The organism is Rothia sp. HMSC065B04, assembly GCF_001812285.1.
In the GTDB taxonomy this organism is placed as follows: Bacteria; Actinomycetota; Actinomycetes; order Actinomycetales; family Micrococcaceae; genus Rothia; species Rothia mucilaginosa.
Genome location: NZ_KV808408.1, coordinates 473,579 through 531,249, shown reverse-complemented (window position 1 = coordinate 531,249; position 57,671 = coordinate 473,579). Strand labels below are relative to the sequence as shown.

The following is a 57,671-nucleotide window of genomic DNA, read 5'->3' as shown; positions in this document are numbered from 1 at the left end:
AACCTGAGCTCAGTAACTAATCCTCTCGGCAATACCCAGTATTTTGAGTGGGATGCGAGTGGACGACTCAGCACGGTGGTCGACGCGATGGGTGCTCGTTGGGGTTTGTCTTATGCAGAAGCAGCTCAGAACGCTACGCCGACCTCCGAGCAGCACTTGACAGCGCTGACCGACCCTGAAGGTAACATCACTACTTTTGAATACTCAGCTGGTCACCTAAGCGCTGTGATTGACCCTATGGGTAACCGAACCAGCGTCGAACGCGACACCTGGGGCAACGTTATCTCCATGACTGATGCCGCAGAAGCCAAGACCCATTATGAATACGACGAACTTTCGCAGCTCGTCGCTATCATTGACCCCTGCGGGGCTCGTACCGAGTACGAATATTCTCTAACTGGCGACTTGAGCCGCATTGTGGATGCTACTGGTGTAGCTTTGAGCATCACCCACTCGCGCTCTCACGGTGAGTATTCAATGCGAGTTGAGGGCGCGTCCGGTAACTACGCCGTTGTAACTGATGCCCTGGGACGAGTTGTTTCTGCATCAAATTCTCTGATGACTATGGTGCCGGGTCTGGGTCCCGGTGGGTCTTTGCGCTCTAACTCTTCTCTTGCGGGGCTTGCTTCAGCAGGTAAGCAGCCTTCTGAGCGTCCTGCGGGTCCTTGGGCGTCGTGGAGCTTGGTGCAGCCGGAACTTCGTGTTCCCACTATTTTGGGTTCCCGCGATAACGTATCGCGAGGCGATAGCGCCCTTACTGCTTCTCATCTTCCGTCTGTTATGACGATGTTTGAGAACCGCCAGGATATGGCGGCTCTCTTTGGGGTGCCCGTTCCTAAGCTGAACATGCCGGATGCCTCTATCCTTCTCAACTCTTCATCTGATAGCTCTGCGCAGGCTGGATATAACACTCACGGTCAGATTGCTCAGATTAGCTCTGCCGATGGAGGGGTAGCTAGCTTCGAGTACGATGCTCAGGGACGTATGAGTCGTAGCATCAGTGCAGCTGGTCGAGAGACTTTCTTTGAATATGACGCGGCGGGCCGTTGTACCAGCCAGAAAACCCTCAAGAAAACGAGCGAGCTCGATGCTGATGAGGGTTACCTGGAGACTATCTTTACTTACGATCTCGCAGGTCGTTTGTTAGAGAAGACCATTAGGGATTCTGCAGATACTTCAACTGCCTCGTTGCGTCTTGTGCAGTACACCTACGATGCTGCTGGTCGACGCATTAAAGAAGATACGGGGGAGAAGGTTACCTGCTACAGCTACACTTCACGTGGACTTATTGCGCGTATTGAAGATAGCGTTGAAGGTACCCGTTCTTTCTCATACGATGCGGCAGGTCGCCTTGTTAGCGTTGAAGACGCTTTGGGTGGCACCTCCCGCTGTGAGTATGATGCCCTCGCACGTCCTCTGCGCTGGATTACGCCTGCGGGTATCGTAACGAGCTACGAATGGGATGCGGCAGGACGTCTTCTGCGTGAAGAACGCTCGGGTACAAGTTTTACGGTTGAAAGTGCGGCAGACTCTCTCGTACGTACTTTCTCTTACGATGCTGCAGGCCGTCTTCTGACGATGAATGACGGCGAACGTATCCGTTCGTTTGAGTACGATTACGCTTGTGGTGGTGTACTCCGCTCAGTCACGGTTGATGGTGAAGTTCAGGGAACTTTTGAATATTCCTTGATGAGTGGACGTGGCTCTCAGCAGGGCACGTTGAAGGTTTCGGTAAATGATGCAAAGGCAGAGCACATTTATGAGTACTCTGCATCTGGTAGGTTGCTGAGCCGTACTCGCGTACCCCACAGTGATATGAGCATGAAGCGCATCTCAAGTACGGTGTCTATTGCTGACCACACCACCGGTGTTCTTCGCGTCCCAGATGCGAACCAGCGTACTCTCCATGCCTTGCAAGCGTTTAAGCAGCGTGGTGAATATACGCTGAACTATACCTACGATGCAGATGGTGTTCTGGTAATGAGTAGCAACCCGTACGGTTCAGTTCGCTGGATGCGTGACGGTGCGGGTCGAGTGCGCCATACTCAGTCTAAGGACGTTTTTGCTCGCATCAGGGAGATGGAATTTACCCATGCTTCATGTGGTGCTTTGACCTCGATGAGTACAGATGATACTCATGCCATGTGGGAACTTGATCCTGTTAAGAACATTCCCGTTGGGTACAAGGTAGAGCGTAACGGCGCCCGAGGAGCGGGAAACGGTGCTGCAACTATGAGCATGTTCGCCGCCAGTGTGGAACGTGATACTTCTTCTCGGGTTGCTGTCTGCACTCTTGAAGATGCAGAAAATAACTCTGAGGTGCGCACTATGAAGTATCGTTATGATGCTTCCGGCGCTCTTATCTCTGTATCGGATGGTGTTCAGGAGCGAACCTGGACCTACGAAAACGGCATGATGGTCGCCGAGGCATTGTATAAGCGCAATTGTGAGCAGGGAAATAACGCCCTGCTTCTGGAACGCGCCTTCAGCCATAATTCAGTTGGTCTACTCAGCGCTGTTTCTGAGGCACAGTATGGTGCCTATGGGACTGTTCAGAATCGTTCTCGAACTGAGTATTTCTATAACGCTGCCGGTGAGCGCGTCCGTGAGGTGACCACGGACGAGCTGACCGGGCAGCGCCGTGAGCGTGCCCTTGGCTGGGATGCCATGGGGCAGGTGAACGCTATTCGCCAGGGTGATGAAGAATGGTTGCTGCACCATGACATGACTGGTGAGCTTGCCTCTGTATATACAAGCACCACGGTTGATGTCCCCGGTGCTTCTACGCCTTTGGCATGGGACGCTGTCTCATCAACGCCTATGGTATTGGGCGTGGGCGGAATGAGTGCTGGTTCTGTGCTGGAGAATATGTCTTCTGCGGAGGAACTGGGCTATGGCTTGGGGTGGTCTATGTCTTCTAACCCGTGGGAGAGCGACGTAGTTGCTGTTCCTACTGTTCCTGGTCTTGGCATGGTTAGTGCTGGTCCGGTGGCTTCTTCTGTCAATGTTGCTGGCCTTGACTTCATGGGTTTCCGCGTGGCTGATGCTGGCGTGCACCGTTTCGTGTCCACTGACGCTTTGAGCTCGGTGCCGGGTATTGTGCACGGTATGGATGTGAACTCTTTTGTGGGCTGGAACCCTATCTCTCTAGCCGACCCGTGGGGTTTGCGCCCAATGTCGGTTAGGGAGTTTAGGGACTATCAGGTTAAGTCAACAGAGTCTAGCAATTCTATTCTTGCTATAGGTGTGACTGCCGCTAAATTGTTAGCTTTTCCGATACTAGCTGTGTTGACAGCACTCTATAATTCAGCATATGGAGTCCTTACCATCAATCAATATAGGGATAACGAGAGACCAAAGATTAGGGACTTGAATGTTCAGCGACAGTATGGGCATAGTGGAGATATCCCCGATGTGCCTCCGAGAGACATTCATGAATTGGCTCAACGTATGAATTCTGTCAATGATAATCCATACGTTAAGGAGATGGAAAAATCTCAAGAAAATGCAGGCTATTCCTCAGTCCAGATTGATGTTTATAAAAATGAAATTACGGGAGAGAAAGTCGCATACGTATATATCCCAGGGACAGATTTTGATAATATGAGTAAACAAGGTGAGCTTGGGTCTATTGGGAACAATCTTGGTTTGGCTGGTAATAAATCAAATAAATCAATTGATGATTTGTCGCCGTATCATCGAATGGTGGAAGAAGCAATGCGTAAGGCAAAACTGGGTGATATGGATCGTGTTGTAATGGTTGGACATTCTCAGGGTGGTGCTGTAGCGTACTCTTTGGCTAATAATAAGGAATTTAATAGCAAATATAAGGTGTCTAATGTTGTCACCTATGGTGCGCCGACAGCAAATCTTGAGCGTCAACAAGAAGATTTGAAAAATCACTTTAACTATGTTGCTGTGGTGAACAATGTAGATCTTGTCCCCAGCTTGACACCGTTTCGAGGTAGTGACCCCGCAAACCGTGTGCATATTGTAGAAAGCGACAAGGCTGATCCGGGTATGGACTCTCATGGTATGAATATTTATGTCGATGCTACCCAGCGGTACGTTGGTAGTGGCTACGGTGATGATGAGGGAGTGAATATTGACTCACAGGCATATAGTTCGCAACAAGAAGTTTCAGGGCAAGAAGAAGGGACAGGGATGTATACAGGAAGAAATACATCAAGGAGCACACCTTTTAGTCGAGCATTGCGAGAGAATTGGAGATGGTAACCATATTATTTTTGTAATTTTACCGTTTATGATATCGCAGTATTCAAAATTTAATTATAGATACATAAATCTCGAGAGGAACATGTGGGCGAGAAGACAAATAAGCCGTTTTTCGACGATAAAGATTATCGGCGTGAATACAAGTTGCGTGAGACTGATCTGATTGGGATTTACACCCCAGCAGGCCAGCAGCACCCTGCATATTCTGCGCCGCCACCCGACTATGAGAACGCATTCAGTCGAGACATGACATCGCAATATATGAAATATCATTGCGAGTATTATTTCGCATGCCAAAACTATATGCTTTTGGCATCCGATTCGCGACGCCTCGAATATGCAATGACCGCCGAAGAACTATTCTTTCCCGCCATCCAAGATATCTTTGACGACGGAAAAGGGTGGGTCATCACCCCCAATCAACAAATCTTGACCATGCACATTCTCGAAGCACAACCGCGCATCCATAGCGAAGAACAAAAAATCTTCGACTGGAACGTCAAATTCGACATCCTTCCCGAAGCAAAAGTCTTCCGGAAAGACACCGGGCAGCTACAGCCCATCACCGAATTCGACACGCGCGGACTCCTTCGCGACGGAGCAATCTACGGTACCCTACGCTCCCGTTTCCTCAATCCCGGATGGGATATTCACTTCATCCCCGAAAAGGAGGTATAACCATGGGACCCCAACGCAAGGAACAGGAGACGAACGGAACGCTGGGTTCCTCCCCGGAAGCCCATCCGGTATCTTCTGGTCAGCTACTCGCTCACCAGCAGGAACCACGGAAGCCCCGTTTTTCTCGTCGTGCCCTCGCTGTAGCAGGCGCAGGCACCCTCGGTGCTCTCTTCGTCGGTCGACAGGCCGGTATCCTCGCCACCAATGAAGAAAAGCAAGAAGCACGTCTTTTCAAACGAGATAAGGTACTGGCTTCCCTTGAGCCGGCTGAGAAGTTCGATGAGCTTGTCAAACAGGGTGATTCAACCGGTCTGCTTGTCTACACTGCCTACGAACGCAACGGCAGGTACGTGCCCGCCACCGAAGAACGCGCCGCCCAGAATGTACCCTACCCCGTTCTGCAGCCGGGAATGAATGAGTATAACCGCGGTGGTTTCTATATTTTTCAGGCGTACTTTTATGCCGCCCTGAACTATTTCTACTACACCGGAGATACCAAACCGCTCTCCGAAGTAATCAATCCGGAAGAGATCATTTCTCCCGAGCTTCTTCGGCTGTACCGGGAAAACCGCGGCTGGCTTATCGCCAATCAGGATGTATACCGTGTACAGGTTACGATTCCCGGTATTGGTAGACGTCAACAGAACAGCCGTAATATCAGCGAATACCAGGCAAGGCGACGTATTCGCGATGAGGCTGTCTTCTACGTGCCCGAAACGGGGGAGAAGCTACCCATCGATAAGTTCTTGAAGACCGGTGAGGAAGAATACGCTTTCCTCTGTGCGGAGCACCTGCGCGGCCGCTGGGTGCTGGTGGAAGACGATAAGGACGCCACGCCGCTATACCCTCCGGGATTCTCCCTCGAAGGGCTAGAGGTATAAGAATCCACCTTCTCGGTAGCCGCACGACATCACCGATAACCACACCACACCAACCACCCTAGGAGACATATGGAACAGTCGCCCCAGAACCCCGGCACACCCGCGCAGGGCAGCCCCTTGCTGGAGAATACTGCGCAGAGTAATGCTTCGCAAGGCTATACCGCGCAGGGCAGTATTGCTGAAAGCATCGCGGTAGAAGCCACTGCGGCACCTGCCGCAACCGCCCTCCAGAGTCCCGCGCAAGACCCCGCCGTAGATGGTGCCGCATCCGCGGCTCCTGCCGAGGCGGTAGCACCCGCGCCCGCAGAGCCTAAGCGCATGGGCCTGTACTCGCTTATCTGCCTCCCCACCGGCGGATTCACGGCCTTCTTCATTGCAAATAGTCCCTACCTCTGGATGTATTACGCCTATTGGGAATCTTCCTCGGTAGCAACGGCTACTCTCATCATTTCGTTTGTTGTTTTGCTGTGTGTCTGCTTCACCTACTGTGCTCTTGCGGCGCTCATCGTTGAGAAGATCGCTACCCGAAAGCTGCCTTGGGGTCGTTCCCTCGCCATAAGTGCGCGCGCTACCGCGCTTCTTGTGATTGTTTTGACGATTGTCTTTTTCTGCTACACCTCGTACCTTCTCCGAGGCGGCTACTAACACACCGTAGACAAACATCACCGGCAGAATACCGGCAGGGTAGAGCCCCCTAAGCTCCACCCTGCCGGTACTTCGTATCCGGGGTTCCGCGCAATCAGCGAACGCGGGGTGAGAATAGTCAAGGCACAGCATAAAACCGCGCCGAACCAGTGAAAATATGCCGCCAACCCTCTAAAATAGAAAAGGAAAATTCCGAACAACAACCCCGCCCGGCATACCGTGCGGGAAAGCTAAGGAGCGAACTATGTCGCGTAAGCCCCTCATCGCAGGCAACTGGAAGATGAACCTCAACCACGCAGAGGCAGTCACCCTCGTCCAGAAGCTCGCATGGACCCTCGACGACGCAAACTTCAACTTCTCCGCAACCGAAGTAGCCGTCTTCCCGCCCTTCACCGACATCCGCTCCGTGCAGACCCTCGTCGAAGGCGACAAGCTGGACATCCTCTACGGCGGCCAGGACCTCTCCGTCCACGACTCCGGCGCATACACCGGCGAAATCTCCGGCGCATTCCTCTCCAAGCTCGGCGCAACCTTCGTACTCGTCGGCCACTCCGAGCGCCGCACCTACCACCACGAAAGCGACGAGCTGTGCGCAGCAAAGGTTCAGGCAGCATACAAGCACGGCCTGACCCCCGTCCTCTGCGTCGGTGAGCCCCTCGAAATCCGCGAAGCAGGCACCCACGTCGAGTACACCCTCGAGCAGCTGCGCGGCTCCATCGCAGGTCTGACCGCAGAGCAGGCAGAAACCCTGGTTGTTGCCTACGAGCCCGTCTGGGCAATCGGCACCGGCAAGGTCGCAACCGCAGACGACGCACAGGAAATGTCCGCAGCAATCCGCGCAGAAATCGCTAAGCTCTACTCCGCAGACGTTGCAGAGAAGGTCCGCGTTCTCTACGGCGGCTCCGTCAAGTCCTCCTCCGCACCCTCCATCATGGGCAAGGAAGACGTGGACGGCGTGCTCGTCGGCGGCGCATCCCTGCAGGCTGACGAGTTCGCAGCAATCGCACGCTTCGACGCATAAAACCCCGACGCACCACAGCGTCTCATAGCGTTACAGCGCCCGGCGGGTACTCATCCGACCGGGCGCTGAACCATTTAACCGCCACCGGAGATAGCGGTGGATGTACGAGGCGAGCGTAAGAGCCGGGTGCATGAGTCAGGCGTAAGAGGAGGGTGTATGAGGCGGGGGAGAAGAGCCGGGCGCGTTCGCCCCTAACCGCAAAACCCACCCAGAATACGCCGACCCCGCAGTTCGCCCCGTACACTTAACGGCATGTTCAGCTTTGGTTTTTCCCTGGTCATCGCAGCCCTCGTCGGCATGATCCTCTACAGCTACCTGCGCAACCGTAAAGTGAGTGCCCCGCGCCTACCCGGCAACGAAGGCGGCAACATCGGCTACGCAGGCGGCGCAGAATACCAGGAACCCTCGCCCGAATACCAGTACTTCGAGAGCCGCCGAGAAGCATTCCTCGACCAGCTCTACAGCCGCACCTCCTCACCGGAAATCCCCGTCACCCTCACCCTGCGTGACTGGGTAGACCAGGGCTTCTACGCTGAAGGAGGCGCCTACTGGGCAGCCGCGCAGCAGTTCACCTACTACCTCATCGAGGGCGGATACGTGCGCGCCTACGACACCGAAGGCGACGAACTCACCGCCCAGCGTGTGCTCACCGACCGCCCCGCAGCACTGCAGCTGACCCCCAGCGAATACCAGCGCCGCAGCAACCGCGCCGCGTAAAAAGCCGCCTCAACGTGACCGAATGGCGGCTGTAGCGTATAGTTAAACCCGTCTGTCTGCACCCCGCAGCCCAGGCACCCCACCAGAAGACAACGAAGGAAGGTCCCCATGGACGTCATCATGAACGTACTCATGGTCATCATCGCCATCACCAGCGTGATCGCAGTAATGCTTGTGCTGCTCAACCGCGGTCAGGGCGGCGGCCTCTCCGACATGTTCGGCGGCGGTATGACCAACTCCCTGAACTCCTCCGGTATGGCGTCCAAGAACCTGATCCGCCTGACCGTCACCGTGATCGTCATCTGGGTTATCGCAGTGGTCCTGTACGGCCTGGCAATGCGCTTCAACGGCCAGATCGTCGTCTAGTCGCCTCTCGCCAGAGCCCACGCCCACCCCACCGAGGGTGAGCCAAATAGAGCTTCTCCCCGGCACTTCTCAACCGAGAATGCCGGGGATTTTTTATGCACCAAACGGCAATGACGAAAGCGGTAGCGGGACGCGAATCTTTACGGCATGATAGGACGTATACACCACATACGAAAGGCAAAGAAGCCATGAGCGCCTACACCCTCGACTACACGTACACCGCCCCGTCAGCCCTCATCGACGGCGCCGACTCCCGCGCGCTCAGCCTCGCCACCAGCGGCGGTAGCACCCCCGAAGGTGCCGCATCCCACCCGTACTTCTTTTCCGGGTTCCTCGAACGAGCAGACGTCTACGCCACTGCACTACTGGTCGTCGCCAGGGTCGCCCGCACCCGCTTCTACGTGCCGCCCAGCTCCCTCGCCGGAGCCCTACGCGCCGCAGACCCCGTCGTCACCAGCACCGCCGAAGGCCTACGCTTCGAATCCTTCAGCGCCTGCTGCGGAGTGTACGCGCGCCTTGACGTTGACTCCAGCGCACTCGATGCCAGCCACAGCGCCGTAGGCGTCACCAACGTAGACGTCAACCCGCCCCTGCGTGCCGCGCTTGCCTCCCTCAGAGCAGGGGAGCCCATCCACCTGAACGTTGGCGACGACGGGCTGCTCACCACCACCCTTGACGGCTCCGTCATGGAAGAAAAAGTGCCGCTGCCCATCCGCTGGCTCAAAGGCTTTGCAGAAACGCAGATGCTCTCATCCCGCATGAGCCCCGTGCACAGCCTGGACGCTGCCGCCGCCCGAACCTTCATCCACTCCCTGCCGCGTAACTCCAGCACCAAGGCGGTCCTGTGGGCAACCCGCGCCGTGCGTTCCCTGCGACTTGCCACCCGCGCCACCGCCGGATCCGTATGCGTGGCGGGCCCCGAGCGTCTGCGCGTGCTTGAACCGCTCATCCGCCACATTCAGCGCCTGGACGCGTACAGTGAGCCCGTGAGCGCCGGTAACGCGCCCGTGCCCAGCGTGTGGGTGGCGCACCTGCCCGGTGCACGCCTGAGCATTGGTTTGAGTCCCGAAAAGTCACGCGGGTTCTCCGGTGAGGGATCCGTGCTGCAGGCGCTGTCTAACCCGAACACCGCCCAGAACGCTGACATGCTCAGCGTGCTGCTTTCCTTCGAGCCGCGCATTGACGTGCCCGTCATGTCTGCCCGCGCAGGCCTGGACGAGGCGGCAACCCGCGACGCCCTCGCCCTGCTGGCTTCCTCCGGTCAGGTTGGTTTTGACGTGCACGCTGGCGAGTATTTCCACCGCCCGCTGCCCGTGCATCCGGAGGCACTGACCGCCATGCACCCGCGCCTGGTCGGCGCGAAAAAGCTCGCCGACTCCGGCGCTATTGAGCGGGTCGGGACGGGGGAGCACGGCACCGGCGAGTACAGTGTGCGCAGCGGCGCGAACACGTACACCGTGGTGCTGCCCGCCGACCCGTACGCCGTGGAGGGGTACCTCTGCTCCTGCCCCTGGTGGTTGAAGTACCGCGGTACGCGCGGCCCCTGCAAGCACGCGCTGGCGGTCAGTATTCTCTACCGCGAACACGCCGCCGGCTAGACACACCACGCACCGCACTAAAAGACGACGCCCCAAAAGCTCGCTTCAGCTTCCTTCCGAAAGACCATCATGAGCAAACGCCCCGAAACGCACACCTTCCCCGAAGGTGTCATCACCGAGCCGCTTCCCGGTGAAGTCATTTACCCGCTCCTCAGGCAGCAGAAAACCTGGAGCGACATCATGCACTTCAACCGCAACCTCGCCAACATCCTGGCGGTCGGCGGCACCCTCGAACAGATTTACCGCCGCTGGCAGTACTTCGACATCACCACCACCCCCTACGGCTCCCAGCTCGGTAAAAACACGCCCGGAACCGTCACGCAGGACCGTGTTAAAGCCTACGCAGAGTTCGGCTGGTTCACCGGAGGTGTTGCCATGCGCCTAGCTGAGCTCTACGGCGGGGCGCGCCTCGAACATGACGAGGAATACTACACCGCCCTCATCAACTGCGACCGCGAGCTGATCCTCCCGCTGCTGCGCGAGGACGAACAGCTCCGCGAAGAACTCATCTGGGGTATGCTCGCCGTCGAAGGTAACCGGGACGTATCCCTCACCCAGCGTGACTCCTACAAGCCCGGGCAGAAGGTCAACAACCCCGGCTGGTCCTGTGCCCTCATCGAAGCCAGCGAAACCGGGCTGATTAGCCGTGACCGCCTGATTGATGCGCTCCTGAGCTCCCTCATGAGCGACTTTCCGGCGTACCGGGTCGGCTGGTTCTCACGCCTGGTCACCGGGCTCAAACTCACCGCCGAAGAAATCGAGGCACGTCAGAGCGAATTTCTGACGCTTTTCTCCTCACCCATCGGTCCGAGCGTAACCCTTGGTGTGCAGCATATTCACCGCCTCTGGACCAAAAACCCGCAGGCGCTGGACGCTACCGCCTTCGCCTACGCGGCACCCGCCGTATGCGCCGGAACCAAAGCAAACGCACTCAAAATCCTGACCATGCTCCAGGCGCTGTACCGGGCGGGCACCCTCGACGCTGCCGCCTGCGAAGACGCCGTGGTCATGGCGCTCAGCCACACCCACGCGCAGGTTCAAGCCGCCGCCCTCAAACACCTCGAAGAATGGGTGCAGGCGGGCGCCGCAGACAACGCGAGCGCCGACGCTGTTGTGTTCGCTGAGCGTGCCCGCGAACTCTACCGCGACTACCGCTCCCAGCTGGATCCGCTCGTTGTGGCTCAGATTCAGGGCTCGCCGCTCCTCGAAGATGGGTACAGCCCGGAGAATAGCCGGGGGAGCGGCACGGAAGACGCAGCCCTCACTGAAGCTGCTGACCTTGAGGCCGCCGCCGCGGAGGCGCTCGCCGCCTCCCGCGCCGTAATCCACCGGTACTGGGACACCCCCGTGCGCGCCATTACCGCATCTGACGTGCAAGAACGCGCCCGTGCGCTCCTGCACCACCAGGTCGCGCCCTGCGCCACCCCCGACACTCTCAGCGAAGCAGACCAACCCGAAACGCACGCCGGATGCGAGCTGGAACTGGAACTGCTCACCGCCTACCTGTTCAGCGCCGACGGCGTCGCGCAGAGCCCCAAACTGCTCGAACAGCTGGTTCCTATCTGCCTGAAAAAGCTGAACCACTGGGGTTTGACATGGTTCGACATGCGCGCGCACTTGACGGTTCTTGCCGCCGCCGGGAAGCTGCGTGAGCGCCCGAAGGCGTCGGAAATGACCCCGAGGGAAGACCCCGGTACGGTGCCAAACCTGCACTACATGTACTCCCGCCACGCCGCGTTCTTCAGCACCGGATTCAAGGATGCCCTCGGCGTGCTGCAGAGCAGGCAGAGCTACACCCCGCTCGCCACCCCTGAGCTGTTTGGCGGGTGGGTGCATCCGGATACCCTGGTGCGCCGGTACACCAAGAACCTGGCTGATGGAGCCCCCATCCTGCGCCAGGATTTCACTGCGGCGCTACTGCGTGTGCGCGTGCCGGAGGTGCTACCTCCATACGCTACTGACGAGCAGCGACAGGATGCGCAGAACCGCCGCGCTGAGGCGCTGACCCTGCTTGAAAGCCTCGAAGAGCAATACGTGAAGAACGCTGGGCAGGACGCTCCGCGCTCTGCTCCTACCCAGATTCGTGTGCTCCGCTCCGCCCTTGACGGTACCCTCGCCACCGGGCGCGTCAACCCCTACCTGGAATCCATCACGGTAACCCAGCGGGAAAAAAGCTGGGGCCTTCAGCTGAACGGGGTGGCGCACGGCGCTTCCACCCCCGAGCTGAACGCTTTCCGCGGACTCGCCACCGCCCACCACGACGAAGAAGGACAGTACGCCCTGATCTATCCCTCACGGGCAGAACCGCTGGCTTTCTACTGCGCTAGTAGCAACTGGTACAGCTTGGATCACAGCGCCTTTGACCGGAGCCTGTATTTGGCGTTGGCGGCGCACCCCGGCGCGTGGGGTCCCGCCTGCGCGTTCGTGTTTGCCGCGGGCTTCTCGGAGCAACGCGTTGAGATTCGTTCCCTCGCCGTGGAAATCATGCACCGCGTGCTGGACGACCAGCTCAGCCTTGAGGACACCACGGCAGGCTTCGTGAACTTTGCGCCGCTGGCGATGCTGAACCGTTGGGCGCTCGCCCTCACCGACTTCGCCCAGCTGGATGCGCGGGCGGCAGTGCGCTTCTTCGCGCGCCTCATACCGCACCTGGATACCGGGGCGAACTCGCTCGGTAAGCTGCTGGGCGCCTTCAGCCAGGCGTTGGCGACTCTCGATCCTGCTACCCGTGCGGAGCTTGTGGATGAGCCGCTGCGTGCCTGGTTGGGTACGCTGACCGGTTCTTCGCAGAAGGCGCGGTACGCCCGGAATATCCTCAACCAGGTGCAGGGCTAACCGCCCCGCCCGCACCCGTTCAAACCCTCCATTCAACTCTTTGCAACCATTCACCATCAACTCTGAAAGCAGGTACCGATGACTGATACCGCCCAGCCGCATAACGCAGGGGAGCGCACCCTTGAAGAGCGCCGTGCCGCTCTCAAAGCCCTCATGGCGGCAGAATCAACTGACGTGCAGGAATACCATGCCGTCATCACTGGCGCTACCGAGGAGGAGCGCGCCTCCCTCGCCCGAACCCTCACCCCCAAGAGCGTCATCGGTAGCGACCACATTAACCGCACCCCGCTCGCCGCCTACGTTGCCGGGGCGCTCGTGCGCACTCCCGACGGCGACCCTTGGGAATACCACCGTTCCGCCGGCCGCGCCATGCGCACCCTGCTCTGGGAGGGGAAACCCGATCAGCAGCTGATTGACGCGTTCCTGCTCGGCGCCACCGAACGCCCCGAGGAGTGGATTCTGCGTTTTATTGAGGGGCTGCCGAATTCTTGGGCGCGCTCGAAGAAGATCTGGGAAACCTGCTACACGCTGCTTCGCGCTCGAAACCTGAGCTGCGATGCCCCCGAATACCTGGTCCTTTTCCTGCATGAAGCTCTACCCTGCGTGAAGAAGGGAAGCGCCAGCAATCACGCCCAGCTCAAAACCTTCTTCACCCGCGATATGACCCTGCTCGACCAGGAATTCTGGGCGGTTTTCCGTACCGAAGGGGTGCTCTTCAAAGGCTACGGCAACTACATGGGCGAAAGCGCCGAACTGTGCCGCCTGATGGGCGAATACTTCGACATTCGCGACGAGATTCTGGACGCCCTGCTGCGTGGCCTGACCAGCGATTTCAGTGCCTTCAACTCGGCTGCGTTCCACTCCGTCTACACCGATCTGCAGCCCACCGACGCAGAAAACCGGGCACGCTTCGGGCAGCTCATGGCTGTCCTCACCGCAGAGCCCAGTGCCTCCGTCGGATTCGCTCAGACCATGCTGCAGAACGTGCTCAAAGCCTGCGCACCCGCCGCCCTGCAGAAGACCCCCGATCTGCAACCCCTCGAACAGCTTGACCTGGAACAGCTCATCGACGCACTCGGCGCGAACCTCTACCGCACCGAAAAGAAGATTCAGCGCGGCGCCCTGCGCCTGCTCAAGCTCATCGCCACCCAGTACGCCGGTTTGAGTAAAGCCAAGCGTAAGAAGGCGCAAACCGCCGAGCAGGTGGCGCTCGCCAACTATGTTGCCGACCGCGTCCTCGAAGCCTACGAGGTGCTACCCCTGGAACTGCGCGGTGCCGCGGAAGCCTGCCTGCCCGAAGACCGCCTGCCCCAGCAGGAAGAGGCGGAGGCGGCGGGCGCCTCCGTAGAGGTGCCGCCGGTGCTATTGCCCGGTACCCCGCATCATGAGCCGTTCACCCCCATTACGAATCTGAACGAGTTCTGCGCCCTGCTGATCGAGGAATCGAACACCACCTCCGGCCGTGTGGCGGGGGAGAAGAGCCCCCGCGCTACTGGTGAGAACCTGGCGCGTCTTTACCACTTTGCCGCGACCGACAAGCTGGCACCGGCGGAACAGCAGCAGCTTCGTACCCTGCGCAAAATTGCTGACCATTACAGCTACAACAACGTCGCGTACATGCCTGCGCTCTGCGCCGTGTTGGAAGCTAACGCCGAGGCCGCGGGATACAAGTCTGAGGAAATTTCCGAAATGGCTTCGATCATGCAGCGTTTTGAACGTAGCCAGCTGATATGGCGGCGCTCCAGCGACCATAGCAAGCTCATTTCTACAGAAGAGATGGTGCGCCTGGTCGTCCAGAATAAGCACCACCTCTGGGACCCTGGCTACACGTCGCTAGAAGGCTACCGTGACCTCTACAAGATCTTCCGCGAGCAGATGCGTGCCGTCGCCGCCGGGGGAGAGTACCACACAGAAGGTCGCATGGTGCGCCTGCTGAGCGCACCACTACCTGCCCGTCAGCTTACCTACAGCGACTGGACTTATCGCACTGTTTCTGCCCTGGATATCCCCTGGAGCGTCTACTATTCCGGCCTTAATGACAGCAAGGTTGAGGAATACCGTAAAGCTAGCCAAGCGGGAGAATCCACCGGAAAATTTGTTGCCGCCGACTTTGTTCGTCATGAACCGATGTGGCAGGTCGAGAGCGATATCACGGATACCGTGGATGAGGCGCGCGAGGCGCTGAGCCACGCAACCGCTAGCATGAGCCCCGAGGAGACCATCGCCTACGAGGTACTGAACACCGCGTTCATTCCCTTCACCTTTTTGCCGAATGCTTCTGAATCGTACGGCTGGCAGGGCGACTTCATGACGGCGCTTACCGAATGGGCGTCCTGGCTGCTTCAGAACAACCCGGACCTGCTCTCTGCATACTTCCTGTTTGCCGCTTCGGAGTGCGTTGAGGAGAAGACCGTCACCCCCGTTCCCGTACTCATGCGTGCGTTGAGGGAGTCTACCGTGCAGGTGGGCGCCCCGACCTGCACTCTGCTCGGCTATGTGGCGAGCGCGAAGAATCCTGAGTACCGTCTGGCGGCGGCAGAGGCCATTGCGGCGCTCTTTGAGGCGGGCCTGCTGGATACGTCAACCTTCGCAGAGACCCTGAAGTGGGCTCTGGAGGACGGGATGGTCCTTGCGAACCGCCTGGTGGCGACCCTGCGTGAGGTGTCGGGTATCGGTGTTCTGGCGGGTTGGCGTGTGCTGCAGGTTCTGCGCCTGCTGCTGCCGATGGTCGGTGAGCTGACGAAGGGCGGCGACTATGTGCGCCTGGCGGTGGAGCTTGCCGAACTGTACGGCACGCCGGTTGAGATTCCCGCCGTCCTGGAGCCGAAAATGAAAGGCTCCACGGTGCTGGCGAAAGCACTGCGCGCCCTGGCTGCGGTGACCCCGCGCGTGACTGAGGAGGCGCTTGCCGCCCGCGAGGCCGCGCTTGCGCTACTGGGTGAGAACGGTGCCTAATACTGTGCCTGAAAGCGTGCATCCTGCGGCGCCTGCGTGGAGTGCCGAATACCTGCAGGAGTTTCTGTGGCGTATTGTGCCGGGCCGTTCCATGCGTTCTATGGATGATGAGGCGATTGCTGAATTCTTTAGGGAGCATCCGGAGCACTGGGAAAAGATCTGGGCGCTGTTTACCGTGGAGGGTGCCATGCCCTCGAATGGTTTCGCGATTTGGTTTATTTATGATGCTCAGCTGACCATCTGCGGTCATGATTTGCTGGTGTATTTGGCGGAGCATTTTCCGCAGTATCGCGCCCGGATTGAGCAGGAGTGCGTTCAGGCATTGCTGCGTGATTATGCGCCGCAGAACGCCCGCGTTTTCTCGCGTGCCTTTGAGGCGCTGACGGCGGTCCCGAAGGGTCTGCGGGGTGCTGAACGTAAGCAGGCTTTGGCGGAGCGGGCGCAATCCTATGCTCGGCACGGTGCGCTGATTCCGGCGTTGTTGGCTTCGCCGGTGGCGACCACGGCTGCTTTGGGTGCGCAGATCTTACAGAGTATTCTGCAGGTCTGCGCGCCGTCTGGCGGTGCTGCCTCTGCCGGTCAGGCGCCGCTGACTGCTGATGAGCTTCAAACCCTGGTGGCGGAGGCGCTACCTGCCGCCGCGCAGTTGCTGTTCCGGCGTGAGAAGAAGCTGATGACCGCCGGTTTGAAGGTGTTTGAGTTGAGTGTCCGGGCGGTACCAGAACGTGCCGGTGAGGTGTCTGCATATGTGCAGGATGCTGTGGAGGTTCTTCCTCTGGAGCTCAAGGACCGCGCCCAGAAGCTGTGCCCTGACACTGTGCCTGCACAGCCTAGTTCGATTCAGCCTGCCTCAGATCAGCCGCCCCGTAGTGTGCGGATTCCGGATGTCCCTGCCCTTGGGCTCTCAGCATCGGAGGTGAATGCCGCCCTCAACGCGGCGCCGCAGGCGGGGCGCGCCTCCGAAGCTACCCGGGATGCTATTCGCAACGACCGGGACTGCGAAGAGCTGCTGTTCGCCCTCTACCACCTCAACGAGAGGGAGCAGTCTGCCCGCCGCATCCCGGCGCTGCTGAACTACCTGCATCGGGCGCATCAGGAGGGGCGAGTCATTGAGTTCAGTCCCGCTTTTCAGAAGCATCTGCGTCGTTACCTGAGCCGTGCCTGGCATGACGTTTGCGACCAATTGCGCTACCTCGCCTACCGGCTGCTGGTCCAGCATGTGCACGCCGCAGACCCTGACCCGCAGGCAGCACTCACCGAGCACACGGGTCGTTTTCAGGGTGCTGATTTTCATTTCAGGGGGTACCCGCGTAAGGGTAGCGAATATTGGGCGTACCGGTCGCCGACGGCGCTGTTCCACGAGCAGCTTCGCGTTGCGTTCGGGGATCAGCCCTATAGTAGCGAGGGCGCGGCTGGGCAGGGCTTTGCGCCTCTGCTGGCTGAGCCGCTGCCTGCGGTGGAGCGTTCTTTTGAGCGCACGGTGATTCGTTTCAAGTCGTACCGTGAGGCGTTTCCGAAGGTTCTGCACGGCGAGTATGAGGTGAATGATTCCACCTATGAGCTGTGGCGGGTGCCGGGGGAGGAGCTAGCCACGGAGCGGAGTACGTTCACGGCGGCGGCATACACGGTGGCTGGTGCCTGTGTGGAGTATCCGGGGCGTTCCCTGGAACATGCCGAGGTGCCGTCTGTCGCCCTGGTATGTGGCTGGTACGCCTGGGCGATGCGCCACAACCCGGACCTTCTGGCGGCGCAGTATAAGCCGTTGCTGAGCGTGTATCAGTTCTCTCGTCTTCACGGTTTTGAGGAGGTTCTGCAGGCGCTAGGTGCGGCGGAGCGTGCTCTGGGTGTGCCGTCGTATAACTTCCTGGCGTGGGCTTCTGTAGTGTACGCCCCGGAGCGTCGCGCGTTGACGGCGGAGACGATTGCCTCCCTCATTGACCGCGGCAACTGGGATGCGCACCTTTTCGCCAGTGAGCTCGGGTACCTCCTGGAGCACGGCTGGTTCGGGGCGAATCGTCTGGTGCAGACGTTGAACGATGCCGCTTCGTTGAGTCCCTTGGCGGGGTGGTCTGTCTTCCAGACGGTGCGCTGGATTCTTCCGTTGGCTCCGCAGGTGGGTCAGGGTGCGTCCCTTGTGAAGCTTGCGGTGGAGCTTGCCGAGCTGTACGGCACGCCGGTTGAAATCCCCGCCGTCCTGGAGCCGAAGATGAAGGGCTCCACGGTGCTGGCGAAGAGCCTGCGTGCCCTGGCCGCGGTGACCCCGCGCGTGACTGAGGAGGCACTTGCCGCCCGCGAAGCTGCGCTCGCCCTGCTCGGGGAGTCCTAACCCGAAAAACCTACCTGCCGGTGAGGCTACTTGTTCCTTAGCTAGAGCCTCACCGGCGGGTAGAAACCCCCTAGTAGAAACCCCTAGTATGCTTCGGTGACGAAACGGCTTGACCACCGTCGCGGGGCGGGAGTACTCTATAGGTAATGGCGGATCATGAAGAGTCCTACTTTCTGAAATATCTTTTCCTATATTTATCGGATTCTTCGCTTCCCGCCATTTTTCTTTTAATCCCCCGTTCCCACGCGGCTGACAGATAAGCGGCTGATGGACAAGCATGCGGCGGATAAACACCGCCTAGGCTCCGCTTACGTAACCGCCTGTTGCCCCCGCAGGTCACCGATGACCAAACCCCGCGACAACCCGCACCCACGCCGCTACGATAAGAACATAGACACACCACCGACGGTGACAGCCGGGTGAGACCAACGGAAAGGACGACCCGTGACCACTCCCTACGATGCATCCCCCTACCTGCAGGAATCACCCTATTTCAACGAATCCGCCTACCTTCACGGCGAAGCGCCCGAGGGCCTCAGCCCCCTCGTGCGCCTCATCCTGATGCGCCGCTACGGCGTATACGTCTTCACCGACCTGTACGGCCCCTACTACCGCTCGAACTACTCGAGCATTAACGAGCTGCACCACTCCGGCGCATTCGACACCGACCTGGGGCGAGTATCCGTCCTGAGCAATTGCGGTCTGACCCTCAGCCCTGAGTCCCTCGCCCAGGCGCTGAACGCCAGCGCCAACGAATTTGCCCTGTTCGCGACCATCTGGTCCTACGAATACGGGTACCGTCCCGGCCGCGTGTTCCGCCGCGACTTTGATTTGCGCGCCCTGACGCTCACCGACGAGCAGCGCTACACCGAGCAGATTATGCACTACCTCTCCAACCCGTACTATAACCCGGACGGCACCGAGCGCATTCTTGGCGGCCTGCCCGAGAACTACGTGCCCTACGAGTGGCAGCAGCCGATGAGCCGCTCCAACTTCGCGTCCATGGAACGCAACCGCCGACCCCTGCAGATGGTCAGCGGCGTGCAGAACGCCCTGATCATGGCGGGTGCCCTCTACCAGCAGCTGCTCGGTCAGCAGCAGGCGTACAACCAGACCGACCAGCGCGACCTTGTGGCGTTGCGCCGTTTCCTTGCCCAGCATGACGCGCTGCCGGCTGCCCGACCAGAGAACACCAGCCGCGAGAACCGCGTGTTCATCGCCGCCTGCCTGCACCCCGAAGACGCTGAGCGTCTGCACACTATGAAGGAGGCGCTCGCTCTCGCCGCCGCATACTCGCGCCTGCGTTTCAACGGCACGGTGGGTGACCTGAGCCTGAGCATCGCACCGCGCCTGAAGCTGCGTCGTAGCGAACGCACCCGCATCGCGCACCTGCTCAACCGGGTGCTGGAAGCTGACCCGGTCGGTGCCCGCTACGACAGCGCGCCCAATGCAGAGATGTACAAGCGCCTCGTCAAGGCGATTCACCCCGGCGACTACCCGTCACTGACCGCGCTGAGCCGCTGGGCTGACGACCTGTACCGCGGCGAGGTGTACAGCTTCGAATCGCTGGTAGACCGCGCCTACGCAACCCGGGATGCGCAGAACGTGGCACGTCTGCTCTCCACACGCCCCGGCGTGTTTGCACGCCAGCTGGTGCGCGCCCTGGACGCTTTCGAGGTGCCCCGCTACGGTATCGACACCGCGCCGAGCCCCGGCCAGCAGGTCATCTTTGACGCGTTTGCCGCCGTGGCGCCGCGCGTTTCCGCGCCCATCCTGGTGCAGATCCGTAACCTGGTGACCCTGCAGCGTAACGCGCTCGCGAACCCGCCGAAGGAGCGCCCCGCCAACCCGGTGGCGGTGCAGGAGGACCGTGAGCTCGCTGACTACGCGCGCCGTAACCCGGAGGGCGTCGCGAGGGTTCAGAACATCATGCAGAACGCGGGCATCCCGAACCCGCTGGGCTCGTTCTTTGACCGTAACGCCGGCCTGTCTAACCCGCACACCTCTGTCCCTGAAAGCCCGCGAAACACTCAGCGTGCCGCGGCTTCCGTTCAGAAGGCTCAGCCTGCCGCCCCGCAGCGCATGAACCTGTCCAAGACCGGTATCGCCACCATGATTCCGGCGCGCGAGTACAGCCCGGCGGTGCTTGACCTGCTGGAGCGTCTGGTCGAGATTGGCCTGTCCGGCCGTCTTGCCGAGACCTCCATCTACCTGCCCGAGCAGGTGGGCGATACAATCATGCCGCTGAACACCCGCAGTGCCCGCCCCTCCCTGGACGGCATGGGCCGCTACAACACCTCGACGGTGCACCTGCCGCCCACCGGCGTGATCCGCCTCTTCTGCTTCTGGGATGAGGGTGTGGACATTGACCTGTCGCTGATGATGTTCGATGCCGAAGGCAACTACATGGACAAGATCAGCTACTGGTCGCAGACCGTGAAGAACAGCCAGGGCGCCATTTACGCGCACCACTCCGGCGACATTACCGACGGTACCGGCGGCGCCTGGGAATACATCGACATTGAGGCTCGCAAGGCGCTCAAGGCGGAAGTGTGCTACCTCGTGCCGGTGGTGCAGCTGTACTCCGGCTTCGGGGAAGCACACACCCTGGCCGCGGTGAACGACCTGCAGGCGGGCTTCATGGTGGTGCCCGCCGTGGGCGTGGGCGAGGTGCACGAGGTGAGCCAGGTGCACACCAAGTTCACTCTGCGCGCTGAGAGCCGCGGCGTGCTGCCGTTCATCGTGGACCTGCAGAACCGCGACCCGTACGACATCCCCGATGAGACCGACGCCATCGTGAAGGTGACGGATATTGGTCTTGCCCACGGCATTAACGTGCTGCAGTCCGGCGCGAACATCACCGCCGTGCGGGAGCACTTTGACTGGGCGCAGCCCATGACGGTGCGCGAGTACCTGCAGCTGACCGGCGCGAAGCTCACCTCGAGCCCCGAGGAGGCGCAGCAGGTGCTGGAGGCGACGGTTCCGTCGCTGGCGGCACTGTACGTGGGCTTTGAGAACGAAGCGGAGGAGGCCCAGGAACAGGATCCACAGAATCCTGCCGCTGCTGAACAGTAGGTAGGCGTAGCAAAAGAGTGGAGCCCCGGATAGTCGAAACTATCCGGGGCTCCACTCTTTTGTCATGTCATAACATTTTGGAATCTTCGTTGGATGATGAAGACATACTGGCTTACTTAGGCGACTGCTTCGAGCTGTTGGCTCACGTACTGGTTCAGGCTCTGGTGAGAAAGCGCTGCCTGCTGAACCAGACGACGATGCAATTGCGGTGAAACACGCAAGTTGAATCGTCCTGAGAAGGAACGCAGAGAGAACGGTTCGGGTGCCTCGCGGCCGTCTTCTTCAAGAATCTCAAGGGTATCGGCGACGACTTCTCGAATACCCGCGAATGCTTCGGTCGAGGTCGGTGCCAAGTATGAGAGGCTGGGAAATTCTGCGACGGTTCCGACAAATTCCTGGTCGTCTTCAGACCACTCGACGCGGTAGGTGTAGAGCTCTTGGCGGGGGAGAGTGTGACTCGGCATACTTCATGGTACCACTTCTAGTACCATTTGGGCTGGTTTAAAAACCATAGAGAAAAGCCCCGGATAGATGTCTATCCGGGGCTCCACCCTTTATCCAATGCAGTTCAGAACCGAACCTTACGGGCGGTTCTCAGGAGCCAGCGACTCCTCGGTTGCAAAAATCAGGGTCTGCTTCTTACCGCGCGCACCCACCGCCGGGGTTTCCAGCAGCAGCTCCGCGTTCAGGTCCTCAGCGTCCAGCTTCGCGCCAGCTAGCAGGCGGCTGGTCGCATCCTGCTTATCCTCACCGGTGATGAGGAAGAACACGTGACGCGAATTATTGATAATCGGCAGGGTCACCGACACGCGCTCAGCCGGCGGCTTCGGCGAATCAGAAACCATCACGGTCACAGCCTTACCGCCCTCAACTGGATCCTCCGGCAGACCGGTACCCAGCAGAACCTGCTTACGGCCCGGGAACAGGGAAGCAATATGACCGTCCGGGCCCATGCCCAGCAGGGTGATGTCAAAGACCGGTGCGGGCCACTGGCCGCCACCGCCACCACCGCCACCACCGCAGCCTCCGCCGCCGCATCCGCAACCACCTGCGGGCTCAGCAGCCTCAGCGTCAAATTCGTCCAGGGTGGTCTCTTCGATGGACTGCTCGGGTGCGGAAGAACCGCAACCGCCGCCACCACAACCACAGCCGCCGGAGCCGCCGTGCTCGTGACCTGCGCCGCCACCGTGACCGCCAGCCAGCGGCAATTCGGTTGCGCCCTCGGGCATCTGCACACTCACAGCCGGTGCAGAACCGGCGTAGTCGCGCATCTCAAAGGCGTAGTGCTCAGCTGCAGCTTCCAGGCCGGTGAAAATATCGGACGGACCCATGCGGTGCACATTGCCTACGACCAGGCCGTGCGACAGCAGGGGAGCGAGCAGCACCTCAATAGCCTGACCGTCATTACGTTCGGGGCTACGCTCGGGCACGTAACGCTCATCGGAGAACCAGAAATGCACGCGGGACCAGTCGATATCCTTCACACGTTCGTTCTCAGCCCATGCCTTCAAGGTGGCGATACCCATGGTGCCGCCGGTCAGCGAAATGTGGGCAATCGTGCGCTCAGAGAGCACGTGCTCAATGATGTCGAGGATGCGGGTCACCGCGTCCGCTGCGAGAGCGTCGCGGGTCGGGTGCGCCACCAGGGTGGGGGTGGATGCGCCCATGTTCTGAATCTTAGGCATCGAAAACCTCCGGGTATTCTTCGAGGTCCAGCATGTCTTCAGGCTGGCAGGTGTCATCGACGAGGGTGACGGTGCACAGCGCCTGTTTCAGCACGTCACCGTAGGTGTCGTCCGGGTCGAGTCGGCGCAGCTCCTCAGAGATGCACTCGGCGAGGGTACGCACCGGCAGCGCAATCTGCTGATCGGGTGCGTACGGGGTGGAGATGGTCGCCACGGAAATGCCGGGGCGGAACATCGTCACGGAACCGTCTTCACGCTCAATGCTGACGCGGTACAGGCCGCGGTTTGCCGCGCCAATGGTGGCGAGGTGTACGGGCGCTTCAAGCTTCCAGCCGAGCCACGTACCGAGCAGCACCACGGACGGGGACTTGCTCGAACCCCACACAACCACGCGGCGTACGGGGGAGGAAGGCATCTGCTCCATGAGCGCTGCCAGCTGGGTGCGCCACAGGGTGAGGCGGGTCCACGCCAGGTCGGTGTCGCCTGCACGGAATACGTCGGTGAGCTTACGCAACGCTTCCTTCGGGTCGTCGGCGCGTGCAGAGTCGGTAATGCGACGCTGCGCGATACGACCGATGGAGTGCTGTGCCGGGTTCTCGGGCACCGAGTGCGGCCACCAGACCACAATCGGGGAGTCCGGCAGCAACAGACCGGAGATCAGTGCTTCGGTCGGGCGAGATGCGCTACCCCAGCCGCGCAGAACAATCATCTCGGATGCGCCGGTGTCGCCGCCGAGGTGGATTTCTGCATCCAGCTGGTCCGGGTCGAGCGGGTCGTGGGAGATGTGCACAATAATGCGGCTCGGGTGTTCGTGGGAGGCACGAATTGCGGCGCGCATTGCTTCGCGGGAGTGGCCTTTTTCCGCGAGAACAACGAGGGTGAGAACTCGTCCGCTACTGAGGCTACCGTTGGCGGCAGTCAGGTGGCTCAGTTCCTTGTTGATAGCGGAAACGGTGGTGTTATGCAGGTGCGAGATCACGGGCGCCTCCAAGCGCGGTTGTCACGCTCAAGCATCTCGTGTGCTGAACGCGGACCCCACGAACCGGACTCGTAGGGTTCAGGCTTAATGCGGTTTTCTTCCCAGTACTCTTCGAAGGGGTCGAGGATCTTCCAGGAGAGCTCAACTTCTTCGTGGCGGGGGAACAGCGGCGGCTCGCCGAGCAGAACGTCCAGGATGAGGCGTTCGTAGGCTTCGGGGGACTCTTCGGTGAAGGAGTGGCCGTAGCCGAAGTCCATGTTGACGTCGCGGATTTCCATCTGGGTGCCGGGCACCTTCGCGGAGAATCGGATGGTCATGCCTTCGTCGGGCTGCACGCGGATGACGATGGCGTTCTGGCCGACCTGCGGGTTTTCACGTTCGCCGAAGAGACGGTCGGAGGATTTCTTGAAGACCACGGCGATTTCGGTGACGCGGCGGCCCAGGCGCTTGCCGGCGCGCAGGTAGAAGGGGGTGCCTTCCCAGCGGCGGTTTGCGATGGACACCTTCAGCGCTGCGAAGGTTTCGGTGCGGGAGTCTGCGGGGATGTCGTTCTCGTCGAAGAAGCCGTTGACGTGCTCGCCGCCCTGGTAGCCTGCGGCGTACTGGCCGAGTGCAAAGGAGCTCGGCAGGTCGTCGATACGGACTGCTTCGAGGACCTTCGCCTTCTCGGCGCGCAGGTGCTTGGCGTCGAGGCTGAGGGGCTCTTCCATGGCGGTGAGGGCGAGCAGCTGCAACAGGTGGTTCTGGATGACGTCGCGGGCTGCACCCACGCCGTCGTAGTAGCCTGCGCGGGAGCCGATGCCGATGTCTTCTGCCATGGTGATCTGGACGTGGTCAACGTAGTTGGAGTTCCAGAGCGGTTCGAACATCTGGTTGGAGAAACGCATCGCCAGGATGTTCTGCACGGTTTCCTTGCCCAGGTAGTGGTCGATGCGGAACACGGCGTCGGGCGGGAAGACTGCTTCCACGATGGAGTTCAGTTCGCGTGCGCTTTCAAGGTTGTGACCGAAGGGCTTCTCAATGACCACGCGGCGCCAACCGTCGACGGGGTTGACGGTGTCGTTATCGCGCGATGCGAGGTCGTGTTCGGCGAGCTTGGTGAGGACCTGCTCGAATGCCTTCGGGGGAATCGACAAGTAGAAGGCGTGGTTGCCGTGAGCGCCACGCTCGTCGAGTTCGGCGAGGGTGCTCTTGAGCTGTTCATAGGCTGCGTCGTCGTCAAAGGCACCTACGACGAATCGCATGCCCTGCTGGAACTGGTTCCATACGTCTTCGCGGAAGGGGGTACGGGCGTGTGCTTCAACGGATTCGCGTACGTAGGAACGGAAATCGTCATCGCTCCAGGGGCGGCGGCCGAAGCCGACAAGGCCGAAGCTCGGGGGGAGCAAACCGCGGTTCATGAGGTCATACACTGCCGGAAGCAGCTTCTTGCGGGCCAGGTCACCGGTTACGCCAAAGAAGACGAGCGCGGACGGCCCCGCAATGCGGGTAATGCGGCGGTCGCGAGTGTCCCTGAGGGGGTTCGCTTCATGACCGATAGTCACAATATATTCCTTTGATTGCCTTGGTTGGTTCGTGCGGCGCGCGGTTCGTACCTTATTCGCGCGGAGGCGATGCCGCATTCTGGAAGGTGTGTACCCTGTATTGTACCGGTTTTGACGGGATTGTCTCAGTGGCACCCTAATTCGCCGAGATTCCCCGAGCGGTGAAGCTCTGGCGGGAACCCCGGCGGATTAGGACGCGGTGCCGCGGTGCGCATCGGGCGGTGCACACCGATAGTGTTTAGTGCCGCGCTATATTTTCGGCGGCTACTGGGGTGCGCTACTTAGCCTGCTCGAGTGCCTCGCGGACGGTCTGCAGCAGCTCTTCCCAGGAGACGTCGAACTTGGACAGGCCCTCAACCTCGAGCTTCTCCACGACCTCCGGGTAGGAGACGTAAGCGGAGATAGCGTCCAGAACCTCATTCGCTTCGGAGTAGTTCGGCACGATGGTGTTGCCGGTAACCTCGCCGTGATCGGCAACAGCGTTCAGGGTTGCCTCGGGCATGGTGTTCACAGTGTTGGGTGCAACCAGGCCGGTGACGTACAGGGTATCCGGCAGGGACGGGTCCTTCACACCGGTGGATGCCCACAGCGGGCGCTGTACGTTCGCGCCGTGTGCCTGCAGGCGTGCCCAACGCTCGGAGGAGAACATTTCCTCGAACACCTCGTAGGCGAGGCGTGCGTTTGCCAGGCCTGCCTTGCCCTTGAGCTGCACAGCGTCGCCGCCGGCAGCTTCGAGGCGTGCATCGATTTCGGTGTCTACGCGGGAGACGAAGAAGGATGCGACCGAGTGGATGGTGGACAGGTCCTTACCGTTCTCCAGCGCCTGCTCCAGGCCGAGCATGTAGGCGTTGATGACCTCGCGGTAGCGGGTCAGGGAGAAGATCAGAGTCACGTTCACGCTGATGCCAGCAGCCAGGGTTTCCGCGATGGGGCGCAGGCCTTCCTGGGTTGCGGGGATCTTAATCATGACGTTTTCGCGGCCCACGCGCTCGTAGAGTTCACGTGCCATCTTGGCGGTGCCTTCGGCGTCGCGTGCCAGGCGGGGGTCAACCTCGATGGAGACGCGGCCGTCAAAACCGTTGGATGCCTTGTAAACGGGTGCAAACACGTCGCAGGCTGCGCGCACGTCGTCGCAGGTTGCGGCGAAGACTGCCTCTTCAACGCTTGCGCCGGCGGCGGCAAGTTCACGCATCTGCTCGGCGTATGCGGCGCCCTTGGAGAGCGCGCCAGCGAAGATGGTGGGGTTGGTGGTCACACCGACGACGTTGTGGGTCTTGATGAGTTCGGCGAGGTTGCCGCTGGTCAGACGCTCACGGGAGAGGTCGTCAAGCCAGATGGAGACGCCGGCGTCGGAAAGCTTCTGAGTGGACTCAGACATGTGAAAACCTTCGATTCTTTGTCGAAATTGAAATTTGAGATATCAGTGAAATCTTCTGGGCGGCGGGAGGCTCCGGCTGAGCGGTCAGCCGGAGCCTACCCGTTGCGTCCGCACCCCACCCGTACAGGGGGAGCGCAGTGTGCGCGGCAGTTACCGCGGCGTTGTTATTGCCTACTTAGCGGCGTCGATGGATTCCATAGCGGCAGCCACGACAGCCTCCGCGGTGATACCGAATTCGCGGTACAGGGTCTTCGCATCGGCGGATGCACCGAAGTGCTCGATGGACACGGCGCGGCCGGCGGTGCCGAGCAGGTCGTACCAGCTCATCGCCAGGCCAGCCTCGACGGAGACGCGGGCTGCAACCGAGGAGGGCAGAACCGACTCGCGGTACTCTTCGCTCTGCTCGGCGAACCACTCACGCGAAGGCATGGAAACCACGCGGGCGGCGATGCCCTGCTCTGCGAGGGTTGCGCGAGCCTGAACGGCCAGCTCAACCTCGGAACCGGTAGCGATCAGGATGACGTCCGGGGTGCCCTCGGTGTCAGCCATGATGTAGCCGCCGCGTGCGGTGCCCTCAGCGGAAGCGAACTTCTCACCCTCAGCGTCTGCGTGCACGTCTTCACGAGCCCAGACGGGCAGGTTCTGGCGGGAGAGCACGATACCTGCGGGGCGGTCGGACTTCTCCAGGATGGTGCGCCATGCGACGGCGGTTTCGTTTGCGTCCGCGGGGCGAACCACGTCGAAGCCGGGGATAGCGCGCAGAGAGGAGAGGTGCTCGATCGGCTGGTGGGTGGGGCCGTCCTCGCCCACACCAATGGAGTCGTGGGTCCACACGTACAGTGCGGGAACGCCCATCAGCGCGGAGAGACGAACAGCCGGACGCTGGTAGTCGGAGAACACGAAGAAGGTGCCCGAGAACGCGCGGGTCGGGGAGGAGAGCACGATACCGTTGACGATGGCTGCGGCAGCCTGCTCACGAATACCGAAGTGCAGCACGCGACCGTAGGGGTTCGCGGTCCAGTCTTCGGTGCTGTGCGATGCCGGGTTGAAGGACTCTGCACCCTTGATGGTGGTCAGGTTCGAGCCGGCGAGGTCAGCGGAGCCACCCCACAGTTCGGGGAAGGTGTCAGCAATAGCGTTGATGACGGTGCCGGATGCCGCGCGGGTTGCCACGGAGGTGCCAGCCTCGAACACGGGGAAGGCAGCCTTGTAGTCTGCGGGCAGTTCGCCTGCGACGAGGCGCTTGTACAGTTCGGCGCGCTCGGGGTTAGCCTTAGCCCACGCCTCGAACTTCTCGTCCCATGCCTTGTGTGCCGCTGCGCCGCGCTCAACGAGCTGGCGGGTGTGCGCCAGGACGTTCTCCTCGATGAAGAAGCTCTTGGCGGGGTCGAAGCCGAGCAGTTCCTTGGTTGCGGCAACCTCTTCAGCACCGAGCTTGGAGCCGTGCACTGCGCCGGTGTTCTGCTTGGTGGGGGCGGGGTAGCCGATGATGGTGCGCAGCTCAATGAAGGAGGGCTTGTCGGTGACAGCCTTTGCACGCTCAATAGCGGCGTACAGTTCTGCGACATCCTCAACGTAGTCGCCGGTGCGGGTCCAGTCCACGCGCTGAACATCCCAACCGTAGGACTCGTAGCGCTTTGCTACGTCCTCGGTGAAGGCAACGTCGGTGTCTTCCTCAATGGAGATGTGGTTGCGGTCCCAGACGACGATCAGGTTGCCGAGCTCCTGGTGGCCCGCAAGCGCGCTGGCTTCGGCGGTCACGCCCTCCTGCACGTCACCTTCGGAGGCGATGACGTAGACGTGGTGGTCGAAGGGGGAGGTGCCCGGTGCTGCTTCGGGGTCGAACATGCCGCGCATACGACGCTGTGCGTAGGCGAAACCAACGGCGGAGGCCAGGCCCTGGCCGAGCGGGCCGGTGGTGATTTCTACGCCCTTGGTGTGCTTGTATTCGGGGTGGCCGGGGGTGAGGGCACCCCAGGTGCGCAGGGCTTCCAGGTCGCTCATTTCGAGGCCGTAGCCGCCGAGGAACAGCTGAGTGTACAGGGTGAGGGAGGTGTGGCCGGGGGAGAGGATGAAGCGGTCACGGCCTTCCCAGCGGTCGTCGGAGGGATCCTGGTTCATGACCTTCTGGAAGAGCAGGTAGGCGACCGGCGCCAGGCTCATTGCGGTGCCGGGGTGGCCGGATCCGACCTTTTCTACGGCGTCTGCGGCGAGGATACGTGCGGTATCTACGGCGCGCTGGTCGGTTTCTGTCCACTGGAAGTTCTCTGCCACGTGGGTGTCCTTTCACAACGTGAGTGGATGCGCCAGCAGGCTTGTGCTAGCGCGCTGTCCGTCGGGTGTAACGTGCCTTCGGTGGCGCTTATTCCCGCGCCGGTAGGCACCCGGGTAGGTGCGGGGCACACGGGGTGCTGTGCGCGGGGCGTCCGGAGAGTTGTTTCGACCCTTTCGTTTTAACAGGATAGTTCACGAGGCGGCAGGATCCGGTGTGTGAATGCAGACATTCACAGGGTGATACGGGGCTGAGATGGAGAAAAAGCGACGCTACAACGCGGGCTCCGCGGATTTCGCGGTGCGCGTTTGAGCTGTGTTTCTGAGCTATGCGCTGAATATTGTTCAGTAACGTAACAATTTTTGTGTAAGTGGTGAAGCTCATGTTAAGGTTGAGCAGGAAGGTTGCAGACCGAAACAGTGGTTGGGTCGGTCTGCATCTCGGTGATTGAAGCCCCTCCTCCGCGTAAGAACCGTTGATTATCTTACTGTGGTGGTGAGATAAAAGGTTCTGGAGGATGGTGCTTTCTTTTAGTCTCTGACCGTGCACTTTGTGTGTGGTTGAGGCTAAAGGTTTGTGTTATATGAATGGGCGCCGGATATGTATCGGAACATATCCGGCGCCCGCCTTTTTAACCTGCAGTTGCTTTAGCTGTATGCGCGAAAAGCGCTGCCTGCCAGGTTGCTACTAGTCAGACCACTTGAACTTGCGCGAGGCAATAAACCCAATGACCACGGTCCACACAATGAGGACCCAGTGCGGGTCAGCGAGCCACTGATGCTGAATGAAGTTGCCGCGCAGCGCGTCACCCAGAGCCGCCGAGGGCGACCACGCCACGATTCCGGCGTACCAGTCGGGGAAGGACTTGAGCGGGAACACCACGCCGCCGGCACCGGCAAGAATGACCCAGGCAATATTCACGATGGCGAGGGTCGCCTCCGCGCGCACCGTGCCTGCAATGAGTAGGCCTAGTGCTGTAAACGCGCCGGCACCCATGAGCATCGTGATGATGGAGCGAGAGACGGCGATAGCGTCCGGGCGCCAGCCCAGACCGTAGCCGAGCACCGCAACCAGCGTGAACTGAATCGCCACGACCACCAGCACCGCAATGCACTTGCCCATGATTAGGCCGTTACGGCCCAGGGGAGTGGTCGCAAGGAATCGCAGCACGCCGTAGCGGCGATCAAAACCTGTGGCAATGCCCTGACCGGACAGCGCCGTAGAAATCACGCAGAGCGCCAGAACGCCGGGGACCGCCGCATCCATGCGGGATACACCGACTGAGTTTGCGTACTCATCAATCAGGCCGGTGAACCGCAACGCAATGAGTGCCATGACGGGAAAAATAATGTTGAGCATCAGCTGTTCGCCGTTGCGGAGCATCGCCATCGTCTCGTAGCGGCCCTGCTCGATCACGCGCACGAGCGGGTAGTTCGCGCGCGGGGGAATGTACTCCTCATCTTCGTCAATAGAAGAGACCCTGGGGCGGGTGTCTACGGCGGGGCGGGTGTTCGCGGCGCGTTCTTCCATTCGGTTCCCTTCCGCTCGGCTCTCTTTTGCTCGGTTCTCTTCTGCAGGCATTTCTTTTACTTGGTTTTCTGCTGCCCGGTTGTTGGCCGCCCGGTTGTTGTTAGTGCGTGCGGTGTTGCTCATCGGATATCACGTCCTGAAATGTCGAGGAAGACATCCTCAAGAGTCTTCGGTTCCATGGTGAGAGAAATCGGCATGAGGTAACGCTCGGCGAGTGCCGAGGTGAACGCCGCCAGATGCTCGGGGCGTAGCGCGCCGACCAGCTCATACGCGCCGGGCACGGAGGGTGCGCCGTCACGAGCCGGGGTGTAGGGCACCTTCTCGATGAGCTCCACACCGGCACGCAGATGCGCGGGTAGCAGCTGCTCGCGGGTGGGGGTGGGTGCATCCAGTGTGTACTGCAGGCGGTTTGTGCCGTCGCTGGCGATGAGCTCGGAGACGGTACCTTCCTGAACTGTGGTGCCGTTTTCAATGATGTAGACGTAGTCGGCGAGCTTCTGCGCGTCATCAATCAGGTGCGTGGTGAGCACGATTGCGGTGCCGAGCTCACGCTGTTCACGAATGATATCGAAGACGACGTTGCGGGATTGCGGATCCAGGCCCGCGGAGGGCTCGTCGAGGAAGAGCACGTCCGGGCGGCCGATGAGGGCGGCGGCGAGGGAGACGCGCTGCTTCTGACCACCCGAGAGGCGGCGAATCGTAGTGCCGTTGAAGGCATCAATGCCGAGGCGTTCTGCGAGCTCTTCGACCGGGTACGGGTCGGTGTACATGGTCGAGATGTGCTCGAGTAGCGGAATGGGGTGCATGGCGTTGGGCAGGCCGCCGTCCTGGAGCATAATGCCGACCTTGGCGCGCAGCTCCGGGTCCGCCTGTAGCGGGTTTTCTCCGAGCAGGCGCACGGTACCGCGGGTGGGCTTAAGTAGGCCCTGGGCGCAGGCGAGAGTCGTGGTTTTGCCAGCACCATTGGCTCCGAGTAGGACGACCACCTCACCGGGGAAGACGCGCAGGTTGACCTTGTTGACGGCGCGGTAGAGCCCGCTGGCGGTGAGCCGTTCGGGGTATTTGGTGCGGAAGGCGCGTGAGGGTTTGAACTCTTTGATGAGGTCTTTAATGGTGAGCGCCGGTTCTTCGGTGACGATGCGTCGTCGTGCGGTGGGGGAGGCGCTGGGCTCCGTGTGGTGCTCAGTGTGTGCCGTTGGTACGGCGGATGCACGCCCCGGGTGGTCCTGCTGGCCCGCAGTGGTGGTCTCCATAGACAGTCACTTTCGATTTTTTCGCTGATGAGCGTGTGTACCCCTTCATCTTATGCCCTAACTCACGTTCAAGGCACGCCCGTTACGACTCAAAAGTTCACTTTAAGGTAGAAAAGTTAGCAAGTAGGGGTACCTAACTAGCCAAAGAAAAACTAATTAGGACATACTTTACTTGTGTATTCCGTGAATAAGACCCCTCAGCGCGCCTCAACGAACGAGGCGCAGACCCGAAACGGCACCCGAACCGCCGCCTCGGGCTCTACTGGTGCTTCCAGTACAAAGTCCTCCGCGGCACGCACATCCAAGCGCAAAGCCGAGGCAGAAGAACGCACCAGGGACCGCGTCCTGCGTGAAGTCCTCAATAACGGCCCCGTATCCGCAGCAACCCTCGGTGAGCTCCTCAGCCTCACCCCCGCAGCGGTACGCCGCCACCTCGACGCCCTCGAATCCAACAACATGATCGAGGTTGCGCCCATCAAAAAGCACGGCGCCGGAGCTGGCCGACCCGCCCGCCGCTACGTGATCGCCCCCCAGGGCCACGAACGCCTCGGCAACGACTACCTCATCATCGCCCGCGACGCCCTGCAAATGCTCCGCGACACGGTTGGGCAGGAAGCCCTCGAAGCTTTCGCCTCCGCCCGCGCCGCAGAAATGGAAGCCCGCTACCGACCCGTCGTAGAAGCCGCCGGTGATGACGTGGCAGCCAGAGCGCAGGCGCTCGCAGAGGCAATGAGCAAGGACGGTTTCGTGGCGACCGCTCAGGTCACCGCGCCTCCTGCAGGGCGAACCGTTCCCGAGCATTTTCTGGCAAGTATTCAGCTCTGTCAGGGTCACTGCCCGGTACGCGACCTCGCTGGAGACTTCCAAGTGTTCTGCGAGCAGGAAACCGGGATTATTTCTGACCTGCTCGGCGTTGATGTCCGTAGGCTTTCAACCATGGCTTCGGGTGCTCACGTGTGTACCACGCACGTGCCCCTGAACCGTGTCACCGCCGAGGGTGAGAAGAACGCAGAAGAATCCTAGAGAAACTTATTCCTAGAGAAACCTTCCGCGTAACGCTTACCGCAGTACCCCGCGGCGCACCCCGATGAACCCCTCAAGGGGCGCGACTCGCACGCTGAAACCCGCCCGTCCCACGCTGCGTTAAACGCCGTGGTCGAGAGCGGCATCAGCCCCTAAAACTACCGCGCCTGCAACCGGCAGGTGGCGGAGAGAAATGTAATAACCATCGAAGAAAGGCCGTAATGACTGAGAAAGTTGGGCAGAACGCCAACGACACCGTCATTTCAGAGATCCTGGAGATGAACCCCGAACTCGAGGGCATTGGCAACTACGAGTACGGTTGGGCAGACTCCGACGAAGCAGGCCAGGTAGCAAAGCGCGGCCTGGACGAGAACGTCGTGCGCGACATCTCTGCGAAGAAGAACGAACCCCAGTGGATGCTGGATATGCGTCTGAAGGCGCTGAAGTTCTTTGAGCGTAAGCCCATGCCCACCTGGGGTGCGGATCTTTCCGAAATCGACTTCGACAACATCAAGTACTTCGTGCGCTCGACCGAGGGTCAGGCGGCTTCTTGGGAGGAACTGCCCGAGGATATCCGCACCACCTACGAGCGTCTGGGTATTCCCGAGGCGGAGCGTAACTCCCTCGTCGCGGGTGTGGCTGCACAGTACGAGTCTGAGGTCGTGTACCACCAGATCCGTGAGGACCTGGAGAAGCAGGGCGTGATTTTCGTCGATACCGATACCGGTCTGCGCGAGTACCCCGAACTGTTCAAGGAATACTTCGGCTCCATCATCCCGATTGGTGACAACAAGTTCTCCGCACTGAACACCGCCGTATGGTCCGGTGGCTCCTTCGTGTACGTTCCCCCGGGAGTTCACGTGGAGATCCCGCTGCAGGCGTACTTCCGCATTAACACCGAGAACATGGGCCAGTTCGAACGCACCCTGATCATCGCTGACGAGGGCTCCTACGTTCACTACATTGAGGGCTGCACCGCCCCCATCTACAAGTCCGACTCCCTGCACTCCGCAGTGGTTGAGATTGTGCTGAAGAAGAACGCACGCGTTCGCTACACCACCATCCAGAACTGGTCGAACAACGTCTACAACCTGGTGACCAAGCGTGCGGTTGCGCACGAGGGCGCCACCATGGAATGGGTGGACGGCAACATCGGTTCGAAGGTCACCCAGAAGTACCCGGCTGTTTACATGGTCGGCGAGCACGCTAAGGGTGAGACCCTGTCCATCGCATTCGCGGGTGAGGGTCAGCACCAGGACACCGGTTCGAAGATGGTTCACATTGCACCGAACACCTCCTCGACCATTGTGTCCAAGTCCGTGGCACGTAACGGCGGCCGCAGCGCATACCGTGGCCTGGTTCAGGTGCGTGAGGGCGCTAAGCACTCTAAGTCCTCCGTGGTCTGTGACGCACTGCTGGTGGACACCATCTCCCGCTCCGACACCTACCCCTACGTGGATGTCCGCGAGGACGATGTGACCATGGGTCACGAGGCGACCGTTTCCCGCGTCTCCGAGGACCAGCTGTTCTACCTGATGCAGCGCGGCCTGAGCGAAGAAGAAGCAATGGCGATGATCGTCCGCGGCTTCGTTGAGCCTATCGCCCGCGAGCTGCCGATGGAGTACGCACTCGAACTGAACCGCCTGATCGAACTTCAGATGGAAGGATCTGTGGGCTAATGCCGACCAACGAAGAAACCCTGGGTTACCACTCCCCGATCATCCCCGGCATGGACCAGGAGGGCGAGAAGCTCGCCACCGAGTTCGCCCACGATGACACCCTGATGCGCGCCACCGAGGCACACCACCAGGGCTCCAACCCGAACAACGTCCAGAAGGTACTCGAAGCATCCCGTGCAGAGCGTAAGACCTCCTACAACGTGGAAGACTTCGCACCCCTGACCGGTCGTGAAGAGGACTGGCGCTTCACCCCGCTGAAGCGTCTGGGCGGCCTGCACCTGGAGAAGCTGACCGGCACCGCACCGGCACCGAAGATCACTGCACCCGAGCAGGTTCAGGTTGAGACTGTCTCTCGCGAGGATGCACGCATCGGCTCCGCAGGTATCCCCGAGGACCGTGTGGCAGCGAACGCGTGGTCCAGCTTCACCGAAGCAACCGTGGTGACCATCCCCGCCGAAGCTGAACTGGCTGAGCACGTGGAAATCGACATCACCGGCACTGGCAACGAGGCTGCCGCACAGCACATCGTGATTGAGGCTAAGCCCTTCTCGAAGGCTGTCGTGGTTCTGCGCCACACCGGCTCCACCGTCCTGGCACAGAACGTTGAGTTCGTGGTGAACGACGAGGCTGAGCTGAACGTTGTTTCCGTGCAGCAGTGGGCTGACGACGCGATCCACACCTCCGCACACTACGCTAAGCTGGGCCGCAATGCACGCTTCAAGCACGTTGTGGTGTCCCTCGGCGGCGACCTGGTGCGCGTGACCCCCTCCACCAAGTTCACCGCTCCCGGCGCTGAGACTGAAATGTACGGCCTGTACTTCGTAGACGCAGGTCAGCACATTGAGTCCCGCCTGTTCGTGGACCACTCCGTACCCAACTGCAAGTCCCGCGTGACCTACAAGGGCGCGCTGCAGGGTAAGGGTGCGCACTCCGTATGGGTTGGTGACGTTCTGATTGGTAAGGATGCAGAAGGCACCGACACCTACGAGCTGAACCGTAACCTGCTGTTGGAAGTTGGCCCCCGCGCCGACTCCGTGCCGAACCTGGAGATTGAGACCGGCCTGATTGAGGGCGCCGGCCACGCATCCACCACCGGCCAGCTCGATGAGCAGCACCTGTGGTACCTGCAGGCTCGCGGTATTCCGGAGGCTGAGGCACGCCGTCTGGTCGTGCGCGGCTTCCTGAACGAGATCATTCAGCAGATTCGTGTTCCCGAACTTGAAGAGCAGCTCACCGAGGCCCTTGAGGCAGAGCTCGCCCTCAGCAACAACTAAGCTTTACCAGGAGAAATCAATGTCTACTCTTGAAATCAAGGACCTTCACGTCTCGGTTATCCTCGACGACGAAACCACCAAGCCCATCCTGAAGGGCGTTAACCTGACCATCAACTCGGGCGAGATTCACGCAATCATGGGCCCGAACGGTTCCGGTAAGTCCACTCTGGCTTCCACCATTGCTGGCCACCCCAAGTACCAGGTTGATTCCGGTCAGATCCTGCTCGACGGTGAGGACATCACCGAGATGAGCGTGGACGAGCGTGCACGCGCAGGCCTGTTCCTGGCTATGCAGTACCCGGTTGAGATCCCCGGTGTGACCATGTCCAACTTCCTGCGTTCCGCTAAGACCGCTGTGGACGGCAAGGCTCCCTCCCTGCGTACCTGGACTAAGGACGTTAAGGAAGCCATGAAGAACCTGGAGATTGACCCCGCGTTCATCGCACGTAACGTGAACGAGGGCTTCTCCGGTGGTGAGAAGAAGCGCCACGAGATCCTTCAGCTGGAGCTGCTCAAGCCCAAGTTCGGCATCCTGGACGAGACCGACTCCGGTCTGGACGTTGACGCACTGAAGATCGTGTCTGAGGGCGTTAACCGTGCGCACGACGAGAACGACATGGGCGTCATGCTGATTACCCACTACACCCGCATCCTGCGCTACATCAAGCCGCAGTTCGTGCACGTGTTCGTGGACGGCAAGATGGTTGACCAGGGCGGCCCCGAGCTGGCTGACCGCCTGGAAGAAGAGGGCTACGTAGCTTACGTAGGTAAGAAGTAAGCTTCTTCCCTGACCGGATTCTGACAGAAAGATAGAACTATGACTGAGACTGTGCAGGGTCGTGTTCCTCAGGAAGAGATTGAGGAAGCCCTCAAGGAGGTCATTGACCCGGAGCTCGGCGTCAATATTGTTGACCTCGGTCTGCTCTACGGTCTGCGCTGGGATGAGGATGGAACCCTCATTCTGGACCTGACTCTGACCACTGCGGCGTGCCCGCTGCAGGAGGTTATTGAGGAGCAGGTTCAGAGCAACCTGGATAACCTGGTTGATTCTTGGCGTGTGAACTGGGTTTGGATGCCGCCGTGGGGCCCGGAGCGTATTACTGAGGACGGCCGCGATATGATGCGCGCGCTGGGCTTCAACATCTAAGCTCCTGACTCGCAGATAAGGTACCCGCCCGGTGCCGAAGGTGTATGCCTTCGGCACCGGGCGGGTATTTTTGTGTCTTCTGGGTTTTGCGCCTACCTAGTCGTTCAGGTGCAGCAGCTTCAGCGAGTGCTCATACTTGATCATGAGGCAGGTACGAGTCGGTTCCTCCAGAAGTGCCAAACGCTGCGGGTCAGTATTATCCGCAATATCGGCAAGCTTCACCAGACGAGCCAAATCATTCACACGCACCCGGCTCAGATACGACTCACGCGACTCACCCGGGCGGCGGGTCAAGGCCTCAATCGCATCCACAATACGCGCCGAGAAGTGACGAGCCAGATATGCGAGGGAAACGCCGGTATCCTCCACCGTGTCATGCAGCAGCGCCACGATCTGCGCTTCAGCCTTCAGCTCCTCCAAAGAAATATCAGGGTGAGTCGCGGCAGCCAACTCACACGCAAGCTTACGTACCCCAAGAGCCACACGGCGAGGGTGGGAGATGTAGGGCCAGCCGTTACGGTCAGTCTGCCCCTCATGCGCCTTATCAGCGATGCTGTCTGCCAGGCGAACCATCTCTTTGTAGTAGTTATTCGACATGAGAACCTCCGTTGGTTTGAACTCCTGCGAGTTGATGGTCTCAGCGACGTTTTCCGCACCAACGCGGCACGGGTGGTAGCTGGTACCAACACTCTACGCCAGCTGTGGGGCTGCGGTGGCGGAACTCGCCCGAAACACCCTTAATACGTCAAATATGACGCGCCGAAGAAGAAAATAGGGTGCTTTATGTCTGCAAATCATAAACTTGGTGCCTGTTCTACCAGAGTTCTGCAGCGGATACCGACCCGCAGGAGGCGCCCCGCACCACCGCGAAAGTGTCTGCCGCACCCTTTGGCGCCGCCCGGTGTAACTCGCCCAAAATCTCATATGGTGGCAAAAAAATTTCTAACTTTTTCTGGCGAAAACAGGTGCTCAAACCGCCCAACACAAAGGCAGTTTAAGCGTGTTTAGCACACACCGATACACACTCATCAAACGAAAAAATTACACGCCCTCCGTGCCCTGCTAAAACATCCAAAAACCCGGATTTTTGTGCGAAAATACGCGATAAACTGGGGGCAACCAAACATCGGAGAACACCATGGCAGAGCTCTACGAGCGCTTCGTCGCTTTGTATCCCTACCCACACGAGCGAATCCGCCACGGCGCCCCACGAGCCGAACTTAACCGGCGATACCTCGAACACCTCTACGAGGGCAAGAACCGGGGAACAACCCCCATCGTGGTTGCCCTCGACCCGACCCTGCTCGGAACCATTGAGAATAACGTCTCCCTACGTACCTCAACCCCAGTACAGGACATCACCGCCGACACCGTCAAGCGGTACGCACACGAGCTCATCACCGACCAGCATCGTTACCTGGATCAAGTCGGTGTAGAAGTCGCCGCGCACGAGGCGTTCCGGCACCTGAACGAGAGCACCTACCTGCAGACCTACCGCCGCCTCATGGAGAACGGCGAACTCGGCGAAGACGATATTGGCACGCCCCTGAAAGCGGAGTACCCCTTCGAACTGACCGCCGGCATCATCAATGAGAAGGTTAAGGCCACCGACATTGACAGCGCCGCGGAACTGCTCATCATGGACCTGCCGCTGCGGAACGCATCCGGGGTGTTCGCCTACCTGCCCTTTGGCGGGTGGGATTCCAGTCCCAGCCCCGAGGCGATGCTGTCCATTGCCCGCTACTGGTTTGAACGCGACGACGCCTACCCGGCTGTTATCGCCTCAGACTTTATCGAGTTCTACACGCCGGTGCCGGTCACAACCCGCCGCGACGCCGAAATCCTGGCGGTCGAGCACACGATGGTTTCCTCGGCGATGCCGGTGCGTGTCTACCGCGGCTTCGACAAGCTCGTGGAGGCGCTCTACGGTCAGCACGACTGGTACCTGTGGTGGGAGCAGCTCCCGGCGGTGCTCCTCATTGAAACGCCCTAAACCAGCCTAGCTAGGCGAGTTAAAGCGAAGGGGCGGGATGAACCTACACGGTTCACCCCGCCCCTCTCGCGTATCTGCGCTAGTTCAGCTCGTCCACGTGCCGCGCCCGCAAAGCACGAGCGGTCGCCGTCGCGTAATCAACCGCCTGCACCACCCACGGAATCAGCAGCCGCCAATACATGCGCTTGGGCAGGTTACGCGCCACCGCCGCCCTGCGCAACGCACCCCAACGGTCCATGAGCGCCGGAATTGACCGGATCATCAACGCAATCAGCAGACCCAGACGCTCTGGGGAAAGACCAACGAAACGTAGCGGCGAACACAGCCTCACAAAGCCGTCAATCAGAACCGGCAGGGGAGTGCTCACCAGCAGAGCGCGGGACGCATAAAAAGCCGTCAGCATAGTCGCGATAGCATCCGCGCCGGAGGCGTACTGACCCGTAAACACGTAATAGCCGACCATAATCAGTAGCAGCAGAGACAGCGTGCGAACCACCAGCCACAGCTGGGAGGCAGGCACACCAGCCCACAACGCGCAGAACGTGGAGGCAACCAAAGCCACCAGCGCCACCTGCCAGCTGGTCACCGCCAACAGCAGAAACAACCCAAAGAAGAGCGTGCCCTTGAACCACAGCGGCGCCCGATGCACCGGCGTGTTCAACGGCTGGTAGAAACCCACCAGCAGAGTACCGGGGATGAAATCCGAGCCCTGGCCGGCGGGGCGAGGATTCACGCGCGGCGTGTTAGCGCCCATGCGCGCCTCCTGCAGTGTCCGTGCTGTCGCCTGCATCTTCGATATCGGCGCCTTCATTCGGGAACCCCTCGGCACACCACGTGCGGTACTGCTGAACCAGCTGCGCCGCATCCCCCTGGGCGAGCAAACGACCGTCATGAATAATCACGGCTTCATCGCAGGACGCCGCCAAATCCAGGTCGTGCGTGCTGAGCACCAGCATCTGATCCAGCGACTCCAAATGCTTGAGTAGCCGCGCGCGATTACGCAAATCCAGCAGGGTGGTCGGCTCATCGAGCAGAAGAATCTGCGGGCGCGCCGCCAGCACGCTGGTGAGAGCAACCAGCTGCTTTTCGCCTCCTGAGAGGGTGAAAACGCTCTGGTCCTCCAGGCGTTCGAGGCCGCGCTCGCGGAGCAGTTCACGAATCCGTTCGCGGCGCTGCTCACCGCTGAGGGCATTACCTTCAACGGCTGCGGCACGGCGCAGGCTCAGGTCAATATCTTCGGCAACGGTGGGCATAATCAGCTGCGCCTCCGGCTGGGCGAAGAGCATGCCCACGCCCTCAAAAGCACCCGGGGAATTACCGCGAGCACCCGTCGAGCCGCGGCTCGGTGTCTCCAGAGTGTCGACACCGTTCACTCGCACAATACCTTCATCCGGGTGGGTGAGCCCGTTAAAAAGCCCTAGCAGGGTCGACTTGCCGCTACCGTTCAGGCCCAGCACCGCGGTGCGCTTCGCCGTGAACCGCAGGCTTACATCCTTGAGGATACGGCGATGCCCGCCTTCGGGCAGCTCGGTGAAAACACTCACCGATTCAAGCTCAAGGGCGGGCATGCTGGTAGAGGCGCTCACCGCCTGCTCGCCTTGCACCTGCTGCGGTGCAGGCTGGCGCGTGGAGCGGCGAAAAAACATAGCTATCCTCTCGTGTGGCACATTGTGTGCTTTTAACGCTGGGCAGAAGCCAGGGACGGGAAGGCGCGGCGTACCGACAAACCAACCAGAACCGCGATCGTGGACTTCACCAGATCCCAGGGAACGAATACCATTGCCGCGCTGAACGCGGCGTCAAAAGTCATGTGGGCGTTCACCATCATACCGGCGATACCGCAGGCGGTCAGAACCACAAAACCGCAGAAGTTCGCGACCAGAGCCATAAGGAAGGTCGCGCCAACCGAACGGGTGTTGCGGGTGAGCAGGTATGCGAGGGTACCGGCAATAGCGGCGAAGGGCAGGAAGCCGAGCAGGTAGCCGGCACTCGGGGAGGCGAGCGTACCCAAACCGGCGCCGCCCTTAGCGAAGATGGGCAGGCCAGCGAAACCAACCAGCAGGTACAGCGCCACGGAGGCGGTGGCACGCTTGCCGCCGAGCACCTGTGCGGTGATGTAAATGCCGAGGGTCTGGAAGGTGAAGGGAACCGCAACGCCGCCCAAGCTGACGGCGGGCATGATGGCGAGCGCGGCGATGAAGCCCGCGAACACTGCGATGAGGGAGAGATCGGTGGCGAGGGAGGTCTTTGCCGCTACGTTACGGCGCGGTGCCTGAGTTGCCTGGGGTTCCTGGGCTGATTCGCGCACGGAATCGGTCATTGGGGTGGTACTCCTTTGATACGTATTGCTCTGCAGATTTTTCTACAGAGTTGAGGGTGGCGGTGGTTGACTGCTTGTCACAACCCAATTTTTGAACAATGTTCTACGAATAGTGTTCGGTATGTATCGTACACCGCACACCATGAAAACAAAAGGTGCCCCACATGCGCACTCGGCACACCTGCACTAAAATTGATGAGGTGCTCTGCGCGCTCGCCGCTTCTAACTCGGCGAATCCCGCCCACCAAGCACTATCAACCCACACACCAGACCGCCATCCGGAAAGGCACCCATGATTGCTGTACAGAACCTCGAATTGCGTGCAGGCGCGCGCCTGCTCATGGAAGAGGTCACCTTCCGCATCGATAAGGGCGATAAGATTGGTCTGGTGGGCCGCAACGGTGCCGGTAAGACCACTATGACTAAGGTGCTTGCCGGTCTGACCCTGCCCGCTGACGGTACGGTGACCCGCAGCGGCACTATCGGCTACCTTCCGCAGGACCCGAAGGTGGATGACATGAGCCAGCTGGCGCGTGACCGTATCCTCTCGGCGCGTGGCCTGGACGGTGTGGCGCGCAAGATGCGTCAGGCGCAGAACGATATGGCTAGTGAGGACCCGGCGGTGCGCGCTAAGGGTATGCGCCGCTACGACCGTCTTGAGGCTGAGTTTATTGCCGGTGGCGGCTACGCGGCTGAGTCGGAGGCGGCGGTCATCACCTCCAACCTGGACTTGCCGGAGCGTGTGCTCGCCCAGCCGCTGTCTACTCTGTCGGGTGGTCAGCGTCGCCGTGTGGAGCTGGCGCGTATTCTCTTCTCCAATGCAGACACCATGCTGCTGGATGAGCCGACCAACCACCTGGATGCCGACTCGATTCTGTGGCTGCGCGACTTCTTGAAGAACTTCTCGGGCGGCCTGATGGTTATTAGCCACGACGTTGAGCTGATGGAGCTGGTCGTCAACCGCGTCTTCTACCTGGACGCGAACCGCTGCGTGATTGACCAGTACAACATGGGCTGGAAGAACTACCTGACTCAGCGTGAGCAGGATGAGCACCGCCGCAAGCGTGAGCGTGCGAATGCGCAGAAGAAGGCGAATGCTCTGATGGAGCAGGCGAATAAGATGCGCGCGAAGGCGACGAAGGCTGTTGCTGCTCAGCAGATGATTAAGCGTGCTGAGAAGCTTCTGCGCGGCCTGGAGGATGAGCGTCAGAGCGATAAGGTTGCGGCGATTCGCTTCCCGGATCCGGCGCCGTGCGGTAAGACTCCGCTCTCTGCCCAGGGCCTGTCGAAGTCCTATGGCTCTCTGGAGATTTTCACGGACGTTGACTTGGCGATTGACCGCGGTTCGCGCGTGGTGGTGCTGGGTCTGAACGGTGCCGGTAAGACCACTCTGCTGCGCATGCTGGCTGGTTCCACCGAGCCTGATACGGGTGAGGTCGTGTACGGTCACGGCGCGAAGCTGGGCTATTTTGCGCAGGAACACGAAATTCTTGATGGTGACCGCACTGTCTTTGAGAACATGAAGTCTGCTGCGCCGGATCTGGATGACACCCGCGTGCGCACGATTCTAGGTTCGTTCCTGTTCTCCGGTGATGACGTGGATAAGCCCGCCGGCGTGCTTTCCGGTGGTGAGAAGACCCGCCTGTCCCTGGCGACCCTGGTGGCATCGAGTGCGAACGTGCTGCTGCTCGATGAGCCGACCAACAACCTGGACCCCGCCTCGCGTGAGGAGATTCTGAACGCGTTGAAGGCGTACCAGGGTGCTATCGTGATGGTTTCTCACGATGAGGGCGCTGTGGAGGCGCTGGATCCTGAGCGCGTGCTGCTTCTACCGGATGCGGTGGAGGACCTATGGTCGAAGGATTACCAGGATTTGATTTCGCTGGCGTAAAGCATTATCCGCTGACATAAAAGTACGGGGGAGGCTCCGGTACCGTGTGGTACCGGGGCCTCTTGTGTATTGCGCGTTGTTTTATTGTCTGGGGTGTATTGTTTGTGGCGTATTGTCCAGGGCGTATTTTTGTGTTCTGAAAATGTGTTGCGGAGATATTGCCGGTATTTTTTCTCGTGAATAGTGCGGAAAAATGTGACCTGACCCGTGGGGTTGTATTGTTTTCTGAGCGTGTGTGCTGTTATTGCGTTCCTGTGCATGGGAACTGTGGGTTCTGACACACGAAACTTGCGGCGTATTTGACGGGAAATAATGTTGTCTTGTGGGTTTTTCTGAGGTAAAGAAAAGCTCTCAGGCGATATTTCAGGGGGTCTGTGTGGGATTTTCGAATTTTTCATGTGTCTCTACATACATTGTGGGAAAAATGGTAGAAACACAACATGCGTGGGGCGTAGACTTATAACTGTTCCCGCCATTGCGAGGACGCAAATGCGAAACATTAGGGCTCACTACCGATGGTGAGCTAACGCGGGGGAGAAGAGATTCCCGCCCGCTCACGAAGGAGAACTGCCAATGCACAACACTGAGTTCGAGAAGTACCCCACCTCCGGTGAAGAGAACGTTGAGGTTGACGTCTTCTGGCCCATCCAGGACGCTTAATCTCTCACCCCGATAGGTCGGGATAAGGATTAGAAAAGCGCCCCGTCGCTTCCGTAGGGAAGTGACGGGGCGCTTCGCTGTCCTCAGTAGAATTTAGTTATGCGGCACGTTATGCGGCGTGAATACCCAGTCCGAACATTTGCAGAGGGTATTCGGTAAAGCCCATCATGGCTGCCGCATACCAGGCGACGTACCCGGTCAGTGCTAGAACAAGTGCCTTCTCGCGTACGCTGCCAGCATCACCCAGGATCGGCAGTGCCATGTAGCCGCTCTTTTTCCATAGGGGGGATGCCACCAGGGGTTTGATAACAATGGGGTAGAGGGGCAGCAGTCCGCGGGTTGTCAGCAGGTCGCCAATCAGGTGAATGGTCGCGCCGACCGAAATAGCCCAGGGGAGCAGCGCCAGTGAATCAGTCGTGTAGGCGGCGTACCCGAGGGCGACGGCACCAATCCATCCACCCGGTGCGCCGAGCACGCGCAATGCCAGACCGCCCGAGAATGCGGCAAGAAGCAGTGAGGCCCAGGGGATTCCGTTGTAGCTCAGGTTGGCGCTGAAATAGGCAATTGCCCAGAAAGCTACCAGGCCCAAAATGGAGTGCGTTCCCTTGCGGTGCCCGCCGCTGACCGCCCCGACAATGCGTGCTACCCAGCGTGAAATGGGCGGGATGGAGTTGGCGATACTGCCGTTGTGGTGGTCAATATCCGGTAGCATACCCGCACCGGCACACGCCAGGGTGGTCACGATGAGGGTGGGGGTGTCTGGAACCTGCACCACTCCCGTCTCGACGAGCACTAGCCAGCCAGCTGCGGCGCTGACAGTATGCGAATAGCCCATCATGGGGAGGTGCCTCCTTGAGGTACGGGGTTGGGGTGCCTGAACTTTATTAGAACAAATATAGCATATATCGAAATTACTTTCGATAGGCTGGGTTATCCCTCAAGCGGCACCACCTCAAGCGGCGTCACCTCTCAAGCGGCGTCACCTCTCAAGTGGCACTACCCCTCAAAGGGCAGAGTCTGCTTCCAGAACTCGCGCTCGCGCAGGTAGTTCTCCAGCCAGCCCACGTGCTCGGAGCACGCCAACCAAATCTTGCGGCGCTCGGGGGTGTGCACCTTCGGGTTGTTCCAGAGCAGCTGAAATTCCGCCGCCTGCTGGCAGCCCTTGCGGGAGCACTTGGCGTACTCGGGTTGTGCATCCTGAGAAAGTGAACCGAGCAGATCCATGTCTTCTTATCCTTACTATTGCGCCTCGACGTGCGGTGTTATTCCGTGCCCGCGCGACCGGGCAGAAAAGGGGTGCGGGCTGTTCCGCTTCAGCTAGTGTACGCGCCCGATGAGGCTTGTAAAAGAAGGGGAGCAGGTGTTCAGTGTTCAAGAGTGGAGTGTAGCCTGCGGCACCTTTGCGCTAAAACGCGGTAAAATAGGGTTTGTCTGTCCATCCGTCCACACCCCAACCGCGTAGCCGCTGCATCGGCTCTGATCGTGAGGGGTCGACTCATCAAGGAAGCTCATGAGCGAGAACACTCCCAAGACCGTGCTGGTCACCGGCGGCAACCGAGGCATCGGCTACGAAATTGCCAAGGAATTCCAGGCAGCAGGACACAATGTCTGCATCACCTACCGCAGCGGTGAAGCCCCCGAAGAATTTTTCGCCGTCAAGGCAGATGTACGCGATGCCGACAGCATTAACGAAGCATTCAAGGCAATTGAAGCAGAGTTCGGCCCCGTGGAGGTGCTGGTCGCCAATGCAGGTATCACCCGCGACATGCTGCTGATGCGCATGAAGGAATCCGACTTCACCGACGTGGTCGACACCAACCTCACCGGTTCTTTCCGTGTGGTTCAGCGCGCCATCAAGGGCATGCTGAAGCTCAAGCGCGGCCGCATCATCCTGGTTTCCTCCGTGGTGGGTCTGTACGGTTCCCCCGGCCAGGTCAACTACTCCGCATCTAAGGCTGCACTGGTCGGTATGGCACGCTCCATCACCCGTGAGCTGGGCGGCCGTAACATCACCGCTAACGTGGTGGCACCGGGCTTCATTAACACCGCAATGACCGAGGTTCTGCCCGAGGAAACCAAGAAGAACTACCTGGCGTCCATCCCCGCTGGTCGTTTCGCGGAGGCGGAAGAGGTCGCTCGCGTGATTCGCTGGCTCGCATCCGATGAGGCTAGCTACATTTCTGGCGCTGTCATCCCCGTTGATGGCGGCCTGGGCATGGGTCACTAACCCCACCCCCGTACGGACTGCACGAAGCGCTCGAACGTGGGCGCACCCTTTCTAGACTTTAAGGACAAAAAACTATGGCACAGCTGACCGGCAAGACCATTATCATTACCGGCTCCTCCCGCGGCGTTGGCGCAGACACCGCACAGATTCTCGCCGCTGAGGGCGCGAACATTGTGGTGAACTACCGCTCCAAGGCACCGCGCGCGAACAAGATTGTCAAGGCTATTGAAGAGGCTGGCGGCAAGGCAATCGCAGTGCAGGCTGACGTGACCAACAATGAGGACCTGCAGAACCTCGTCAACACCGCCGTGGAGACCTTCGGCTCCCTGGACTACCTGATCCTGAACGCTTCGGGCGGCATGGAAACCGGCATGGGCGAAGACTACGCAATGCGCCTGAACCGTGACGCACAGCTGAACCTGGCACGCCTGGCTGCAGAGAAGATGCCCGAAGGCGCACGCATCGTGTTCGTGACCAGCCACCAGGCGCACTTCATCCGCGAGGTTGAGACCATGGACGAGTACAAGCCCGTCGCAGAGTCCAAGCGCGCAGGCGAAGACGCACTGATCGCCGAGATCCCCGCACTTTCCGAGAAGGGTATCTCCCTGGTCGTCGTGTCCGCTGACATGATTGAAGGCACCGTCACCGCAACCCTGCTGAACCGCCTGCACCCCGGCGCTATTGAGCAGCGCCGCGAGACCGCCGGCAAGCTCTACACCGTCAACGAGTTCGCGCAGGAAATCGCGAAGATGGTCACCGCAGACGTTGAGACCGGCCACGTTGAGCTGGTCGGCGGCGCACGCGGCTTCATCGACTAATAACTTCAGCCGCTATAGGTGTCGTCGCGGATGCGCCCGCCCCTCTGACAAGATGCATCTGACAAGGTACATTTGATGAGGCGCGCCGCCCCTGACGCGGCGGCACCTATAGCCCCTAAGGCTCCTATAGCTTCTAAGATTTTGCGCGAGGAACCCAATGTGGGGTGCCCGCGCACTATGCGCCAACCGCTCCGATAACCCGGCACGGGTTGCGGGGTGGGGCGCATCCCATCCATCTAACTCACTGGAAGAAGAACCATGAGCACCGTACTCAACCTTCAGAATGTCTCCGTGATTCGCGGCGGCCGCCCCATCCTTAACAACGTTTCGTGGACTGTGAACGAAGGTGAACGCTGGGTTGTTCTGGGCCCCAACGGCGCCGGTAAGTCCACTCTGCTTTCGATTGCGGCAGCCCGCCTGCACCCGACCAGCGGCGAGGTTGAAATCCTTGACGAGACCCTCGGCGCTGTTGACGTATTCGACCTGCGCCCGCGCATTGGTCTGTCCTCCGGTGCTTCGGCTACCCAGATTCCCGCCAACGAGAAGGTTTCCGACGTTGTCGTGACCGCAGCGTACGCTGTGTCCGGCCGCTGGAAGGAAGAATACGACGTCATGGACGACGAGCGTGCAACCGAGCTGCTGGCTGAGTGGGGTGTCGACACCCTCGCTGACCGCACCTTCGGCTCCCTCTCCGACGGCGAACGCAAGCGTGCGCTGATTGCCCGTGCCCTCATGACCGACCCGGAAATGCTGCTGCTGGACGAGCCCGGCGCAGGTATGGACATCTCCGGCCGTGAGGACCTGGTCGAGCGTCTGACCGCACTTGCCGCTGACCCCTACGCACCGGCTACCGTGCTCATCACCCACCACCTTGAGGAAATCCCGGCGGGCTTCACCCACGCCCTGCTGATCCGTGACGGCGGCGTGGTTGCTGCCGGCCCGATCCTGTCCACCATTACCGAGGCGAACCTCGCAGCAACCTACGACATGGACCTAGCTCTGACCGTCACCTCTGCGGGTCGTTACTCCGCGTTCAAGCGCGCATGAGCCGTGCCCCGAAGCAGCTGAGCGCCGAACAGATCGCTGAGCGTGCCGAGCGTGTCTACGCCATCGAGTCGGTCACGGCTCTGGCGCAGGCACCCGAGCAGGCTTTGCGCTACTACACGCAGCTGACCGATGTGAAGCTCCGTAGCGCCATGGAGCCGCAGTGGGGTATTTACATTGCGGAGTCCTCGAAGGTGATTCGTCGTGCGCTCGCTGCCGGTCATCAGCCCGTTTCTTTCCTGATGAGTGAGAAGTGGGCTGATGATTTGGTGGATGTTCTGCGCGCCCATCCTGACACTCCCGCGTATGTGGGCAGTGAGGAGCAGCTGGAGCAGGTGACTGGTTTTCATCTGCATCGTGGCGCGTTGGCGGCGATGGCTCGTCCGGAGCCGCAGCCTCTGGAGCAGCTGTTGCAGGATGCCTCTCGCGTGGCGATTTTGGAAGATATTGTGGACCACACGAATGTGGGAGCTATTTTCCGTTCGGCTGCCGCGCTGAACGTGGATGCTGTGCTGGTGACTCCGCGGTGCGCTGATCCGCTGTACCGCCGCTCGATTCGAGTGTCGATGGGTACTGTTTTTCAGGTGCCGTGGGCTCGCCTGGAGTCGTGGCCTGCTGACCTGCAGACCCTGCACGAGCTGGGCTTTAAGAGCGCGGCGTTGGCTTTGGAGGAGGATTCGCTGACCCTGGAGGAGCTTTCTGCCCGCCGGGATGAGAAGCTGGCGCTGATCCTGGGCACGGAGGGGCACGGACTGTCGCCCCGTACCCTCGCGGCGTGTGACGATACGGTGATGATTCCGATGTCGCACGGTGTGGATTCTTTGAACGTTGCGGCGGCGAGCGCTGTGGCGTTCTGGGAGACCCGCCCGCGTTCATAACCTGAGTTCTCACCTGATTCTTAACCCGCGTGAGTGCCTTCTTCGGGTGCCTTGCGGTGTGTGGGTTAGTGCCTGTGAGGGAACGTACTGGGATTTAATCCGTGAAGGTGGTACCCTTAATGGGTTGTGCACGCCCTATGCGGGCACAATGGTGATGCGCTCTGAGATTTTCTCGATAGCTGCACATCGAAAAACCTACTCCATCTATATAAGGGCTACTGGCAAAATCCAGTAGCAGAAGAAGGTAATCAATGAAGGCAGAAATCCACCCGGACTACAACCTGGTTCTGTTCCGCGACCTCGCATCCGGCAAGGTCTTCCTGACCCGTTCCACCATGACCTCGGACAAGACCGAGAAGTGGGAAGACGGCAACGAGTACCCGATCGTCGAGGTTGAAATCTCGTCCGAGTCGCACCCGTTCTACACCGGTAAGCAGCGCATCATGGACTCCGCAGGTCGCGTCGAGCGCTTCAACGCACGCTTCGGCAACTTCGGCAAGAAGTAAATCTTCTTTCCCACTTTTGCTTTTTAGCGAAATCAATGCCCCGTTCTCCTTGGTTTTCAGGGAGGCGGGGCATTGCGCGTTCTATGCGGGTACCAGAATGGTTCGCCCAAACGTGAGGAAAGTTGTAATGTAAAACCTTTCGTTCACCGGTGCGTAGACCCGCTGACGGCGTTACAATGGGAAAGTATTTTGCGAGCTGTGCATTTTCTGTGCCCTCCAGCACCGCCCCATATCGGCGGGTATTCTCCGGCTCTCTGTATTCTAGAGACTTCGCTGGATGCGCCGCGCACCTCGCGTATCACCACCTCAAACAAAGGACAACTTAATGAGCGACGCTCACTCTGAACCGTCGCAGAAGAAGAAATGGGTCAAGCGTATTCTGCTGATCCTGCTGATTCTTCTGCTGGTTATTACCCTCGGTATTGGTTTCTTTATTTGGCGTGCTGGCCACACCTGGGATAGCAAGACCGAGAAGTTCGATTCCATCACTAAGGTGGACGAAGACCTCAGCAAAATTAAGGAGCAGCTTGGCGAGGCTAAGAAGCTCAACGTGACGGAGCTGAAGGCTCCGACCGTCACCAACTCGGATACCGGCAAGAACGGCACCACCGATGCTGCTGCGGCTCTTGCAGCTAACGCCAGCGAACACGATGCAGATGGCGACGGTATCTTGGACAACGGATACAATTACGGCGTTATTAAGGGACCCGGCAAAAACATTCTGTTGCTCGGTAGCGATACCCGTACTGGTGCTGATGCAGCTCTGGTGAGCGGTTCCCGTGCGGACACCATCATGCTGATGCACATCCCGGCTGACGGCAAGGGTGTGTACATCATCTCGATTATGCGTGACACCTGGGTTGATATTCCCGGTTACGGTACGGCTAAGGTGAACGCGGCGCTGAACTACGGCGGTGTTTCCCTACAGGTTGCTACCATCGAGAACTTGGTGGGCGTCAAGATCGACCACGTAGCTGAGATTGAGTTTGAAGGCTTCAAGTCTCTCGTGAATGCCATTGGCGGTGTGGATGTTCAGGTTCCCTTCGCATTCACCAGTAATGTCTGGACCTTTACCCCGGGTCTGATGCACCTCAACGGCAGTGGCGCTCTGAGCTTTGTTCGTGAGCGTTACTCGTTCGCTGATGGCGACTACCAGCGTGTGCGTAACCAGCGTGCATTCCTGCGCGGCCTGTACAACACGATGAAGGCTAAGGGTGCGTTGAGCAACGTGGCATCTTTCCAGTCTTCTATCGAGTCTCTGACCGACTATATGCGCGTGGACCAGGGTCTGAATGCAGCGCAGATTGCTCAGATTGCGGCTCCGGTGCTGACTAGCGGTGATACCACGATGCGTATGACCACTCTTCCGAACGCAGGTCCGGGTTGGTCCTATGATGGTCAGTCAATCATTTTTGTAGATCAGGCTGCAAATGCGCAGCTGGCACATGCTTTGCAGAATGATACGATGGATCAGTTCATGGCGACTTACGGCCAGGACTAAGATCCGACTCCTTGAGGGGGTGAAAGCTGATGAGGCTTTCACCCCCTCAAGTTTTAACCTCAGGTTCTAACGAGGCTTTTCTGCATTCTCGCGGGGCTTCGGGGGCAGCGTACAGGGCATACGAAAGGGGCGGCTACCTCACCGTGATAGTGGGGTAGCCGCCCCTTTTGTATCGTTGCGTTGTATCTTTACGCCCTGTAGCAGAGGAATTTATGCCTTCGAGTCTTCTTCAGCCTCGTCGGTCTCTTCATATTCTTCCTCGTACTCGTCGTAGTCCCCGTAGCCTTCGTGGTAGGGCTGACGGCCAAAGTAGAAAGCGACTGCCGCAACAGCGCCACCTAGGATAGCGATGAGGATGCCAAGCATCGGGGTCCACAGCATTGAAATCAGGCCGGCGACCAGAACGGCGAGGCCTGCACCCTTGATCAGGTTCAGCAGACGGTCACGCTCGTTCGGCTCGTAGTATTCTTCTTCCTCAATGCTGTACTCGATGACGGGCTTCTCTGCGGCGAGTTCGCTACGAGCCGGCTCGGGTGCGGAGGAGCCGCCGGTCAGGGAGCTCATGAAACCGCGACGCCTCTTCGGTGCCTGCTGTGCGGAGGACTCCAGGTAGTGACGCTCACCTTCGGTGGGCACGAATGCGGCGGGCACATCGTACTCTTCACCAACGGGTAGCAGAGCCGGAACGTTGTTGGGCAGGGTCTCGTACCATTCCTGCGGAATATCGGCGGGGCGTGCAGCCTGAACGGTCAGGGACAGCTCGAGGGTGTTACCGCGGATAGTGCCCCACGCGCTGGTGAGGCGGTCGTTCTCAAAAGCGTAACGGATGACGGGCGTCAGCTGCTCAGACATCTGGGTGCTCAGGCGGCCCACGAGCTTGCGGTCGTGGCGCACCTCAACACTGTCAACGAAACGGCCGTCGGAGGTCTTGAGCTGGTTCGCTTCCAGGGTCAGAATCACGCGACCTTCACCGCTGGGCGGCAGGATGCTGTGCAGGTATTCGGAGTGTTCCTTCTCATCAAGCACCTTCATCGACGGGCCCTGGGGTAGCAGGGTCGCGCGGGTCGGTGCGTCGTTGAGGGGGAAGAGAGAGCCGGGTGCGGACAGGGAGAGCACACCGGTGCTCTTCACGTGCATGCCGCCGCCTTCAGCACGCACGGCAACGGCGGAAAGCTGCAGGTGCGCAATGGGTTCGTAACCGGAGGCGACCACGCGGGTAATGGAATCCCAGTACGCGGCGGAGTCTGCCGGGCTCATGCGGCCTACCTTGAATTCGTCAATGTAGACAGCGATGCTATTAGGTTCGTAAGGGTTATCCGGTTCGGGAACGAGGCGCGCTTCACCGTACCAGATACGTTCACGGTCGATGTGCAGTTCCTCAAAGATTTGGAGGGTTTCTGCTTCGTAGTAATCATCGGTGACAATGTCAACGCTACCGCGGTCACCGAGTGCGTAATCGACCACTGAAAACTCCTTCTGATGTGTCTAAGCGAGCGGATACCTAGTCTATTCTCTCATGCTTTCAGTGTGGACAGCTCACAAAAACGGGTGACATTTATCTGTCTTTTAGCACCGGGTGCATATAGTTTTGTGCCCTGGTGAAACTGCCCCGGTAATAAGCGGGCATGTCAGCGTCTGAACGACTGTATGAGGGAAATATTTAGACGGCATACCGCCGCTATGAATTCTATAGATGAGCCAGAAAAAGACCACCGCCCGGCGCGTCCCGGTGCGTTACCGGGAGCGTGCCGAACGGCAGTCTCTCAAAGAGGCTAGAGAACCTAGCGGGGGAGAGCGGAACCTAGCCTAGATACCGGCTCACACCCCGCCACAAGCCCTCAAACCATGCAGCTTAGTCCTGCAGGGAGGCGTTGAACTTCTGAGCCACAATCGAACGGTGGCCGTGATCCTGAGCCTCCAGAACCAGACGACGCAGAGCCGAAGGAGCCTCGGGGTTCGCCTCCAGCCAACGCTGAGCCAACGCAACGGAGGGGTTACCCTCAACACCCAGACCCTCGGTGGAGCCGGTGTTGTACGGAGCCTTCGGGTACAGGCCACGCACAATGCGGGTTGCCATACCAATCGAACGGGACGCCCAAATGGGCAGCAGGGCCTCAAAGTAGGAGTCGTAGTAGGACTCACGCAGCTCAACCGGACCGCGAGCAAAACCGTTAATGGTCGAAGCCAGAGCGTCGTTCGACAGCGACTCGTCTTCCATGATGGTCTTGTACGCGGCAGCCTTACGCTCAGCAGAGGGCAGGGCAGCAATCGCGTACGCGTAACCATTCGAAGAAATCGAGGAGGGGCTGTACTTCGCCGCACGGTCCAGATCCTCAACGGTCACCAGGTCGCGGCTTGCGAGCGCACCCAGTGCACTCCAACCCAGGTTCTGGTCGTAAGGAATGCCGGTTGCGTCAGCAATATCGCCGGTGGTGTCTTCGAAAGCACCGCGAGCAATATCGCGGCAGAGCTCTTCACCCTTGGTCGCGTTGGTGGAGACCGAAATCAGGGCGCGCAGCAGAATCAGCTGCTCGTCGGAGCCGGGCTTAGCCTGTGCCAGTGCGGCTGCGAATGCGTCGTAGAGAGCGTCGTAGAGGCGCTCGCGGCCGGTGGGTGCGGAGAAGGTTGCGATAGCGACCTGTGCGTTGTTGACCATGGTGCCCAGCAGGGATGCGCTCGGTTCCTTGGAGACGTTGCGTACGACTGCGTCGACGTAGGTGGTGACAGGCAGGCGTGCATCGCGCACGTTCTCCCAGAGGGAGCCCCAGATGAGGCCGCGGGAGAGCGCGGATTCGAGGGTGGAGACACCTTCGATAGCTGCCTGCAGGCCGTCTTCGTCGGTCAGAGCAACCTTGGCGTAGGTGTGGTCTTCTGCGTTAAGCATGAGCAGGTCAGCTTCGCCAACGAGCTTCTTCTGCTCCTCGGTGAGCTCCACACGGTACTCGGAGACGGGCTCTGCCGGGTACTCGAGGGAGAGCAGACCGGTGGAGGTGAGCTTGCCGTCGGTCAGCGCGAAGGTTTCCAGCTTTGCCACGTGGGGGCGGCCCAGACCTGCGGGCTGCTGTGCGGGCAGTTCCTGAGTGAGAATCAGGTCGGTGAGCTGGCCGTCTTCGCCGTAGACACGCTTGGTGCCCAGTGCGGACACGCCGGAGGTCTGCAGCCATGCGTTAGCCCATGCCTGCATGTCGCGGCCGGACACCTCGTTGAGTACCTGCAGGAAGTCGTTCAGGGAGGTGTTGCCCCACTCGAAGCGCTTGAAGTACACGCGTGCTGCTTCGATGAAGGTGTCGAAGCCGACGTAGGCAACCAGCTGCTTGAGCACGGATGCGCCCTTTGCGTAGGTGATGCCGTCGAAGTTCTGCGATGCTGCTTCCAGGTGGGGGATGTCAGCGACGATGGGGTGGGTGGTGGGCAGCTGGTCCTGCATGTATGCCCATGCCTTGCGGTTGTTTGCGAAGGTGACCCATGCGTCGTTAAAGTTGTTGGCTTCCTTAGCGCCGAGGGTGCCCATGAAGTCTGCGAAGGATTCCTTGAGCCACAGGTCGTCCCACCACTTCATGGTGACGAGGTCGCCGAACCACATGTGTGCCATTTCGTGGCAGATGGTGTTGGTACGGCCTTCGAGGTCGTCCTCGGTTGCGCCGGAGACGAAGATGTAGTCTTCGGTGAAGGTGACCAGGCCGGGGTTCTCCATTGCGCCGATGTTGTATTCGGGCACGAATGCCTGCTCGTACTTGGGGTACGGGTAGGGGTAGTCGAAGAGGTCCTGGAAGAAGTCCAGGCCGTTTTTGGTGACCTTGAAGATGTGGTCGTAGTCGAAGTGCGGCTTGAGGGACTGGCGGCAGTAGACGACCAGGGGAATGTCACCGCTGTTGACTTTGCTCTTGGGCTTGTAGGTGGTGGTTGCGGTGAAGTATTCGCCGGCAACGATTGCGGTGATGTAGGTGGAGATCTTTGCGGTGGGGGAGAAGACTCGCTTGGTGATGGAGTCGTCGGTGGGGTCTACGACCTGGGATTCGAGTACGCCGTTGGAGCTGACGACCCAGTCCTTGGGTGCGGTGATGCGGAAGTTGAAGACTGCCTTCAGGTCGGGCTGCTCGAAGTTCGGGAAGACTCGGCGGCAGTCGGAGGGCTCGTACTGGGTGTACAGGTAGACGCGACCGTCGGAGGGGTCGAAGTAGCGGTGCATACCTTCGCCGGAGCGGGAGTAGTAGGAGCGACCGTGGATGGTGAGCACGTTTTCTGCCTGCAGGTTGGGCAGGGTGATGCGTGCGCCGTTGACGACATCAGCCAGGTTCAGTTCGGTGCCGTTGAGCTTAACGGAGTCGACGCTGTGGTGGATGTAGTCGATGAAGGTTTCTGCGCCGGGGGTGTTGCAGGAGAATCGGACGGTGGTGACGGTGGGGTAGGACTCGAATTCGGGGTCCTTGGCGTTAGTCAGGTCAACATGCACGTCGTAGGTGTCGACACTGATGAGAGCCGAACGTTCTGCGGCTTCTTCGCGGGAGAGGTTCTCATTATTCATGCTCTTTATTCTAGTCGTTATGACCGAAAATATGGCAGTTGAGTGGGCGTGCCCGTCATATTAGTTGAGGTGGGAGGGGCTGCGACGCGGTTTGAAATAAACGATACTCAATATGTGACACAGAACATACTCTTTCGATTTGCGGAGTGTTCAGAAAACCCGTATAGTATTACGTGTTGCTTCGAACGGCACCGAAAGGAAAACGTTCGAAAGTCACCTGCGCGGGTGGCGGAATAGGCAGACGCGCTAGCTTGAGGTGCTAGTCCTCGTATTAGAGGGTGGGGGTTCAAGTCCCCCCTCGCGCACAGATAATCCCCGGTTCTTCGGAACCGGGGATTTTTGTATGCTCGGTTGTATGTCCGGTAAAAAGCACGCAAAAAATAGTGGGGTGAGGCTCCTTGAAAGAACCTCACCCCACACTAGCTACGCTAAGGAAGCTAGAAGAACAGCTGCATCAGCTGAAACTGAACGAATCAGTATCGTTTGAAGAGATTACTCAGCCAGACGCTCCGGGTCGGTGGTGACCAGAATCTTCACAGCGGTCTCGTTGTGGTGGATCAGGGTGTCGAAGCCCTTGTCAATCAGGTCTTCCACAGCGATCTTGCCGGTGATGAAGGGCTTGAGGTCAATCTTGCCGGACTCAACCAGCTTGATGGTCTCCGGGTGGGAGTTCACGTATGCGATGGTGCCGCGGATATCGAGCTCCTTGAGCACAATCTTCTGAACATCCAGGGAAGCGGGCTTACCCCAAATGGAGACGATGACGACCTTACCGGTGGGCTTGAGGGCATCCAGAATCAGGTCCAGTGCGGGCTGAACGGAGGTGCACTCGAACGCGATGTCGGCGCCACGGCCGTCGGTCAGCTTGTGAATCTCAGCCAGAACGTCGGTCTCTGCGGGGGAGAAAGCGTAGTCAGCAACACCGGAGTCCAGAGCCTTCTGGCGACGCAGCGGGGACAGCTCGGAGATAATAACCTTAGCGCCCTTAGCCTTCAGAACTGCGGAGGTCAGCAGACCGATGGGACCAGCACCGGTAACCAGTGCGAATGCGCCCTCTTCGAACTCGCCTGCACGCTCAACAGCGTGGTAGCCAACGCTCAGGGGCTCAATCAGTGCAGCCTCGTCCAGGGGAATGGTGTTAGGGATCTTGTGAACCCAGCGGCGCTTGACAGCAACCTTCTCGGACAGACCGCCACCGCGACCTGCCAGACCAATGAAGTTCATGTCCTTAGACAGGTGGTAGTCCTTGGAGTCGGGGCCGGTGTAGACGTCATCACGAATGATGTAGGGCTCGACGACAACGTGGTCGCCAACCTCAAGGTCGTCTACGCCTTCGCCCAGTGCCTCAACAACACCGGAGAATTCGTGACCGAGGGTGACGGGGGAGTCCTCGCCAGAAATGGGGTGGGGGTGACCGTGCTGGGGGCAGAAGATGGGGCCGTCCAGGTATTCGTGCAGGTCGGTACCGCAAATACCGCACCATGCGACCTTGATCAGAACCTCGCCCGCAGCGGCTTCGGGTGCGGGGATGTCTTCAATGCGGATGTCGTTACGGTCGTAGAAGCGTGCTGCCTTCATGGGATGGAGCTCCTTAGCGTGGTTATGGCGCTCACTGCGGTGTGTGCTTTGCCGGTACGGTTCGCATCCATGGGTCTGTCACAGCGTTGACAGAGGCCCAAACGACATGGTTTGGACCGGTTGTGAACTGTCCTGCCGGCATTCGCATCGCTAGCGCCGGATGGTGACGGGTGCGGCTGGATTGTCGCTCCCATGTGCTTAACGCTACTCCTATAAATCAAAGATTCCTAGGATATATACAAAATTTCTTTTATGTGACACAAATTTCTTTTTGGGTGTTTTCGACTCCATCACGCCCGAGCATCTAGCGCCCGGCGAGCGCAGACGGTAGCGTAGAAGCATGACTGACGCGAACGCACAGGGCACCGCCGCCCACACCCAGCCTACTTCTGACAGTTCCGGTCGAACGGCACCGAACCGACCCGCCGCAATAACCCGCCACTATGATGCGCCCGATGCTGATTGCGTGCGCGGTAGCGAGTACTCCGAGATCCTTGCCCTTGAAACCGAGCAGCGTAAGCGTGCCACTGAGCACCGCCGCAAGCGTAGGTCTGCGCAGCCCGAGCAGAAGCATGCTGACCATGCGCATCCTGAGCAGGAACGTAGCCACGGCGAGCGCCATGGTCACGGAAA

At 59.8% G+C, this 57,671-nt stretch carries 43 protein-coding genes and 1 tRNA gene (2 of these 44 running past the window's edge); 27 read left to right on the top strand and 17 right to left on the bottom strand.

Annotation, left to right across the window (positions count from 1 at the left end; all coding sequences use genetic code 11):
- The 12 genes from HMPREF2845_RS05440 to HMPREF2845_RS05385 all read left to right on the top strand — a co-directional run.
- Positions 1-4,236 carry the 3' portion of a DUF6531 domain-containing protein gene (locus tag HMPREF2845_RS05440; protein ID WP_246824600.1) on the top strand. It extends 2,613 nt beyond the left edge of the window, so only the last 4,236 of its 6,849 coding nucleotides appear in the window; its start codon lies beyond the left edge, outside the window; its stop codon occupies positions 4,234-4,236.
- Between the two features lie 84 nt (positions 4,237-4,320).
- Positions 4,321-4,914 carry a DUF6318 family protein gene (locus HMPREF2845_RS05435; RefSeq protein ID WP_070634093.1) on the top strand — a complete coding sequence of 198 codons (594 nt, stop codon included), beginning with the start codon at positions 4,321-4,323 and terminating at the stop codon, positions 4,912-4,914.
- A gap of 2 nt (positions 4,915-4,916) precedes the next feature.
- Complete coding sequence (locus HMPREF2845_RS05430) at positions 4,917-5,795, top strand: DUF6318 family protein (RefSeq protein ID WP_070634092.1); 879 nt, start codon at positions 4,917-4,919, stop codon at positions 5,793-5,795.
- Positions 5,796-5,864: 69 nt separating this feature from the next.
- Entirely contained in the window at positions 5,865-6,440 is a 576-nt protein-coding gene (locus HMPREF2845_RS05425; protein WP_070634091.1) for a histidyl-tRNA synthetase, read from the top strand.
- A gap of 244 nt (positions 6,441-6,684) precedes the next feature.
- Positions 6,685-7,461 (top strand): triose-phosphate isomerase, encoded by a 777-nt coding sequence (gene tpiA / locus HMPREF2845_RS05420; RefSeq protein WP_070634090.1) that lies wholly within the window; start codon positions 6,685-6,687, stop codon positions 7,459-7,461.
- 252 nt (positions 7,462-7,713) lie between these two features.
- On the top strand, positions 7,714-8,178 hold the full coding sequence (locus tag HMPREF2845_RS05415) for a hypothetical protein (RefSeq protein WP_070634089.1): 465 nt from the start codon (positions 7,714-7,716) through the stop codon (positions 8,176-8,178).
- A 108-nt stretch (positions 8,179-8,286) separates the two neighbouring features.
- Positions 8,287-8,544 (top strand): preprotein translocase subunit SecG, encoded by a 258-nt coding sequence (gene secG, locus HMPREF2845_RS05410; RefSeq protein ID WP_005506130.1) that lies wholly within the window; start codon positions 8,287-8,289, stop codon positions 8,542-8,544.
- 188 nt (positions 8,545-8,732) lie between these two features.
- Positions 8,733-10,142 (top strand): SWIM zinc finger family protein, encoded by a 1,410-nt coding sequence (locus HMPREF2845_RS05405; protein ID WP_070634088.1) that lies wholly within the window; start codon positions 8,733-8,735, stop codon positions 10,140-10,142.
- A gap of 69 nt (positions 10,143-10,211) precedes the next feature.
- Complete coding sequence (locus HMPREF2845_RS05400; protein WP_070634087.1) at positions 10,212-12,977, top strand: DUF6493 family protein; 2,766 nt, start codon at positions 10,212-10,214, stop codon at positions 12,975-12,977.
- A gap of 78 nt (positions 12,978-13,055) precedes the next feature.
- Positions 13,056-15,932 (top strand): endonuclease, encoded by a 2,877-nt coding sequence (locus HMPREF2845_RS05395; RefSeq protein WP_070634086.1) that lies wholly within the window; start codon positions 13,056-13,058, stop codon positions 15,930-15,932.
- Positions 15,925-18,258, top strand: coding sequence for a DUF7825 domain-containing protein (locus HMPREF2845_RS05390; RefSeq protein WP_070634085.1), 2,334 nt, complete (start codon positions 15,925-15,927; stop codon positions 18,256-18,258). The genes HMPREF2845_RS05395 and HMPREF2845_RS05390 overlap by 8 nt, the downstream gene beginning before the upstream one ends.
- 444 nt (positions 18,259-18,702) lie before the next feature.
- Positions 18,703-21,333, top strand: coding sequence for a hypothetical protein (locus HMPREF2845_RS05385; protein WP_070634084.1), 2,631 nt, complete (start codon positions 18,703-18,705; stop codon positions 21,331-21,333).
- A gap of 116 nt (positions 21,334-21,449) precedes the next feature.
- On the opposite strand, the gene HMPREF2845_RS05380 is transcribed toward HMPREF2845_RS05385, so the two are convergent.
- From HMPREF2845_RS05380 to HMPREF2845_RS05345, 8 genes are all read right to left on the bottom strand, one after another.
- The gene (locus tag HMPREF2845_RS05380; protein ID WP_012903584.1) at positions 21,450-21,797 is read right to left on the bottom strand and encodes a type II toxin-antitoxin system HicB family antitoxin; all 348 of its coding nucleotides are present in this window, start codon (positions 21,795-21,797) and stop codon (positions 21,450-21,452) included.
- Between the two features lie 117 nt (positions 21,798-21,914).
- Positions 21,915-23,018 (bottom strand): 6-phosphogluconolactonase, encoded by a 1,104-nt coding sequence (locus tag HMPREF2845_RS05375; RefSeq protein WP_070634083.1) that lies wholly within the window; start codon positions 23,016-23,018, stop codon positions 21,915-21,917.
- Positions 23,011-23,997 carry a glucose-6-phosphate dehydrogenase assembly protein OpcA gene (locus HMPREF2845_RS05370; RefSeq protein ID WP_005506118.1) on the bottom strand — a complete coding sequence of 329 codons (987 nt, stop codon included), beginning with the start codon at positions 23,995-23,997 and terminating at the stop codon, positions 23,011-23,013. The genes HMPREF2845_RS05375 and HMPREF2845_RS05370 overlap by 8 nt, the downstream gene beginning before the upstream one ends.
- The gene (gene zwf / locus HMPREF2845_RS05365) at positions 23,994-25,541 is read right to left on the bottom strand and encodes a glucose-6-phosphate dehydrogenase (RefSeq protein ID WP_070634082.1); all 1,548 of its coding nucleotides are present in this window, start codon (positions 25,539-25,541) and stop codon (positions 23,994-23,996) included. Before zwf ends, HMPREF2845_RS05370 begins: the two co-directional genes overlap by 4 nt.
- A gap of 277 nt (positions 25,542-25,818) precedes the next feature.
- Entirely contained in the window at positions 25,819-26,919 is a 1,101-nt protein-coding gene (gene tal, locus HMPREF2845_RS05360; RefSeq protein WP_070634081.1) for a transaldolase, read from the bottom strand.
- Positions 26,920-27,090: 171 nt separating this feature from the next.
- Positions 27,091-29,193 (bottom strand): transketolase, encoded by a 2,103-nt coding sequence (gene tkt, locus HMPREF2845_RS05355; protein ID WP_070634080.1) that lies wholly within the window; start codon positions 29,191-29,193, stop codon positions 27,091-27,093.
- Between the two features lie 685 nt (positions 29,194-29,878).
- The gene (locus HMPREF2845_RS05350) at positions 29,879-30,844 is read right to left on the bottom strand and encodes an ABC transporter permease (protein ID WP_070634079.1); all 966 of its coding nucleotides are present in this window, start codon (positions 30,842-30,844) and stop codon (positions 29,879-29,881) included.
- Entirely contained in the window at positions 30,841-31,974 is a 1,134-nt protein-coding gene (locus tag HMPREF2845_RS05345) for an ABC transporter ATP-binding protein (protein WP_049349667.1), read from the bottom strand. The genes HMPREF2845_RS05350 and HMPREF2845_RS05345 overlap by 4 nt, the downstream gene beginning before the upstream one ends.
- Before the next feature lie 174 nt (positions 31,975-32,148).
- Here HMPREF2845_RS05345 and HMPREF2845_RS05340 point away from each other — a divergent pair, with 174 nt between their 5' ends.
- The 5 genes from HMPREF2845_RS05340 (at position 32,149) to HMPREF2845_RS05320 (ending at position 37,097) form a co-directional block, all read left to right on the top strand.
- Positions 32,149-32,997, top strand: a complete 849-nt coding sequence (locus HMPREF2845_RS05340) for a helix-turn-helix transcriptional regulator (protein WP_049327159.1) — start codon at positions 32,149-32,151, stop codon at positions 32,995-32,997.
- A 221-nt stretch (positions 32,998-33,218) separates the two neighbouring features.
- Entirely contained in the window at positions 33,219-34,676 is a 1,458-nt protein-coding gene (sufB, locus tag HMPREF2845_RS05335) for a Fe-S cluster assembly protein SufB (protein ID WP_005506110.1), read from the top strand.
- Positions 34,676-35,950 (top strand): Fe-S cluster assembly protein SufD, encoded by a 1,275-nt coding sequence (gene sufD, locus HMPREF2845_RS05330; RefSeq protein ID WP_005506109.1) that lies wholly within the window; start codon positions 34,676-34,678, stop codon positions 35,948-35,950. Before sufB ends, sufD begins: the two co-directional genes overlap by 1 nt.
- Positions 35,951-35,969: 19 nt before the next feature.
- Positions 35,970-36,728 (top strand): Fe-S cluster assembly ATPase SufC, encoded by a 759-nt coding sequence (sufC, locus tag HMPREF2845_RS05325; protein ID WP_005506105.1) that lies wholly within the window; start codon positions 35,970-35,972, stop codon positions 36,726-36,728.
- Between the two features lie 39 nt (positions 36,729-36,767).
- Complete coding sequence (locus HMPREF2845_RS05320) at positions 36,768-37,097, top strand: metal-sulfur cluster assembly factor (RefSeq protein WP_005506103.1); 330 nt, start codon at positions 36,768-36,770, stop codon at positions 37,095-37,097.
- A gap of 96 nt (positions 37,098-37,193) precedes the next feature.
- Here HMPREF2845_RS05320 and HMPREF2845_RS05315 read toward each other — a convergent pair whose 3' ends face one another.
- Positions 37,194-37,694, bottom strand: coding sequence for an HD domain-containing protein (locus HMPREF2845_RS05315; RefSeq protein ID WP_049356986.1), 501 nt, complete (start codon positions 37,692-37,694; stop codon positions 37,194-37,196).
- Between the two features lie 541 nt (positions 37,695-38,235).
- Here HMPREF2845_RS05315 and HMPREF2845_RS05310 point away from each other — a divergent pair.
- The gene (locus HMPREF2845_RS05310; protein ID WP_070634078.1) at positions 38,236-39,090 is read left to right on the top strand and encodes a DUF4253 domain-containing protein; all 855 of its coding nucleotides are present in this window, start codon (positions 38,236-38,238) and stop codon (positions 39,088-39,090) included.
- A gap of 79 nt (positions 39,091-39,169) precedes the next feature.
- Here the strand turns inward: HMPREF2845_RS05310 and HMPREF2845_RS05305 are convergent, their stop codons facing one another.
- Genes HMPREF2845_RS05305 through HMPREF2845_RS05295 form a run of 3 tightly spaced genes read right to left on the bottom strand, consistent with a single transcriptional unit; the run spans position 39,170 to position 41,410 of the window.
- Positions 39,170-39,844 (bottom strand): energy-coupling factor transporter transmembrane component T family protein, encoded by a 675-nt coding sequence (locus HMPREF2845_RS05305; RefSeq protein WP_070634077.1) that lies wholly within the window; start codon positions 39,842-39,844, stop codon positions 39,170-39,172.
- The gene (locus HMPREF2845_RS05300; protein ID WP_070634076.1) at positions 39,834-40,736 is read right to left on the bottom strand and encodes an energy-coupling factor ABC transporter ATP-binding protein; all 903 of its coding nucleotides are present in this window, start codon (positions 40,734-40,736) and stop codon (positions 39,834-39,836) included. The genes HMPREF2845_RS05305 and HMPREF2845_RS05300 overlap by 11 nt, the downstream gene beginning before the upstream one ends.
- Positions 40,737-40,768: 32 nt before the next feature.
- Positions 40,769-41,410 carry a biotin transporter BioY gene (locus HMPREF2845_RS05295; RefSeq protein ID WP_049347599.1) on the bottom strand — a complete coding sequence of 214 codons (642 nt, stop codon included), beginning with the start codon at positions 41,408-41,410 and terminating at the stop codon, positions 40,769-40,771.
- Between the two features lie 292 nt (positions 41,411-41,702).
- Here HMPREF2845_RS05295 and HMPREF2845_RS05290 point away from each other — a divergent pair, with 292 nt between their 5' ends.
- Positions 41,703-43,301, top strand: coding sequence for an ABC-F family ATP-binding cassette domain-containing protein (locus HMPREF2845_RS05290; RefSeq protein ID WP_070634075.1), 1,599 nt, complete (start codon positions 41,703-41,705; stop codon positions 43,299-43,301).
- Positions 43,302-44,070: 769 nt separating this feature from the next.
- On the opposite strand, the gene HMPREF2845_RS05285 is transcribed toward HMPREF2845_RS05290, so the two are convergent.
- Positions 44,071-44,799 (bottom strand): metal-dependent hydrolase, encoded by a 729-nt coding sequence (locus tag HMPREF2845_RS05285; protein WP_049354628.1) that lies wholly within the window; start codon positions 44,797-44,799, stop codon positions 44,071-44,073.
- Between the two features lie 158 nt (positions 44,800-44,957).
- Positions 44,958-45,185 carry a hypothetical protein gene (locus HMPREF2845_RS05280; protein ID WP_005506080.1) on the bottom strand — a complete coding sequence of 76 codons (228 nt, stop codon included), beginning with the start codon at positions 45,183-45,185 and terminating at the stop codon, positions 44,958-44,960.
- A gap of 286 nt (positions 45,186-45,471) precedes the next feature.
- Here HMPREF2845_RS05280 and HMPREF2845_RS05275 point away from each other — a divergent pair, with 286 nt between their 5' ends.
- From HMPREF2845_RS05275 to HMPREF2845_RS05250, 6 genes are all read left to right on the top strand, one after another.
- Positions 45,472-46,188 (top strand): beta-ketoacyl-ACP reductase, encoded by a 717-nt coding sequence (locus HMPREF2845_RS05275; protein WP_049341256.1) that lies wholly within the window; start codon positions 45,472-45,474, stop codon positions 46,186-46,188.
- A gap of 74 nt (positions 46,189-46,262) precedes the next feature.
- The gene (locus tag HMPREF2845_RS05270; RefSeq protein ID WP_005506073.1) at positions 46,263-47,006 is read left to right on the top strand and encodes an SDR family oxidoreductase; all 744 of its coding nucleotides are present in this window, start codon (positions 46,263-46,265) and stop codon (positions 47,004-47,006) included.
- 258 nt (positions 47,007-47,264) lie between these two features.
- On the top strand, positions 47,265-48,053 hold the full coding sequence (locus HMPREF2845_RS05265) for an ABC transporter ATP-binding protein (protein ID WP_049341254.1): 789 nt from the start codon (positions 47,265-47,267) through the stop codon (positions 48,051-48,053).
- Entirely contained in the window at positions 48,050-48,928 is an 879-nt protein-coding gene (locus tag HMPREF2845_RS05260) for a TrmH family RNA methyltransferase (RefSeq protein WP_070634074.1), read from the top strand. The genes HMPREF2845_RS05265 and HMPREF2845_RS05260 overlap by 4 nt, the downstream gene beginning before the upstream one ends.
- Before the next feature lie 251 nt (positions 48,929-49,179).
- Entirely contained in the window at positions 49,180-49,434 is a 255-nt protein-coding gene (locus tag HMPREF2845_RS05255) for a type B 50S ribosomal protein L31 (protein ID WP_005506069.1), read from the top strand.
- Between the two features lie 325 nt (positions 49,435-49,759).
- Positions 49,760-50,935 (top strand): LCP family protein, encoded by a 1,176-nt coding sequence (locus tag HMPREF2845_RS05250; protein ID WP_070634073.1) that lies wholly within the window; start codon positions 49,760-49,762, stop codon positions 50,933-50,935.
- Between the two features lie 210 nt (positions 50,936-51,145).
- On the opposite strand, the gene HMPREF2845_RS05245 is transcribed toward HMPREF2845_RS05250, so the two are convergent.
- Positions 51,146-52,399: an HIRAN domain-containing protein gene (locus HMPREF2845_RS05245; RefSeq protein ID WP_070634072.1), complete on the bottom strand. Its 1,254-nt coding sequence runs from the start codon at positions 52,397-52,399 to the stop codon at positions 51,146-51,148.
- 388 nt (positions 52,400-52,787) lie between these two features.
- Positions 52,788-55,460 carry an aminopeptidase N gene (gene pepN, locus HMPREF2845_RS05240; protein WP_070634071.1) on the bottom strand — a complete coding sequence of 891 codons (2,673 nt, stop codon included), beginning with the start codon at positions 55,458-55,460 and terminating at the stop codon, positions 52,788-52,790.
- A 219-nt stretch (positions 55,461-55,679) separates the two neighbouring features.
- Here pepN and HMPREF2845_RS05235 point away from each other — a divergent pair.
- A tRNA-Leu gene (locus HMPREF2845_RS05235) sits at positions 55,680-55,765 on the top strand.
- 187 nt (positions 55,766-55,952) lie between these two features.
- Here HMPREF2845_RS05235 and HMPREF2845_RS05230 read toward each other — a convergent pair.
- A complete protein-coding gene (locus tag HMPREF2845_RS05230; RefSeq protein ID WP_070634070.1) occupies positions 55,953-57,038 on the bottom strand; it encodes a 2,3-butanediol dehydrogenase in 1,086 nt (361 codons plus the stop codon).
- 340 nt (positions 57,039-57,378) lie between these two features.
- Between HMPREF2845_RS05230 and HMPREF2845_RS05225 the strand changes: the two genes are divergently transcribed.
- Positions 57,379-57,671, top strand: partial view of an amidohydrolase gene (locus HMPREF2845_RS05225; RefSeq protein WP_070634069.1) — the 5' end (the start) only. The gene runs 1,282 nt beyond the window's last position; only the first 293 of its 1,575 coding nucleotides appear in the window; the start codon lies at positions 57,379-57,381; the stop codon falls past the right edge of the window.

Excerpts from the sequence above, each read along its gene's own strand:
- sufD (WP_005506109.1), top strand. The coding sequence starts at position 34,676 with ATGCCGACCAACGAAGAAACCCTGGGTTACCACTCCCCGATCATCCCC.
- tpiA (WP_070634090.1), top strand. The coding sequence starts at position 6,685 with ATGTCGCGTAAGCCCCTCATCGCAGGCAACTGGAAGATGAACCTCAAC.
- HMPREF2845_RS05375 (WP_070634083.1), bottom strand. The coding sequence starts at position 23,018 with ATGCCTAAGATTCAGAACATGGGCGCATCCACCCCCACCCTGGTGGCG.
- HMPREF2845_RS05315 (WP_049356986.1), bottom strand. The coding sequence starts at position 37,694 with ATGTCGAATAACTACTACAAAGAGATGGTTCGCCTGGCAGACAGCATC.
- HMPREF2845_RS05260 (WP_070634074.1), top strand. The coding sequence starts at position 48,050 with ATGAGCCGTGCCCCGAAGCAGCTGAGCGCCGAACAGATCGCTGAGCGT.
- tal (WP_070634081.1), bottom strand. The coding sequence starts at position 26,919 with ATGTCTGAGTCCACTCAGAAGCTTTCCGACGCCGGCGTCTCCATCTGG.
- HMPREF2845_RS05415 (WP_070634089.1), top strand. The coding sequence starts at position 7,714 with ATGTTCAGCTTTGGTTTTTCCCTGGTCATCGCAGCCCTCGTCGGCATG.
- HMPREF2845_RS05285 (WP_049354628.1), bottom strand. The coding sequence starts at position 44,799 with ATGATGGGCTATTCGCATACTGTCAGCGCCGCAGCTGGCTGGCTAGTG.
- HMPREF2845_RS05425 (WP_070634091.1), top strand. The coding sequence starts at position 5,865 with ATGGAACAGTCGCCCCAGAACCCCGGCACACCCGCGCAGGGCAGCCCC.
- HMPREF2845_RS05280 (WP_005506080.1), bottom strand. The coding sequence starts at position 45,185 with ATGGATCTGCTCGGTTCACTTTCTCAGGATGCACAACCCGAGTACGCC.
- sufC (WP_005506105.1), top strand. The coding sequence starts at position 35,970 with ATGTCTACTCTTGAAATCAAGGACCTTCACGTCTCGGTTATCCTCGAC.
- HMPREF2845_RS05290 (WP_070634075.1), top strand. The coding sequence starts at position 41,703 with ATGATTGCTGTACAGAACCTCGAATTGCGTGCAGGCGCGCGCCTGCTC.
- HMPREF2845_RS05250 (WP_070634073.1), top strand. The coding sequence starts at position 49,760 with ATGAGCGACGCTCACTCTGAACCGTCGCAGAAGAAGAAATGGGTCAAG.
- HMPREF2845_RS05405 (WP_070634088.1), top strand. The coding sequence starts at position 8,733 with ATGAGCGCCTACACCCTCGACTACACGTACACCGCCCCGTCAGCCCTC.
- HMPREF2845_RS05350 (WP_070634079.1), bottom strand. The coding sequence starts at position 30,844 with ATGAGCAACACCGCACGCACTAACAACAACCGGGCGGCCAACAACCGG.
- HMPREF2845_RS05400 (WP_070634087.1), top strand. The coding sequence starts at position 10,212 with ATGAGCAAACGCCCCGAAACGCACACCTTCCCCGAAGGTGTCATCACC.
- HMPREF2845_RS05230 (WP_070634070.1), bottom strand. The coding sequence starts at position 57,038 with ATGAAGGCAGCACGCTTCTACGACCGTAACGACATCCGCATTGAAGAC.
- HMPREF2845_RS05300 (WP_070634076.1), bottom strand. The coding sequence starts at position 40,736 with ATGTTTTTTCGCCGCTCCACGCGCCAGCCTGCACCGCAGCAGGTGCAA.
- HMPREF2845_RS05270 (WP_005506073.1), top strand. The coding sequence starts at position 46,263 with ATGGCACAGCTGACCGGCAAGACCATTATCATTACCGGCTCCTCCCGC.
- pepN (WP_070634071.1), bottom strand. The coding sequence starts at position 55,460 with ATGAATAATGAGAACCTCTCCCGCGAAGAAGCCGCAGAACGTTCGGCT.
- HMPREF2845_RS05345 (WP_049349667.1), bottom strand. The coding sequence starts at position 31,974 with ATGGAGACCACCACTGCGGGCCAGCAGGACCACCCGGGGCGTGCATCC.
- secG (WP_005506130.1), top strand. The coding sequence starts at position 8,287 with ATGGACGTCATCATGAACGTACTCATGGTCATCATCGCCATCACCAGC.
- HMPREF2845_RS05430 (WP_070634092.1), top strand. The coding sequence starts at position 4,917 with ATGGGACCCCAACGCAAGGAACAGGAGACGAACGGAACGCTGGGTTCC.
- HMPREF2845_RS05295 (WP_049347599.1), bottom strand. The coding sequence starts at position 41,410 with ATGACCGATTCCGTGCGCGAATCAGCCCAGGAACCCCAGGCAACTCAG.
- HMPREF2845_RS05395 (WP_070634086.1), top strand. The coding sequence starts at position 13,056 with ATGACTGATACCGCCCAGCCGCATAACGCAGGGGAGCGCACCCTTGAA.
- HMPREF2845_RS05275 (WP_049341256.1), top strand. The coding sequence starts at position 45,472 with ATGAGCGAGAACACTCCCAAGACCGTGCTGGTCACCGGCGGCAACCGA.
- HMPREF2845_RS05265 (WP_049341254.1), top strand. The coding sequence starts at position 47,265 with ATGAGCACCGTACTCAACCTTCAGAATGTCTCCGTGATTCGCGGCGGC.
- sufB (WP_005506110.1), top strand. The coding sequence starts at position 33,219 with ATGACTGAGAAAGTTGGGCAGAACGCCAACGACACCGTCATTTCAGAG.
- HMPREF2845_RS05310 (WP_070634078.1), top strand. The coding sequence starts at position 38,236 with ATGGCAGAGCTCTACGAGCGCTTCGTCGCTTTGTATCCCTACCCACAC.
- HMPREF2845_RS05320 (WP_005506103.1), top strand. The coding sequence starts at position 36,768 with ATGACTGAGACTGTGCAGGGTCGTGTTCCTCAGGAAGAGATTGAGGAA.
- HMPREF2845_RS05380 (WP_012903584.1), bottom strand. The coding sequence starts at position 21,797 with ATGCCGAGTCACACTCTCCCCCGCCAAGAGCTCTACACCTACCGCGTC.
- HMPREF2845_RS05255 (WP_005506069.1), top strand. The coding sequence starts at position 49,180 with ATGAAGGCAGAAATCCACCCGGACTACAACCTGGTTCTGTTCCGCGAC.
- HMPREF2845_RS05305 (WP_070634077.1), bottom strand. The coding sequence starts at position 39,844 with ATGGGCGCTAACACGCCGCGCGTGAATCCTCGCCCCGCCGGCCAGGGC.